This is a genomic window from Citrobacter sp. Awk 2 (genome assembly GCF_028069815.1).
Taxonomy (GTDB): domain Bacteria; phylum Pseudomonadota; class Gammaproteobacteria; order Enterobacterales; family Enterobacteriaceae; genus Citrobacter.
In genome coordinates, this window is sequence record NZ_JANEWL010000001.1 from 1 (window position 1) to 57671 (window position 57671).

54 protein-coding genes, 1 pseudogene and 1 other annotated feature (1 of these 56 running past the window's edge) are annotated in these 57671 nt (G+C 52.6%); of the genes and pseudogenes, 27 read left to right on the forward strand and 28 right to left on the reverse strand.

Going from position 1 to position 57671, the window contains the following annotated elements:
• A partial coding sequence (locus tag NNO02_RS00005) for a LuxR C-terminal-related transcriptional regulator (protein WP_271453991.1) occupies positions 1 to 223 on the forward strand: 223 nt, incomplete at its 5' end.
• 50 nt (positions 224 to 273) lie between these two features.
• Here the strand turns inward: NNO02_RS00005 and sfmF are convergent.
• The 6 genes from sfmF to fimA form a co-directional block, all read right to left on the reverse strand.
• On the reverse strand, positions 274 to 792 hold the full coding sequence (gene sfmF / locus NNO02_RS00010; protein ID WP_271453992.1) for a fimbria assembly protein: 519 nt from the start codon (positions 790 to 792) through the stop codon (positions 274 to 276).
• Positions 793 to 802: 10 nt separating this feature from the next.
• Positions 803 to 1810, reverse strand: coding sequence for a type 1 fimbria D-mannose specific adhesin FimH (gene fimH / locus NNO02_RS00015; RefSeq protein ID WP_137384701.1), 1008 nt, complete (start codon positions 1808 to 1810; stop codon positions 803 to 805).
• A 4-nt stretch (positions 1811 to 1814) separates the two neighbouring features.
• On the reverse strand, positions 1815 to 4436 hold the full coding sequence (locus tag NNO02_RS00020) for a fimbrial biogenesis usher protein (RefSeq protein WP_271453993.1): 2622 nt from the start codon (positions 4434 to 4436) through the stop codon (positions 1815 to 1817).
• Between the two features lie 7 nt (positions 4437 to 4443).
• On the reverse strand, positions 4444 to 5136 hold the full coding sequence (gene fimC / locus NNO02_RS00025; protein WP_005122054.1) for a type 1 fimbria chaperone FimC: 693 nt from the start codon (positions 5134 to 5136) through the stop codon (positions 4444 to 4446).
• A gap of 41 nt (positions 5137 to 5177) precedes the next feature.
• Positions 5178 to 5711, reverse strand: coding sequence for a type 1 fimbrial protein subunit FimI (fimI, locus tag NNO02_RS00030; RefSeq protein ID WP_271453994.1), 534 nt, complete (start codon positions 5709 to 5711; stop codon positions 5178 to 5180).
• Positions 5712 to 5787: 76 nt separating this feature from the next.
• On the reverse strand, positions 5788 to 6342 hold the full coding sequence (fimA, locus tag NNO02_RS00035; protein ID WP_271453995.1) for a type 1 fimbrial major subunit FimA: 555 nt from the start codon (positions 6340 to 6342) through the stop codon (positions 5788 to 5790).
• A 574-nt stretch (positions 6343 to 6916) separates the two neighbouring features.
• Here fimA and folD point away from each other — a divergent pair.
• The 3 genes from folD to NNO02_RS00050 all read left to right on the forward strand — a co-directional run bounded on the left by folD (position 6917) and on the right by NNO02_RS00050 (position 8644).
• Positions 6917 to 7783: a bifunctional methylenetetrahydrofolate dehydrogenase/methenyltetrahydrofolate cyclohydrolase FolD gene (gene folD / locus NNO02_RS00040; protein ID WP_003021887.1), complete on the forward strand. Its 867-nt coding sequence runs from the start codon at positions 6917 to 6919 to the stop codon at positions 7781 to 7783.
• 1 nt (position 7784) lies between these two features.
• Complete coding sequence (ybcJ, locus tag NNO02_RS00045; RefSeq protein ID WP_003831111.1) at positions 7785 to 7997, forward strand: ribosome-associated protein YbcJ; 213 nt, start codon at positions 7785 to 7787, stop codon at positions 7995 to 7997.
• Between the two features lie 122 nt (positions 7998 to 8119).
• Entirely contained in the window at positions 8120 to 8644 is a 525-nt protein-coding gene (locus NNO02_RS00050) for a metal-dependent hydrolase (RefSeq protein ID WP_271453996.1), read from the forward strand.
• Between the two features lie 94 nt (positions 8645 to 8738).
• Here NNO02_RS00050 and cysS read toward each other — a convergent pair whose 3' ends face one another.
• A complete protein-coding gene (cysS, locus tag NNO02_RS00055) occupies positions 8739 to 10124 on the reverse strand; it encodes a cysteine--tRNA ligase (protein ID WP_271449450.1) in 1386 nt (461 codons plus the stop codon).
• A 173-nt stretch (positions 10125 to 10297) separates the two neighbouring features.
• Between cysS and ppiB the strand changes: the two genes are divergently transcribed.
• From ppiB to mnmH, 5 genes are all read left to right on the forward strand, one after another.
• Positions 10298 to 10792, forward strand: a complete 495-nt coding sequence (gene ppiB / locus NNO02_RS00060) for a peptidylprolyl isomerase B (RefSeq protein ID WP_003021875.1) — start codon at positions 10298 to 10300, stop codon at positions 10790 to 10792.
• 2 nt (positions 10793 to 10794) lie between these two features.
• Positions 10795 to 11517, forward strand: a complete 723-nt coding sequence (lpxH, locus tag NNO02_RS00065) for a UDP-2,3-diacylglucosamine diphosphatase (RefSeq protein WP_271453997.1) — start codon at positions 10795 to 10797, stop codon at positions 11515 to 11517.
• Between the two features lie 240 nt (positions 11518 to 11757).
• Positions 11758 to 12267, forward strand: coding sequence for a 5-(carboxyamino)imidazole ribonucleotide mutase (gene purE / locus NNO02_RS00070; protein WP_271453998.1), 510 nt, complete (start codon positions 11758 to 11760; stop codon positions 12265 to 12267).
• On the forward strand, positions 12264 to 13331 hold the full coding sequence (purK, locus tag NNO02_RS00075) for a 5-(carboxyamino)imidazole ribonucleotide synthase (protein WP_271453999.1): 1068 nt from the start codon (positions 12264 to 12266) through the stop codon (positions 13329 to 13331). The genes purE and purK overlap by 4 nt, the downstream gene beginning before the upstream one ends.
• A gap of 96 nt (positions 13332 to 13427) precedes the next feature.
• Positions 13428 to 14513, forward strand: a complete 1086-nt coding sequence (mnmH, locus tag NNO02_RS00080) for a tRNA 2-selenouridine(34) synthase MnmH (protein WP_271454000.1) — start codon at positions 13428 to 13430, stop codon at positions 14511 to 14513.
• Here the strand turns inward: mnmH and NNO02_RS00085 are convergent, their stop codons facing one another.
• The 6 genes from NNO02_RS00085 to ybbA all read right to left on the reverse strand — a co-directional run bounded on the left by NNO02_RS00085 (position 14514) and on the right by ybbA (position 21770).
• Complete coding sequence (locus NNO02_RS00085; RefSeq protein WP_005125237.1) at positions 14514 to 15173, reverse strand: methionine ABC transporter permease; 660 nt, start codon at positions 15171 to 15173, stop codon at positions 14514 to 14516.
• A complete protein-coding gene (gene sfbB / locus NNO02_RS00090; RefSeq protein WP_271454001.1) occupies positions 15166 to 16182 on the reverse strand; it encodes a virulence-associated ABC transporter ATP-binding protein SfbB in 1017 nt (338 codons plus the stop codon). Before sfbB ends, NNO02_RS00085 begins: the two co-directional genes overlap by 8 nt.
• Before the next feature lie 62 nt (positions 16183 to 16244).
• Complete coding sequence (locus NNO02_RS00095) at positions 16245 to 17075, reverse strand: MetQ/NlpA family ABC transporter substrate-binding protein (RefSeq protein ID WP_271454002.1); 831 nt, start codon at positions 17073 to 17075, stop codon at positions 16245 to 16247.
• A 275-nt stretch (positions 17076 to 17350) separates the two neighbouring features.
• Positions 17351 to 18484 (reverse strand): porin, encoded by a 1134-nt coding sequence (locus NNO02_RS00100; protein WP_271441946.1) that lies wholly within the window; start codon positions 18482 to 18484, stop codon positions 17351 to 17353.
• Between the two features lie 188 nt (positions 18485 to 18672).
• Positions 18673 to 21087, reverse strand: a complete 2415-nt coding sequence (gene ybbP, locus NNO02_RS00105; protein WP_271454003.1) for a putative ABC transporter permease subunit YbbP — start codon at positions 21085 to 21087, stop codon at positions 18673 to 18675.
• Positions 21084 to 21770: a putative ABC transporter ATP-binding protein YbbA gene (gene ybbA / locus NNO02_RS00110; protein WP_271441944.1), complete on the reverse strand. Its 687-nt coding sequence runs from the start codon at positions 21768 to 21770 to the stop codon at positions 21084 to 21086. The genes ybbP and ybbA overlap by 4 nt, the downstream gene beginning before the upstream one ends.
• On the opposite strand from ybbA, the gene tesA reads away from it, so the two are divergent.
• From tesA to NNO02_RS00125, 3 genes are read left to right on the forward strand one after another with little or no spacing between them, the layout of a single operon-like run.
• Positions 21738 to 22364 carry a multifunctional acyl-CoA thioesterase I/protease I/lysophospholipase L1 gene (gene tesA, locus NNO02_RS00115; RefSeq protein WP_271454004.1) on the forward strand — a complete coding sequence of 209 codons (627 nt, stop codon included), beginning with the start codon at positions 21738 to 21740 and terminating at the stop codon, positions 22362 to 22364. The genes ybbA and tesA overlap by 33 nt on opposite strands.
• A 28-nt stretch (positions 22365 to 22392) precedes the next feature.
• Positions 22393 to 23163 (forward strand): SDR family oxidoreductase, encoded by a 771-nt coding sequence (locus tag NNO02_RS00120; RefSeq protein ID WP_271454005.1) that lies wholly within the window; start codon positions 22393 to 22395, stop codon positions 23161 to 23163.
• 59 nt (positions 23164 to 23222) lie between these two features.
• The gene (locus tag NNO02_RS00125) at positions 23223 to 24077 is read left to right on the forward strand and encodes a co-chaperone YbbN (RefSeq protein WP_271441941.1); all 855 of its coding nucleotides are present in this window, start codon (positions 23223 to 23225) and stop codon (positions 24075 to 24077) included.
• A 94-nt stretch (positions 24078 to 24171) separates the two neighbouring features.
• Here the strand turns inward: NNO02_RS00125 and fetB are convergent, their stop codons facing one another.
• Both fetB and fetA read right to left on the reverse strand, forming a co-directional pair.
• The gene (gene fetB, locus NNO02_RS00130) at positions 24172 to 24951 is read right to left on the reverse strand and encodes an iron efflux ABC transporter permease subunit FetB (RefSeq protein WP_271441940.1); all 780 of its coding nucleotides are present in this window, start codon (positions 24949 to 24951) and stop codon (positions 24172 to 24174) included.
• A complete protein-coding gene (gene fetA / locus NNO02_RS00135; RefSeq protein WP_271449459.1) occupies positions 24944 to 25615 on the reverse strand; it encodes an iron efflux ABC transporter ATP-binding subunit FetA in 672 nt (223 codons plus the stop codon). Before fetA ends, fetB begins: the two co-directional genes overlap by 8 nt.
• Before the next feature lie 134 nt (positions 25616 to 25749).
• Between fetA and NNO02_RS00140 the strand changes: the two genes are divergently transcribed.
• The 4 genes from NNO02_RS00140 to NNO02_RS00155 are packed head-to-tail and all read left to right on the forward strand — an operon-like array spanning position 25750 to position 29973.
• Entirely contained in the window at positions 25750 to 26667 is a 918-nt protein-coding gene (locus NNO02_RS00140; protein ID WP_005125227.1) for an SPFH domain-containing protein, read from the forward strand.
• On the forward strand, positions 26664 to 27122 hold the full coding sequence (locus NNO02_RS00145; protein WP_271454006.1) for an NfeD family protein: 459 nt from the start codon (positions 26664 to 26666) through the stop codon (positions 27120 to 27122). Before NNO02_RS00140 ends, NNO02_RS00145 begins: the two co-directional genes overlap by 4 nt.
• A 20-nt stretch (positions 27123 to 27142) precedes the next feature.
• Positions 27143 to 29287, forward strand: a complete 2145-nt coding sequence (locus NNO02_RS00150; RefSeq protein ID WP_271454007.1) for a hypothetical protein — start codon at positions 27143 to 27145, stop codon at positions 29285 to 29287.
• Positions 29257 to 29973 carry a DUF3142 domain-containing protein gene (locus NNO02_RS00155; RefSeq protein ID WP_271454008.1) on the forward strand — a complete coding sequence of 239 codons (717 nt, stop codon included), beginning with the start codon at positions 29257 to 29259 and terminating at the stop codon, positions 29971 to 29973. The genes NNO02_RS00150 and NNO02_RS00155 overlap by 31 nt, the downstream gene beginning before the upstream one ends.
• On the opposite strand, the gene cueR is transcribed toward NNO02_RS00155, so the two are convergent.
• A complete protein-coding gene (cueR, locus tag NNO02_RS00160) occupies positions 29970 to 30380 on the reverse strand; it encodes a Cu(I)-responsive transcriptional regulator (protein ID WP_126318972.1) in 411 nt (136 codons plus the stop codon). The genes NNO02_RS00155 and cueR overlap by 4 nt on opposite strands.
• Before the next feature lie 108 nt (positions 30381 to 30488).
• On the opposite strand from cueR, the gene copA reads away from it, so the two are divergent.
• The 3 genes from copA (at position 30489) to ybaK (ending at position 34624) form a co-directional block, all read left to right on the forward strand.
• On the forward strand, positions 30489 to 32993 hold the full coding sequence (gene copA / locus NNO02_RS00165; RefSeq protein WP_271454009.1) for a copper-exporting P-type ATPase CopA: 2505 nt from the start codon (positions 30489 to 30491) through the stop codon (positions 32991 to 32993).
• Positions 32994 to 33147: 154 nt separating this feature from the next.
• Entirely contained in the window at positions 33148 to 33942 is a 795-nt protein-coding gene (locus tag NNO02_RS00170) for a TraB/GumN family protein (protein ID WP_271454010.1), read from the forward strand.
• 202 nt (positions 33943 to 34144) lie between these two features.
• A complete protein-coding gene (gene ybaK, locus NNO02_RS00175; RefSeq protein WP_137384598.1) occupies positions 34145 to 34624 on the forward strand; it encodes a Cys-tRNA(Pro)/Cys-tRNA(Cys) deacylase YbaK in 480 nt (159 codons plus the stop codon).
• Between the two features lie 112 nt (positions 34625 to 34736).
• Here ybaK and ushA read toward each other — a convergent pair whose 3' ends face one another.
• A complete protein-coding gene (gene ushA / locus NNO02_RS00180; RefSeq protein WP_271454011.1) occupies positions 34737 to 36389 on the reverse strand; it encodes a bifunctional UDP-sugar hydrolase/5'-nucleotidase UshA in 1653 nt (550 codons plus the stop codon).
• 173 nt (positions 36390 to 36562) lie between these two features.
• On the opposite strand from ushA, the gene fsr reads away from it, so the two are divergent.
• Both fsr and ybaL read left to right on the forward strand, forming a co-directional pair.
• The gene (fsr, locus tag NNO02_RS00185; protein WP_121584311.1) at positions 36563 to 37783 is read left to right on the forward strand and encodes a fosmidomycin MFS transporter; all 1221 of its coding nucleotides are present in this window, start codon (positions 36563 to 36565) and stop codon (positions 37781 to 37783) included.
• A 225-nt stretch (positions 37784 to 38008) separates the two neighbouring features.
• A complete protein-coding gene (gene ybaL, locus NNO02_RS00190) occupies positions 38009 to 39688 on the forward strand; it encodes a YbaL family putative K(+) efflux transporter (RefSeq protein WP_271449466.1) in 1680 nt (559 codons plus the stop codon).
• Between the two features lie 91 nt (positions 39689 to 39779).
• Here ybaL and gsk read toward each other — a convergent pair whose 3' ends face one another.
• The gene (gene gsk / locus NNO02_RS00195) at positions 39780 to 41084 is read right to left on the reverse strand and encodes an inosine/guanosine kinase (RefSeq protein ID WP_137384601.1); all 1305 of its coding nucleotides are present in this window, start codon (positions 41082 to 41084) and stop codon (positions 39780 to 39782) included.
• A 153-nt stretch (positions 41085 to 41237) separates the two neighbouring features.
• Here gsk and aes point away from each other — a divergent pair, with 153 nt between their 5' ends.
• The gene (gene aes, locus NNO02_RS00200; RefSeq protein WP_271454012.1) at positions 41238 to 42197 is read left to right on the forward strand and encodes an acetyl esterase; all 960 of its coding nucleotides are present in this window, start codon (positions 41238 to 41240) and stop codon (positions 42195 to 42197) included.
• Here aes and hemH read toward each other — a convergent pair.
• The gene (hemH, locus tag NNO02_RS00205; RefSeq protein WP_271454013.1) at positions 42194 to 43156 is read right to left on the reverse strand and encodes a ferrochelatase; all 963 of its coding nucleotides are present in this window, start codon (positions 43154 to 43156) and stop codon (positions 42194 to 42196) included. The genes aes and hemH overlap by 4 nt on opposite strands.
• A gap of 82 nt (positions 43157 to 43238) precedes the next feature.
• On the opposite strand from hemH, the pseudogene NNO02_RS23800 reads away from it, so the two are divergent.
• Positions 43239 to 43319, forward strand: a pseudogene (locus NNO02_RS23800) (hypothetical protein); the annotation flags it as partial.
• A gap of 16 nt (positions 43320 to 43335) precedes the next feature.
• Here the strand turns inward: NNO02_RS23800 and adk are convergent.
• The 7 genes from adk to NNO02_RS00240 all read right to left on the reverse strand — a co-directional run bounded on the left by adk (position 43336) and on the right by NNO02_RS00240 (position 50537).
• Positions 43336 to 43980: an adenylate kinase gene (adk, locus tag NNO02_RS00210; protein ID WP_003021773.1), complete on the reverse strand. Its 645-nt coding sequence runs from the start codon at positions 43978 to 43980 to the stop codon at positions 43336 to 43338.
• A 237-nt stretch (positions 43981 to 44217) separates the two neighbouring features.
• The gene (htpG, locus tag NNO02_RS00215) at positions 44218 to 46092 is read right to left on the reverse strand and encodes a molecular chaperone HtpG (protein ID WP_271449469.1); all 1875 of its coding nucleotides are present in this window, start codon (positions 46090 to 46092) and stop codon (positions 44218 to 44220) included.
• Between the two features lie 110 nt (positions 46093 to 46202).
• Complete coding sequence (gene recR, locus NNO02_RS00220; protein ID WP_079938353.1) at positions 46203 to 46808, reverse strand: recombination mediator RecR; 606 nt, start codon at positions 46806 to 46808, stop codon at positions 46203 to 46205.
• The gene (locus NNO02_RS00225) at positions 46808 to 47137 is read right to left on the reverse strand and encodes a YbaB/EbfC family nucleoid-associated protein (RefSeq protein ID WP_003021764.1); all 330 of its coding nucleotides are present in this window, start codon (positions 47135 to 47137) and stop codon (positions 46808 to 46810) included. The genes recR and NNO02_RS00225 overlap by 1 nt, the downstream gene beginning before the upstream one ends.
• 57 nt (positions 47138 to 47194) lie before the next feature.
• Positions 47195 to 49120, reverse strand: coding sequence for a DNA polymerase III subunit gamma/tau (dnaX, locus tag NNO02_RS00230; RefSeq protein WP_271449470.1), 1926 nt, complete (start codon positions 49118 to 49120; stop codon positions 47195 to 47197).
• Positions 47798 to 47862, reverse strand: a sequence feature (DnaX frameshifting element). Its footprint overlaps the gene before it by 65 nt.
• A 210-nt stretch (positions 49121 to 49330) precedes the next feature.
• Positions 49331 to 49882, reverse strand: a complete 552-nt coding sequence (gene apt, locus NNO02_RS00235; protein ID WP_006685676.1) for an adenine phosphoribosyltransferase — start codon at positions 49880 to 49882, stop codon at positions 49331 to 49333.
• Between the two features lie 277 nt (positions 49883 to 50159).
• Complete coding sequence (locus NNO02_RS00240; RefSeq protein ID WP_271449471.1) at positions 50160 to 50537, reverse strand: DUF454 family protein; 378 nt, start codon at positions 50535 to 50537, stop codon at positions 50160 to 50162.
• Between the two features lie 69 nt (positions 50538 to 50606).
• Between NNO02_RS00240 and priC the strand changes: the two genes are divergently transcribed.
• The 3 genes from priC to NNO02_RS00255 all read left to right on the forward strand — a co-directional run bounded on the left by priC (position 50607) and on the right by NNO02_RS00255 (position 52309).
• Positions 50607 to 51134 carry a primosomal replication protein N'' gene (gene priC / locus NNO02_RS00245; RefSeq protein WP_271441598.1) on the forward strand — a complete coding sequence of 176 codons (528 nt, stop codon included), beginning with the start codon at positions 50607 to 50609 and terminating at the stop codon, positions 51132 to 51134.
• A 14-nt stretch (positions 51135 to 51148) separates the two neighbouring features.
• Positions 51149 to 51316, forward strand: a complete 168-nt coding sequence (gene rsmS / locus NNO02_RS00250; RefSeq protein ID WP_096758034.1) for a pleiotropic regulatory protein RsmS — start codon at positions 51149 to 51151, stop codon at positions 51314 to 51316.
• Positions 51317 to 51385: 69 nt separating this feature from the next.
• Entirely contained in the window at positions 51386 to 52309 is a 924-nt protein-coding gene (locus NNO02_RS00255; RefSeq protein ID WP_271454014.1) for an Rpn family recombination-promoting nuclease/putative transposase, read from the forward strand.
• Between the two features lie 38 nt (positions 52310 to 52347).
• Here the strand turns inward: NNO02_RS00255 and mscK are convergent, their stop codons facing one another.
• Positions 52348 to 55713, reverse strand: coding sequence for a mechanosensitive channel MscK (mscK, locus tag NNO02_RS00260; RefSeq protein ID WP_271454015.1), 3366 nt, complete (start codon positions 55711 to 55713; stop codon positions 52348 to 52350).
• A 127-nt stretch (positions 55714 to 55840) separates the two neighbouring features.
• Positions 55841 to 56491 carry a multidrug efflux transporter transcriptional repressor AcrR gene (acrR, locus tag NNO02_RS00265; RefSeq protein ID WP_271441600.1) on the reverse strand — a complete coding sequence of 217 codons (651 nt, stop codon included), beginning with the start codon at positions 56489 to 56491 and terminating at the stop codon, positions 55841 to 55843.
• A 141-nt stretch (positions 56492 to 56632) separates the two neighbouring features.
• Between acrR and acrA the strand changes: the two genes are divergently transcribed.
• Positions 56633 to 57671, forward strand: the 5' portion of a protein-coding gene (acrA, locus tag NNO02_RS00270; protein WP_048212410.1) for a multidrug efflux RND transporter periplasmic adaptor subunit AcrA. Its footprint extends 155 nt past the window's final position; 1039 of the gene's 1194 nt are visible here — the first part of the coding sequence; the start codon lies at positions 56633 to 56635; its stop codon lies beyond the right edge, outside the window.

Here is a 57671-nt window from a genome sequence, read left to right on the forward strand (position 1 = left end):
TATTAATATACGTAAAGGCATGCTGAATGACATGCCATTATCGAATCGCGAGGTTACGGTTTTACGTTATCTGGCGAACGGGTTATCTAATAAAGAAATTGCTGAGCAACTTTTATTGAGTAATAAAACAATCAGTGCTCACAAAGCTAACATCTATTCCAAGCTCGGACTACATACCATTGTTGAGCTAATCGATTATGCCAAGATGCATGAATTAATGTGATCGCACTCCCGACGAGGCGTCGTTCGGGAGTGAATTATCAGCGCATGATGTCAATTGTAGTTAATCATAAACGTAGCATCTGCTTTCGCGTTCCCCGGTTGAACACCATCTGCCAGCGCAATATAGTTGGCAAAAAAAGTCAGCATAGCATTGCCATTTTCATCAATGTTTACTGTCTGGCTGGCTTGTTCAAGCGGTAATCGCGTATGGTCACTATCGTGCAATTCAATCGCGACCTTTTGTGCCATCACGGCATCGTCCAGCGCCAACAACGTGGTACCCGCTGCTGGCGTGCCGGAAAAGGTTATCGAGGCCGACCCCGGCGGGCAACCTTCAAGTTTCAACGTAAAGGGAACCGGTTGGGTCGTATCCCCGCTGGTCTTTAATTGTTTTGTTGGCCAGGTACCTAATTCAACCAACTTATTGTTGTCACTGGCAATAACCGCACAGGTAAAGTCCACGATATTGCCGTGCAGTTCGATATTAATCTCACCCAGCGAGGTATCCGCCTGGCATAGCGAACTGGCTGACACTGCGGATATCAATACGAAAAGTGCACGACGTCTCATTGTTCTCTGCTTATTCATAATCAACTCGCAGATAGCCACGGGCGGTGAAAGGCCCTTCTGCTGGTTTATTGCCCGTCACGCTGACTGGCCATGCTCTAATGCCAACCCGCGCGGCAGCGTTATCATCCAACTGAAAGGGAATGGTGCTGGACAGATTGTTGGGGGTCAACGGTTTACCGCTGCTGTCAGCCACGATAAAACCTAAATCCGGGTTGTCCGATATCATCATTTGCCCGGACGCTTTTTCGGCCTCGACCCGCATGGTCAGATAAGCTTGTGCGGCAACGTTAGTGCACTTTATGGCGACCGTTTTCGTTTGCGTATTGATACCTTCGGGCCGGTTACCAGCCCCCGCCTTGCTGAACAACGAGGCACCAATATCGCCAAAATCAAACTCCACGATTTGCCCGGCATTCACCTCGCAGTTTTGTGGAACTTCCACCTTGCCGCTGTAGCTTATGGTGTAAACCGGCGTACTCAGCGCATCTCCCGTGCTGGTTGTGACGTAGACACTGAACATCGTCTGTCGCGGGATCGGCACCATGTTGATAAATGAACGAATCACTTTTAATTTAAACACCAGCTTAGAATCCATCACGCCAAAAGGCTGCTGTTTGGAAACGTTTGGGTGATTCCCCATGCGGATATAATTGCGTGGGGGATAAAACAACCCGGCATAGCTGTCTGTAATACTCATGGCCCCCAACAGGTAATCATTGAGTTTCAGATACTGAAAATTATTTTCCGTACTTTGCACGGGGAGCTCAGTCACATAACTTCGGTAGGTGTAATTCACCGTCGTCCCTGCCGGACAGGTTGCATTCACCCCGACCCAGCCTGACTTTTCTGGCAATGTCACTACCTGGCCCGGTTGGTTATTGCTGCTGTTAAAAACATTCGACAGATCGTAATAAACGTCCGTTGGCGTTCCGTTCGAGTTATGGCAGACCTTCGCCCATGATGTATTAGCTATAAGCAGTAAAGCGCTTCCCAGTAGCAAACCGGTTTGTCGTTTCATCATATTATCCCTGACGTGCCGACGGTCGTTGGCACGTCACGTTGGTGAGCGTTACGGCCTGTTTCAGGCTCTCCTCAGGCAAGGTGTAGTGCGCTTCGCAGCGTGCGTTTGCGCCTTCACCCCATTGGATCAGCAAGTTGCCTTTGAGCGGCAAACCACTGAGATAAATTTGTCCATCTTCACCGACCATGCTAGTGACGCCGCTCGTGGTTTCGCGTACCACCGACCCAAATGGCACCGGTTTTCCATCCCGGTTAACCGTGATAAGCGCACGCACGCCAATGCGTGTATCAAACGCCGCACGTACCAGTGCCCCCTGCGTTGGCACAACGCTGCTAACGTTATTTTCCACATCGGTGTTGTTATTCATTGAATTGGTATCCAGCGCGACGCGGTTGTAGCGATAAACGGTGGCATACGGCATGACCGCATAGCCACGCCAGTCGGTCTGCACGCCGGTCTGGTTTTCTATCCGCACCCCCTGGGCCCCAGGTGCTTTTATCAGTACGTTGGTATCGCCCAGTGGTTGGCTGAGCGTAATGCCGTCCGCATGTCCGATGACGCCACCGGAGAGTTGCCAGTTATAGTCATGCTGGTCACGGTCATAGTTGTAACCCACGCCCAGCGTGCCATAGGCCGCCTGCCAGTTCGCGTTAGCGCTCCCGCTGTACCCGTTGGCGCTGCTGTGCCCCTGATTAACGCTGTAGTTGAGATTGCGCCCATCTAACAGCGTGCCGCCAATACCGCTTTGCCAGCTGTTTTGTCCATTGCTGTTACGGTTCGCATTGAAAGTGGCGTAGGTGCGATCGAGTGCGTTATCACGCGAGTAGCGCCGCCCGGTCAGCAGGCTGAACGGTACGGACACATTGAAGGCCATGATACGGTCGGTATCGGCGATCCCGACTGATTCATTCCATGACCAGGAGAGTGAATAGCTAATCCCCTGCCAACCGCTGGCATACCCCAACTGGTACCAGGTATTAGTATCTGAGGTGTTCCAGTACGTTTGCTGGCTACCCGAAACATACAGTGAACCGTAATCGCCAAGGTTCTGCGAAATGTTGATCTGAAAACGGCCCTTTTTGCTGTAACTCAGATTGTGATAGCTCTTCACCTGCGGAACATCGTGACGATTCCCTTCGCTGTCATATTCATACTCGTAACCTTCCATACTGCGATACGCCACATCATCGAGGGTATAAAACCCACGCGTCGAATAGCGGTACCCCAACAGCTGGAAGTTGGTACCGAAGTTGTTCAGTGATTTTGCATACAGAAAACGCAGCGATTGCCCCTGATGCGTACTGTCATCCGCCAGTTGGCTACGGGCATGCGTTAAATCGACAGAGACGGCTCCCCAGTCACCCAGATTACGGCCGGTGCCTAACACCAGTGCGGTGTAGCGTGAAGCTAACTGCGTGCCGCCATACGCGGTGTAACCTTCTGGTAACCCGGCGATTAACGTTCCCTGGAAAAAGAATGGCGAAGACTGCTGGCTATTACCGCTACGAAAATCCCCAGCGACAACGTCATATTTGAAACGCCCTTCACGCTGTAGCAGAGGTACCGTGGAATACGGCACCGTATAGCGCTGTTGACTGCCGTCCTTCTCATCAACCGTTACGTCCAGGTCACCACTTGACGAGGTGGGGTTGAGATCGGTTATTGAAAAAGCGCCTGGCGAAACATAGCTTTGATAAATCACGTAGCCATTCTGGCGAATAGTCAGTTTCGCTGCGGTACGCGCAATCCCACGGACGGTTGGCGCGTAGCCCTGTAAACTGTCGGGATACATGCTGTCAGACGAATAGAGACGCGCACCACGAAAACCGATGCTGTCAAAAACGTCGTTGCCAGTGTTACTGTCACCCATCACCAGCTCACCCTTCAGCGGAATAATCGCGCGCTGAAGCCATGTGCCAATATTTTTCCAGCTTTGCGAATGGTAGCCGTCACCTTTCGAGTAGTTCCATGCACCGTTATTCCTCAGCCGCCATGGGCCATAGTTAAGGCCGCTTAACATACTTAAGAAATAGCTGTCGGTATCGCTGCCGCGACTGCCAGTAAAGCTGTAGTTAACCAGCGCCGCCGGAATACCCTCATCCCACTCCTCTGGCGGAATATAACCACGCGCACTGTTCAACATTGAGGCTTGCGGCAGGCTGACATTTAAGCGCAGCGTAGAAAAATCGAAGGCAATTTCGCTACCAGGAATCGCCTCTGGCAAATTAATACAGGTATTGTTCGCATCCTGACTGAGTGCCGGAAACGCAGTGATATTGACGCCAAGGCGTTTAACCCAGTCGAGATCAAAGCACGGCATCAGCCCGCCGGATTTTTCTCCGGCTTTCCCCGCGCTGGTGGAGAAATGAATATCCTGGGTGGCCACAAACTCATCATTGCGCCAAATATCCACACGATAAACGCCTTCAGGCTGGTGATTCCCTTTTTCGAAACGAGACAAATCCGCCACGGTAGCGGTATCCGCAGATAAAAATGCCGGATTGAAATAGCTTTCACCGTGGCTAAAAGAGGGAAAGAGCGCGGCCAGCGTGGACAACGCCACCCCCGCCAGCGGTGGCGTAACCCCCGGTAACAGGCCAGGAAAATACGTTGTCTTATTCATCGTTTTCTCAACGCACGCTAACCGTTTTAGCGGTGGTTACTGCGCCATAATCGTTCACCGTCTGGAATGTAACGTTTCCCTGAACACCCGTCGGCAACAGGACCTGCGTGTCATTTTTTGGCGCAACCATGACGTTATCAATCTTCGTATTTCCGACATTGAGATTGACCAACGTGACGTAATACGCTGACGGGTTGGTGATTTTCAGGTGGTTGCCGGTACGGGAAAACTGCAGCATGCCTGGTGCATCTTCCGCGATTTGTGGCAGATTATTTGGGCGGACAAAAAGTTTGATACGCGACAAAATCGCCAGTTGCAGAACGTTTTTTCCCTCAAGACTGTTTTTATTGACCGACGGAATAGCCTTCACATTCATCCAGAACAGTGATTCACGGTCTTTGGGCAGCGGCTCGCCCGCGTAGATGATACGCAGCGTGTTTTCGCTTTTAGGTTCACTGACAAACAGCGGCGGTGTGACCACAAACGATTTATCTTTGACGCCTGCGCTGTTCTCTATCCATGAATTAATCAGGAAACGTTCTTTGGTATCACTATTACTAATGGCGAGGGACGTTTGTTTGGCCTCGGCAGGATAAATAACACGAGTTGCACCTAATGCAATTCCTCCAGATGCCTGCACACTGGTGGCAGAAAATAAGGCCAGTAAAATGATAAAGCCTGATTTTAGATAATTAAACATAGCTACAAATACCTTTGGCGTGATTATCGTTAGGAAATAAATCAGGGATACACCAACGTAAACCACACATCTGAACGAAGCGTTCCCGGTGTTATATATTCCGAGACAGCCCGATAGCGCGCAGTGAAATGAAACGTCATCTCTTGCGTTAAAATCGGGGCATAATGAAGCGGCAGCGCATTCGGAATTATTTGTCGCTGTCGCTCATCAAATAACGCTAAACCAATACCCGAAGCCGCAGACGCATCACCGCTGGCAAGAAAGACCTGTGGATCTTCGGCTGGCGTAACGCCCGCAAAGGCAATCCCCACGTGGTCATAAACATCAGCACTGCACGACGTCAGGCGCAGCGAAAACGGTACGCTGGTAGAGGCAAAGCTTCCCGTCCCGGAGAACGCGTTAGTGCGGTACTGCCCCATTTGCACCCGTAAACTCTGGCTGTCGGTGGCAACCGTACAGGCACCATTAACCAACTGCCCACGTAAATGAAGACGGCCACTTTCCAGTATTACTGTGTGTGCAAACGCCGGCATTACGCAGACTATTCCCGCCAGCGCTACGCCTTTCCCTATCATCTGCCACATCCTTCATCATCCCCGGATAGTGCCTCATCCCATGAGGCGGTAGTCATCCCTGCGAGAATCAAACGGCTTATTCGTACTTCATGATGAAAGTCGCATCCGCATTTGCCTGACCCGGCGTAGCGCTGGTTGCAGTGGCTTTATAACGCGCGGAGAAACGCAGGGTGTTGGTACCTTCCACCAGCGCCTGAGCGGTTGAGAAGGTCGCGCCATCTGGCTTCAGTGCGGTGGACGTGTTGTCCAGGATTTCGATCCCTACACCGCCCGCCGTGGTGCTGTTATCTGAGGAGGAGATAGCCAACAGGTTGTTGTTGGTAAGATCCGTCTGGCCCGAGAAAGCAACAGCAGCAGTCGCAGCAACTTTCGGATCACAGTCGTTCAGCACGATGGAGAACGGAATTTGCGCCGTGGTGTCACCGACAGCGGTGAAGCTGGCGGTACGATATTGGCCTAATGTGACAACCTGGTCGGCTGACTGAGTGCTCACCGCACAGGCTGCATTGACCAGTTCACCTTCAAAGTGAACCGTACCGCCGCTCACGCTTACCGGATCTGCCGCCACCGCTGCGCCCGCCATTAACATCATGCTGGCAAAAACAGAAGAGGTCATTAATTTACGTTTCATGGATTTCCCTTGAATTACACACATCCGGCTCCAGCGTCCTGCGGGATCCGTTTGAATCATTATCGACATTAAATGTCAGGCAAATTATCTCTGCGTCCTGTAAAGATATATATCGAGAGAGAATTAGCGAAATGTGTACCCCCACTCTCCTGAGTATTTAATTCACTAATTAATCTTCACGAATATGACAATTCGTCACAGGGATAAATTAAACATTTCAATTAATGAAAAATACCTGTAATTCCTTTTAATAACCCTGGCTTATTCTTATTGGACCCTAAGAAAATTCCGGGTGAAAATGAGGCAAAAACGACCATAACAAGACCTAACAGTCTGGTTTTTGAGATATTACCCATGAAAATACCAGGGTGATGAGTTGTTTCATTTAGGTTAAGTTTCATTAGCATGCTTATGAATCACGCGCCAACGTCCAACACCTGTTGCCGCCCTCACGGGCTACGCGGAACACACCACCGCACGTAAAAACGCAAACGAAAACTGACAGCACGCCCCGCTTCTGACAAAATAGTCACATCCCCTTCGACTTAACGTAACAGACGGAATCCTCTCTCTGATGGCAGCAAAGATTATTGACGGTAAAACGATTGCGCAGCAGGTGCGCTCTGAGGTTGCTCAAAAAGTTCAGGCGCGTTTAGCGGCTGGATTACGCGCCCCAGGACTGGCTGTTGTGCTGGTAGGTAGCAACCCGGCTTCGCAGATTTACGTAGCAAGTAAACGCAAAGCCTGCGACGAAGTGGGGTTTGTCTCCCGCTCCTATGACCTGCCTGAAACCACCAGCGAGGCGGAGCTTCTTGAGCTGATCGATACGCTCAATGCAGATACCACCATCGATGGTATCCTGGTACAACTGCCGTTGCCGGCGGGTATCGACAACGTCAAAGTTCTGGAGCGCATTGCACCGGACAAAGACGTTGACGGTTTCCATCCGTATAACGTCGGTCGTTTGTGCCAACGCGCACCGCGCCTGCGCCCATGTACCCCACGCGGTATCGTGACCCTGCTTGAACGCTACAACATCGACACTTATGGCCTGAACGCCGTGGTGATTGGCGCTTCCAATATTGTCGGTCGCCCAATGAGCATGGAGTTGCTGCTGGCGGGTTGCACCACCACGGTCACCCACCGCTTCACGAAGGATCTGCGTCGCCACGTCGAGCACGCCGACTTGCTGATTGTTGCCGTTGGCAAACCTGGTTTTATTCCGGGTGAGTGGATCAAAGAAGGTGCAATTGTGATTGATGTCGGCATCAACCGTCTGGAGAATGGTAAGGTTGTTGGCGATGTAGTTTTTGAGGATGCTGCCGCACGTGCGTCGTATATTACGCCGGTGCCGGGTGGCGTTGGCCCAATGACGGTCGCCACGCTTATCGAAAACACGCTGCAGGCGTGTGTTGAATATCATGATGTAAAGGACGTTTAAGATGGCCACATTTTCACTGGGTAAACACCCTCACGTTGAACTCTGCGATTTGCTGAAGCTGGAAGGCTGGAGCGAAAGCGGTGCCCAGGCAAAAATTGCGATTGGCGAAGGGTTAGTGAAGGTCGACGGTGTTGTTGAAACGCGCAAGCGCTGCAAAATCGTTGCCGGACAGACCGTCAGCTTTGAAGGTCACAGCATTAACGTCGTCGCGTGATCCCAGGTGCCGGATGACGGTTTGTTCCTTATCCGGCCACTTCCCCCATTTTCAGATAATGACTTCATCCCCACTTCATCGTGGCCTGTTAGCATGCTGTTTTTTCACACGAAGCGATCATCATGCCAACAATCGTTACCCACGCTGCCGTTCCACTCTGTTTAGGGTTAGGTCTCGGACTTAAAGTCATCCCTGTGCGATTACTGTTTGCCGGAATCGCTCTGGCGATGCTGCCAGACGCTGACGTTCTGTCATTTAAGCTTGGCGTTGCTTACGGTAACGTCTTCGGCCATCGCGGATTTACCCACTCGTTGTTGTTCGCCTTCGTCGTTCCACTGCTCTGTCTCATGGTTGGCCGACGATGGTTTAAGGCAGGGCTAATACGCTGCTGGTTATTTTTGACGGTGTCATTGCTGTCGCACAGTTTGCTGGATTCAGTGACAACCGGAGGGAAAGGCGTTGGCTGGCTGTGGCCATGGTCAGATGAACGTTTCTTTGCGCCGTGGCAGGTGATTAAGGTCGCGCCGTTTGCGCTGTCGCGCTATGCCACGCCGTACGGGCATCAGGTTATTCTTTCGGAGCTAATGTGGGTATGGCTGCCGGGAGCCGTCATGATGGGGGTGTTGTGGTGGTATCGGAAACACTAATGTGCCGGATGCGACACCAGGTGTCTTATCCGGCCTACAAAAGCATGCCTGTAGGCCGGATAAGGCGTTAACCGTCATCCGGCAATCGAGAGATTTACTTACGGCGCCAGGTGGTACCCTGCGGACCATCTTCCAGCACGATACCCATCTCGTTCAGACGATCGCGTGCCGCATCCGCCGCCGCCCAGTCTTTCGCTTTACGGGCATCTAAACGCTGTTGAATCAGCGCTTCAATTTCAGCCACTTCTTTATCGTCTGCCTGCGCACCACTTTGCAGGAAGGTTTCTGGCTCCTGTTCCAGCAGACCCAGTACGCCGGACAGCTTACGCAGATGCGAAGCCATAGCGTTAGCTGCCGCCATATCTTCGCCCTTCAGACGGTTAACTTCACGCGCCATGTCAAACAGCACGGAGTAGGCTTCTGGCGTATTAAAGTCATCGTTCATCGCTTCAATGAAACGCGCTTCAAAGGCTTCGCCACCCGCAGGGGCAACGGACTTGTCGGTGCCGCGCAGCGCGGTATACAAGCGCTCCAGCGCTGAGCGAGCCTGTTTCAGGTTCTCTTCGCTGTAGTTCAGTTGGCTACGATAATGGCCAGACATCAGGAAGTAGCGAATGGTTTCGGCATCATAATATTTCAGCACGTCGCGAACGGTGAAGAAATTGCCCAGTGATTTGGACATTTTCTCACGGTCAACCATCACCATCCCGGAGTGCATCCAGTAATTGACGTATTCACCGTCATGCGCACAGGTGGACTGCGCGATTTCGTTTTCATGGTGCGGGAACATCAGGTCAGAGCCGCCGCCATGAATATCGAAATGGTTACCCAGTTGCTTGCAGTTCATCGCAGAACATTCAATGTGCCAGCCCGGACGGCCTGCGCCCCACGGGGATGGCCAGCTCGGCTCACCCTCTTTGGACATCTTCCACAGAACGAAGTCCATCGGGTTACGCTTCACATCAACCACATCAACACGCGCACCCGCCTGCAGCTGATCCAGGTCCTGACGTGACAACTGACCGTAATTCGGGTCGGTCGGTACATCGAACATGACGTCGCCGTTATCGGCAACGTAAGCGTGGCCTTTGGCAATCAGCTGCTCGGTGATTTCAATAATCTCAGGGATATGATGCGTAGCACGCGGTTCAAGATCCGGACGCAGAATATTCAGCGCATCGAAATCGTTATGCATTTCCGCAATCATGCGATCAACCAGCGCCACAAAGCTCTCGCCATTTTCATTAGCGCGCTTAATGATTTTGTCGTCGATATCGGTAATGTTGCGCACATACTTCAGCTTGTAGCCGAGGAAGCGCAGATAACGGGCAACAACGTCGAAAGAAACAAAGGTACGCCCGTGTCCAATATGACAGAGATCGTAAACGGTGATGCCACACACGTACATGCCGACTTCCCCGGCATGAATGGGTTTGAATTCCTCTTTTTGGCGCGTCAGTGTATTAAAGATTTTTAACATCGAAGATTCCGTGTAGACGTGTGTGGATAACAAAGCCCTATAATACCTATAAATTGGCCCCGAAGCAGCACACTTTGCAAGGTGATCGAACCTTGCGGTTATGCTATAACAAGCCCCTATCATGTGACCCTGACCAGGGTCGAAGCACCACTCTATCGGAACAGGATGCAAAAATGGTTACTTTCCACACTAATCACGGCGATATCGTAATCAAAACGTTTGATGATAAAGCGCCTGAAACAGTTAAAAACTTCCTGGACTACTGCCGCGAAGGTTTTTACAACAACACCATTTTCCACCGTGTTATTAACGGTTTCATGATCCAGGGCGGCGGTTTTGAGCCGGGCATGAAGCAAAAAGCCACGAAAGAGGCTATCAAAAACGAAGCCAACAACGGTCTGAAAAACACCCGTGGAACGCTGGCAATGGCGCGTACTCAGGCTCCGCACTCCGCGACAGCTCAGTTCTTCATCAACGTTGCTGACAACGACTTCCTGAACTTCTCCGGCGAAAGCATGCAGGGCTGGGGTTACTGTGTATTCGCTGAAGTTGTTGAAGGTATGGATGTCGTTGATAAAATCAAAGGCGTTTCCACCGGTCGCAGCGGTATGCATCAGGACGTACCAAAAGAAGACGTTATCATCGAAAACGTGACCGTCAGCGAGTAATCGTGACGACACTGTTTATTGCAGATCTCCATCTCTGCACGGAAGAACCGGCGATCACCGCCGGTTTTCTGCGTTTTTTAGCCGGCGATGCACGAAAGGCCGATGCGCTGTACATTCTTGGCGATCTGTTTGAAGCCTGGATAGGCGATGACGATCCCAATCCCCTACATCGTGAAATGGCCGCAGCGATAAAAGCGCTGACGGATTCCGGTGTTCCCTGCTTTTTCATTCATGGCAATCGTGATTTTCTGATCGGCAAGCGTTTTGCCCGTGAGAGCGGCATGACCCTGTTACCTCAGGAAAAAGTGCTCAACCTGTATGGTCGCAACGTACTGATCATGCATGGCGACACGCTGTGCACCGATGACGTGGGCTATCTGGCGTTTCGCGCCAAAGTGCATCAACCCTGGCTACAAAAACTGTTTCTCTCCTTGCCGTTATTCATTCGCCAACGTATTGCCGCGAAGATGCGTGCCAACAGCAAAGCGGCCAATAGCAGCAAGTCGCTGGAGATCATGGATGTAAATCCACAGGCCGTCATTGCCGAAATGGAGAAACATCAGGTCCAGTGGTTAATTCACGGTCATACCCATCGCCCGGCAGTCCACGAACTCACGGCCAATGCGCAACCCGCTTTCCGCGTGGTGTTAGGTGCCTGGCATACCGAAGGTTCGATGATTAAAGTCACACCTGACGACGTTGAACTGATCGCTTTTCCATTTTAATTCTGCAGATACCCAACTCCTCTTTACACAAAACTATTCGAGTTGCATCGAGGCGGCAAATCTGTGAGTCCCCTGGAGCTTACAAAAGTAAGTGACTGGGCTGAGCAGATGCAGCCAACAAAGAGGCAGCTTGAAGAGTGAAGTGTAAAGCAACGCAATCGTTTTCCTTGTTTTTAAAACGTGCTATTCTCTCTCGCCTCTAAAGCAGTGTGAAGCACACCCACAGGAGTTTTTAGACGCATGTCTTCCCGCAATAATCCGGCGCGTGTCGCCATCGTGATGGGGTCCAAAAGCGACTGGGCTACCATGCAGTTCGCCGCCGAAATCTTCGAAATGCTGGACGTTCCACACCATGTTGAAGTCGTCTCAGCCCACCGTACCCCTGACAAACTGTTCAGCTTCGCCGAAAGTGCTGAAGAAAACGGTTATCAGGTCATTATTGCGGGTGCTGGCGGTGCAGCGCATCTGCCGGGCATGATTGCAGCGAAAACGCTGGTCCCCGTGTTAGGCGTTCCGGTACAAAGCGCAGCGTTGAGCGGTGTAGATAGCCTCTATTCGATCGTGCAGATGCCACGCGGCATCCCTGTGGGTACGTTGGCGATTGGGAAAGCGGGTGCGGCAAATGCGGCCCTGCTGGCAGCACAAATTCTGGCAACACACGACAAAGCATTACATCAGCGTCTGAGTGACTGGCGCAAAACACAAACCGATGAGGTACTGGAGAACCCGGACCCGCGAGGTGCGGCATGAAGCAGGTCTGCGTACTCGGTAACGGTCAGTTAGGGCGTATGCTGCGTCAGGCCGGCGAGCCGCTGGGCATTGCGGTCTGGCCAGTCGGGCTGGATGCCGAACCCGCCGCCGTTCCCTTTCAGCAAAGCATCATTACCGCTGAGATCGAGCGCTGGCCGGAAACCGCGTTAACCCGCGAACTGGCGCGTCATCCGGCGTTCGTGAATCGTGATGTCTTCCCGATTATTGCCGATCGCCTGACGCAAAAGCAGCTTTTTGACAAACTCAACCTGGCAACCGCGCCGTGGCAACTGCTGGCAGAGAAAAGCGAATGGCCTGCGGTATTCGACACGCTGGGTGAGCTGGCGATTGTTAAACGTCGCGTCGGCGGCTATGACGGTCGTGGTCAGTGGCGTTTGCACGCGAATGAAACGGAACAATTGCCGGGTGATTGCTACGGTGAGTGTATCGTCGAGCAGGGCATTAACTTCTCGGGCGAAGTGTCACTGGTAGGCGCTCGCGCACACGACGGCAGCACGGTTTTCTATCCGCTGACCCACAACCTGCATCAGGACGGCATTCTGCGTACCAGCGTGGTCTTCCCGCAGGCTAACGCCAGACAACAGGAACAGGCCGAAGCGATGCTTTCCGCCATCATGCAGGCGCTGGGTTATGTCGGCGTGATGGCGATGGAATGTTTCATTACCCCGGAAGGTCTGCTGATTAACGAACTGGCACCTCGCGTGCACAACAGCGGGCACTGGACACAAAACGGTGCCAGCATCAGCCAGTTCGAGTTGCACCTGCGCGCCATTACCAACCTGCCGTTACCGACGCCGGTAGTGAACAATCCTTCGGTGATGGTAAACCTGATTGGCAGCGACCTGAACTACGACTGGCTGAAATTGCCGCTGGTCCATCTGCACTGGTACGACAAAGAAGTGCGCGAAGGGCGTAAGGTCGGCCACCTGAACCTGAGCGACAGCGATACTGCACGTCTAAATGCCACGCTTGAAGCGTTAATTCCCCTACTGCCGCCGGAATATGCCAGCGGAATTATCTGGGCGCAATCAAAGCTGAAATAAGCCATTAATGCCGGGGAGTTGATTTTATCCTTCCCCGGCCCCTCTTCAGGCGCGTAAAATCCCCTCCATTGCTGTTTTGTATTTTCAGGACTGAACATGAACGATGGAACGGACTATCGCGCGATTCTGCTCGCCGGTACGCCTTTAATCGATGTACGCGCCCCCGTCGAATTTCAACAGGGTGCGATGCCGGGTGCGATCAACCTCCCCCTAATGAACGATGACGAGCGCGCCGCCGTCGGGACCTGCTATAAACGTCAGGGACCAGAGGCGGCACTCGCATTGGGCCACCAACTGGTCTCGGGTGAAACCCGCCAGCAGCGAATGAACGCCTGGCTGGAAGCCTGTCGCCAGCATCCGGAGGGATACTTGTGCTGTGCCCGCGGTGGCCAGCGCTCGCATATTGTGCAGCAGTGGCTGCACGAGTCTGGCATTGACTACCCGCTAGTAAAAGGCGGTTACAAGGCACTGCGTCAGGCGACGATACAGCTGACGGAAACGCTGGTGCAAAAACCTATCGTCCTGATTGGCGGCTGTACCGGGAACGGTAAAACGCAACTGGTGCAACAACAGCCAAATGGCGTGGATCTCGAAGGTCTGGCACATCATCGCGGTTCCTCGTTTGGACGTACCGTGGAACCGCAGCTGAGCCAGGCGAGCTTCGAAAACCTGCTGGCGGTCGAAATGCTGAAAACCGACAGCCGACAGGATTTGCGCCAGTGGGTGCTGGAAGATGAAGGCCGGATGATCGGCGCTAACCATCTGCCCGAATGCCTGCGCGAGCGCATGACCGAGGCATCCATTGCGGTGGTGGACGATCCTTTTGAGCTGCGTCTGGAACGGCTGCGCGAGGAGTATTTCGTGCGCATGCACCACGATTTTACCCACGCTTACGGGGAAAATCAGGGCTGGCAGGAATACAGTGACTATCTGCATCACGGCCTGTTCGCCATCCGCCGTCGTCTGGGGTTACAACGCTTTGCGGAGCTAACCGCGCAGCTCGACGTTGCCCTGCGCGAACAGCAGACGACAGGCAGCACCGACGCTCATATGGGCTGGCTGGTGCCGTTACTCAACGAGTATTACGACCCGATGTATCGCTATCAACTGGAAAAGAAAGCCGCGAAAATCGTCTTTCGCGGCACATGGCAGGATGTTGCCGAATGGCTTAACGCACAGTGATCAGTGTCTGTCGCGCTTATCTGCGCGTTTTGCCAGCCAGTCGCCCAGCACCTGAACGACCTGCACCAGAATAATCAGCGCCACGACCGTAACAATCATGACCTGGGTTTCGTAGCGGTAATAACCAAAGCGAATGGCCAGGTCGCCTACCCCGCCACCACCCACGATCCCAGCCATCGCGGAGTAACCGATCAGACTCACCAGCGTTATCGTCAGCCCACGCAGTAATCCCGCGCTGGCTTCCGGTAACAGCACGGTGCAGATAATACGCATCGGGCTGGCGCCAAACGCTTCCGCGGCTTCGATAATGCCTTTATCAACCTCACGTAACGCGCTATCCACCAGTCGGGCATAAAACGCAATCGCCGCTACAGAGAGCGGAACAGACGCCGCAATCGGTCCGATGGTGTTCCCGAGCAGAAACTGGGTTAACGGCAGCAACAGCACCAACAGGATCACAAACGGTACCGAACGGATAATGTTCACCAGCACAGAACTGAGCAGATACACGAAACGGTTCTGCCAGAATAAATGTCGGTCGGTGACAAAAATAAGAAACCCTAACGGCAGGCCGCCAACGATCGCCAGCACGGTTGAGATACTCAGCATCTGGAAGGTTTCATTAAACGCCAGCGTCAAATCCGGCAATAAATCATCCACGAATCACCTCCACCTGTGCGGTACGTTGACGAATATGTTCCACAGCGGCATCGACCGCCGAAGGGTTATGCGGCGCGGTCAGTTGCACGACCAAAATACCCAGCGCGCGCTCACCGATATATTCAATTTTGCCGTGCAGGATATTTACCGCCACGCCAAACTTTACCGCCACTTCAGACAGCACTGGCTGTTCCGCTGAGTCGCCGATAAACAAAATTTTCAGCAGTTGCCCTGGCAGATGTTGCCGCAAGCGCTCCGGGAGTGTCAGATTAAGCGTGTGCGAGACCAGTTGCTGAGTAAAAGTGTGCTGCGGGTGGGCAAAGACATCAAACACCTCACCTGACTCCACCACCTTGCCACCGGACATGACCGCCACACGATCGCAAATTGATTTGATCACATTCATTTCGTGAGTGATCAGCACGATCGTGATCCCCAGTTGTTGGTTGATCTGTTTGAGCAGAGCCAAAATGGTGGCTGATGTTTCCAGATCTAACGCGGAAGTGGGTTCATCGCAAAGCAGTACATCCGGGTGGTTGGCGATGGCGCGGGCAATGCCAACACGCTGTTTTTGACCACCACTGAGCTGTACCGGAAAACGGTTTGCTTTATCCGCTAACCCGACCAGCGCTAAGATCTCCGCCACGCGTGGGGCGATTTTGCTGCGCTCCCATCCGGCAGCCTTCAGGCTGAAGGCAACGTTTTGCGCCACCGTGCGGGTGTGCATCAAATTAAAATGCTGAAAAATCATCCCAATACGCTGACGGGCCTTACGTAAGTGCGTTCCTTCCAGCGCTGAAATTTCAACACCGTTCACCTTCACGCTTCCCTGGCTTGGGCGCGTTAAGGCGTTCAGGGTACGCAGCAGCGTACTTTTCCCCGCCCCACTGGTTCCCACAATGCCAAATATCTCACCTGCGCCGATGCGCAGGCTGACCTCATCTACCGCCCGGGTTGACGGTCCTCGGCCTGCGCTGAAATCCACGCAAACCTTATCTATCTCAATCATACCGACCTCAGAAATGCGAAAAGGGCAGTCGTTGCTGCCCTGTTAAACTTTAAGCGCAGCGATTATTGGGCTGCCGTCATCCATTCCGGTTTCTGGAAGGCACTGTAGATATTTTTCGGATCGTCTATCACCGCACGATAAGCCGGAGATTTCACCGCTTCAACAATGTCTTTGGCGAACGGTTTATCTGCATCTTCACTGCGTACCGCAATGATATTTTTCAGGTTTTCATCCAGGTGCTCTTGCTTGATCGCACTGGCGAGATCCAGTTTTGCCGCAACCGCAAAGTTACCGTTAACCAGAGCGCCGGTCACACCATCCAGCGTACGCGGCAACTGCGCAGCTTCCAGCGGTTTAAACACCAGCCCTTTCGGGTTACTGGCGATATCACGTTCAGAGGCTTTAGTGGGATCAATATTGTCTTTGATAGTGATAAGGTCGATAGATTGCAGGAAGCGCAAACCGCGAGCCAGGTTCGTCGGATCGTTAGAAAGCGTGATGACATCACCTTTCTTCAGTTCATCCAGACTTTTGATTTTATGCGAGTAAAAACCCATCCCCGCCGTTGGAACAACGATGAGCTTACTCAATTTCAACCCTTTATCGGCAGTGAATTTGTCAAAATAAAGCGAGTGCTGAAACAGGTTTGCGTCAATGCTGCCGTTGGAGAGCGCCATGTTTGGCTGAACATAGTCACTAAATTCACGCACCACCACCTTGTAGCCCTTTTCTTTCAGCGTCGGTGCAATAGCCTGCTTCACCATATCACCATACGGACCCGGTGCGACGCCAAACACGATGGTATGCGGGTCGCTATTCGCATGAGCAAACTGTAATCCGCAGGCCAGCAACAGTGCCCCGGTCGCGACGCGTAAACTCTGACGCAATCCCATAATCTCTCCATTTTAACGTTGTGGTGTAATGTCTCACGCCGTTCTTGCGGCGTTGTTCTTGTTGGCCTGTTAACAGGCTGATTGTTAACATGACACAGATCACAACCTGCTGTCCTTGAAATTATTTCATGATGTTGCAGAGTATGTTTTTAAATGAGAGAAGGCATGAAAAAGCCGGATGTCGACACAAGTGCCTTATCCGGCTTACAAATAACGCGATCCCCCTGCACTCCCAGGCCCGATAAACGCAAGCGCATCGGGCGGCAGGGGTTCGATTAGAAGTCGTAACGCAGACGAACCAGGTTCATATCACCCAGGTTGTCGGTGCTGGAGGTAAAGACGTGTTCGTAATCAACACGGAAACCGTAGTCCAGCTGGAAGCTGATACCCAGACCGTTGTCGGTACGCAGGTAGTTACGACCGTTCACGTATTCAATGCGATCGCCCATGACGTAAGGCTGAACAGATTTCAGCGCATACTGACCCACCGGGAAGGTGTAACCCGCGAAGTATTCCAGACCCCAGGCATCACCCGCGAAGTAGTCGTTTACAGACACTTTTTTGGTGGTCATGAAGTTCTGGTACCAGCCGCCGCCCATTGAGAAGGTCCAGTTGTCCGGTTTCCAGCTCAGTGCAGTACCGACGATGTTTTGATCGTAGGTTTTGCTGGTGTTGCCACGCATCTCCGCGCGGGTGTAGTTCCACGCCGTACCCCAGGTCAGGTCATCCGTAATGTGATAATCCACACCCAGTGAACCGCCGCCTTTACGTTTGTAACGCAGGCCGTTATTCGGGTTGTAGTCATCGCTGAACAGATAAGAAGCGTAGAGATCAACATCTCCCACGGTGTTTTTATACTTCAGTGATTTACGTGTACGATATGAACCGTCATAGTCGCCGTTGATCCCGTTACCTGGTGCCTGACCGATCATGTCGTAGTCCCAGATATCCGTTTTCGCGCCAACCACATCATAGTAGATGCTGTTCTGTTGACCGAAGGTCAGCGTACCCCAGGTCGCGCTCTTCAGACCGGTGTACAACATACGGCGCGTGGTATCGTTGGCGCCGTCAGCATAGTGATTATCCCAGTTGAACATGGCCGGGAAGTTAACGCCCAGCTCGTAGTAACTCACCCAACTGATGTCATCAAACAGATAGTAATCAGCAGCGAAACGGAAACGAGTACCGCCATCGAAACCATTACGTTTGTAGCCATTCTTACCATCGTCACCGGCCATATTCTGGAACTGCGGACGAATACTCCCGCCAACGGTGAAGTTAAGACGACTCAGCGGATTGCCCGCCTGCGGATCTTGTTTCAGGACCGTGATTTCCGCCTGAGAGGCGAAAGTCGTTAATGCCACTGCTGCGCCGATCGATACTGCCAGCGCTGTTTTTTTTATAGTCATTATTTTTACCTTGATAGATAGCCTGCCAATTATTCAGCATACAAATATTAACTTTTATTAATACTCTCGTGTTGTCGGGTTTTTATTGATTTGTGCTGTTAAATATCAAGGGTTTATCAATTTGTGCTCTATAGACAAAAAAATACGCACCGATGGCAAAATCGGTGCGCATTCATCAAGGAAATGAATTAATTGCTGAACTGACGGAAAAGTGCTTTGCCTTTTAACAGACGCGAGCCAAGCCATCCACCGCATAGAGAGAGTAGCAACGCCCCACAGAAGGGTAAGACTACCCACAGTCGCCAGTCAGGTTCCCAAGGGAAATCAAAAACTTTTGTTTGCAGAACCGCCAGCGCCGTTTCCGCACCGATGGCCGCCACCAGGCCGGAGACCATCCCCAACATGGCGAACTCGCACCACAGCGTAGTACGCAGCAATTTCTTACCCGCTCCCAGCGTACGCCAGACCACCAGTTCCTGATGACGTTGACGCATCCCCACCTGAACCTGCGCCAGCAGCAATAACATGCCGCAAGCAGTGACCAGAACCACCATCACTTCCAGCGCACGACTCACCTGCTCAAGGACCTGACTGACCTGTTTGAGGATGGCGCCAATATCCAGCAGGCTGATGGTTGGGAATTCCCGATTAAGCTGCGTCAACATGCCGTTGCCGTTCTCCCAGCGAAAGCTGGTCAGCCAACTTTGCGGCTGCCCGTCGAGCGCACCGGAAGGGAAAATAAAGAAGAAATTCGGTCGCAGGCTTTCCCAATCCACTTTACGCAGACTGCTTACCGTGGCACTGAAATCCTGGGTATCGCCCATAAAGGTCACACGATCGCCAAGCTTCACGTTTAAGCGCTTCGCCAGCCCCTCTTCCATCGACACTTCACCCGCTTTTGGCGGCCAGCTTCCGGCGGTAATCGGGTTATGATCCGGCCGGGTATCCTGCCAGGTCAGATTCAGTTCACGATTAAGCGCCTCGTCCTGATTACCTTCGGTTGCCTTGTCATTGATCGCCGTCAGACGCACCCGCACGATGGGATAGAACGACTCCGGAATCACCTGATGTTCAGACAGGAACGCTTTCAGCGGCACTACCTGTTCGCTGGCGATGTTAATAAGGAAGTAGTTGGGGCTTTCTGGCGGCATTTGCTGCTGCCAGCGATCGAGCAGATCGCCACGCAGTACCAACAGCAGCGCCAGCAGCATAAAGGAAAGCGAAAAGGCCGATAGCTGGCTCAGCGTCGACCACGGCTGGCGCAACAGTCGACTAACCGCTAAACGTAGCGGTAGTGACGTTAACGTCAGACCACGCAGTACGTTGAGCAGCATCCAGCCCAGCACGCCGCACAAGAGCGCCAGTACAACCGCGCCGGCCAGCACCGCCCACAGCAGCATGCTCCCCCCCATCAGCCCGGCAAGCAGCGCGACCACAACGATCAATACCACAGGCAAATAGAACTTCAGTGGCCAGACGTTGGCGACGACATCACGACGCAGTACCCGCAATGGCTGTGTCGCCAGCAACAATCGATAAGGACGTAGCCCCACTAACAGGGAAATGACCGTCATCGTGCCTAATGCCCACAGCCACGGCCAGGGGCTGGCAGGCGGCAACTCGCCGGGCAGAACCGGCTTGAGCAACACCACCAGGACACGTTCAAATAACAGCCCAAACAGCCCCCCGGTTACACCAGACAGTACCAGCACCATCAGCCACTGACCGATAATCAGCTTGCGCAGCTGCGCCCTGCCCGCGCCGAGTGTTTTCAGAATCGCCACCAGGTCGTAACGACTACGGCAATAATGGCTCATCGCTACGGCAACCGCGGCCACCGCCAGCAGCAGCGTTAACAGCGCCGACAGCAGCAGGAATTGTTGCGAACGCTCAAGCGATTTCCCCAGTGCCCCCTCATCCTGTTCCAGCCCATACCAGCGCTGTTCTGGCTTCAGTTGTGGCAGCAGCCACTTTTCATAGCCTTCTAATTGCTGCGGTGTCCCGCCAAATTTATAGCGCCAGGTCACCCGGCTTCCCGGCTGGACCGCCCCCGTTTTTTCAACATCCGCCATGTTCATCATCAGACGCGGCGCTATCTGGAACGGATTAAAACCAGAGTCAGGCTCCTGCACCACTTCACCCGCAATGCGCAACGTGGCATCGCCAACGTCGATGGGGTCTCCGATTTTTAAGTTGAGCAGCGCCATCAAACGCGGTGCCAGCAGCACCGAGCCTGGCTGTGGTTTCAGCCCCGACGGATGGGTCTGCAACGTGCCGTACATCGGATACACATCATCCACCGCTTTGACGTTCGCCAGTTGCGGCGTATCCCGGGCAAAGGTCATCGTAGCAAAAGTCAGTTGTTCACCCACCTTCAGGCCATGCTGTCGCGCCATGTCAATCCATGCTTTCGGGACTGCTCGTGAACTTTGCAGCGACCGATCACCCGCCATAAATTCGCGACTTTGCTGGCTCAGACCTTTTTCCATCCGGTCGCTGATATTACCCAGCGCAAGGACACAGGCCACCGCAAGACTCAGTGCCAGCCAGACTATCAGTAATGAAGGCGAGCGCCATTCGCGCCAGAACCAGCGTGCTATCATGCCTCCTCCTGCAACAGCCCGTTCACCAGACGTAAACGCCGATCGCAGCGCGCCGCCAGTTGTGGGTCGTGCGTCACCAGAATCAGGGTCGTGCCGTGCTCGCGGTTCAAAGAAAACAGCAGATCGGCAATTTTGTCCCCAGTCTGCCGATCCAGATTGCCCGTAGGTTCATCGGCAAACAGGACATCAGGGCGCCCATTAAACGCCCTTGCCAGCGCCACACGCTGCTGCTCACCACCGGAAAGCTGCGCCGGAAGATGATCGAGACGTTTTCCCAACCCCAATTGTTCAAGCAGCGTTTTCGCACCATCGCGGCTTTTCCCACTGTGTTCTCCCCGCAACAGTGCAGGAAGCTCAACGTTCTCCAGTGCGTTCAGCGTTGGAATTAACATGAATGACTGGAAGACAAAGCCAACATGTCGCGCCCGTAACTGCGCCCGAGCCTCTTCGTCCATGGTATGCAGCGCCTGTCCCACCAGACTCACTTCACCGCTGGAGCCATCGTCCAGCCCGGCAAGGATCGCCAGTAGCGTAGATTTCCCCGATCCTGATTCGCCAATCAGCGCAATGGTCTCGGCGCGTTTGACAACCAGTTCAACTCCGGTAAGGATGGATAGCTCGTGATCACCCTGACCGACGGATTTCTTAAGATGATGAACTTCAACAATGTTTTCCGCTGGCATTTGCCTTTCCTGTTCCTGGTTCTGTTAACTTTCCGCGCCGCCGCAGCGGACACGTTACTTATTCTGGGTGACAGCCTGAGCGCCGGATACCGTATGTCAGCCAGTGCGGCATGGCCTGCACTGCTTAATGATAAATGGCACAGCAAAACACCGGTGGTAAATGCCAGTATTAGCGGCGATACCTCGCAGCAGGGTCTGGCCCGTCTGCCCGCATTACTGAAACAACATCAGCCGCGCTGGGTGCTGGTCGAACTGGGTGGCAATGATGGCCTGCGCGGGTTTGCACCTGCCCAAACTGAACAAACCCTGCGTACCATTTTGCAGGACGTAAAAGCGGCGAATGCCGAACCGCTGCTGATGCAAATTCGTCTGCCAGCAAACTACGGTCGCCGTTATAATGAAACCTTTAGCGCGATTTATCCCAAGCTTGCCAAAGAGTTTGATATTCCTCTGCTGCCCTTTTTTATGGAGGAGGTCTATCTGAAACCCCAATGGATGCAGGATGATGGTATCCATCCTAATCGTGACGCCCAGCCGTTTATTGCCGACTGGATGGCGAAACAATTGACCCCTTTAGTAAATCACGACTCGTAAATCAACGGAGATCCTGACAGGTAAAGTTATGCAAAAATCGGTCTTAATAACAGGATGTTCCAGTGGTATTGGCCTGGAAAGTGCGCTTGAGCTTAAACGCCAGGGTTTTCGAATTCTGGCTGGCTGCCGCAAACCTGAGGATGTCGCGCGCATGAACGGCATGGGATTCACCGGCATATTGCTGGATCTCGACTCACCAGAAAGCGTGGATCGCGCCGCCGATGAGGTGATCGCCCTGACCGATAACCGTTTGTATGGGATCTTTAACAACGCCGGATTTGGCGTTTACGGCCCACTGTCCACCATCAGCCGCGAGCAAATGGAACAGCAGTTTTCCGCCAACTTTTTTGGCGCTCATCAGCTCACTGTGCGCCTGCTACCCGCCATGTTACCTCATGGCGAAGGGCGTATTGTGATGACCTCTTCAGTCATGGGATTAATTTCCACACCAGGGCGAGGCGCGTATGCCGCCAGCAAATATGCGCTGGAAGCCTGGTCCGATGCGCTACGGATGGAACTTCGCCATAGCGGAATTAAGGTCAGCCTGATTGAACCCGGCCCCATTCGCACCCGCTTTACTGAAAACGTCAACCAGACCCAGAGTGATAAGCCCGTCGAGAACCCCGGTATTGCTGCTCGGTTTACATTGGGTCCGGAGGCCGTTGTCGCCAAAGTGCGCCATGCTTTTGAGAGCGACAAACCCAAATTGCGTTATCCCGTTACGCTGGTGACCTGGGCTGTGACGTTTCTCAAACGCCTGCTCCCGGGCCGCGCAATGGACAAAATTTTACACGGCTGAGTTGAAGCCTGCTCGTCAGCCCCCATGTAGAAACAAATAGACGAATAGAGAGTGACTCCATGTCCGCACAAAATATTGTCAATATTAACGAATCAAATCTGCAGCAGACCCTTGAATTGTCGATGACCACCCCGGTCCTGTTCTATTTCTGGTCTGAACGTAGCCAACATTGTCTGCAATTAACGCCGGTACTGGAGAGCCTTGCTGCACAGTACAACGGCCAGTTTATTCTTGCCAAGCTGGACTGTGACGCCGAACAGATGATCGCGTCTCAGTTTGGTCTACGCGCAATTCCAACGGTTTACCTGTTCCAGAACGGTCAGCCGGTCGATGGCTTCCAGGGACCGCAGCCGGAAGAGGTTATCCGCGCACTGCTTGAAAAAGTATTGCCGAGTGAAGAAGAGCTGAAAGCACGCCAGGCAATTGAGTTTATTGAAGCGGGTAACCACGCCGACGCCTTGCCGCTGTTGAAAGAAGCGTGGCAAATCTCCAACCAGAGCAGCGAAATTGGTCTGCTGCTGGCGGAAACGCAAATTGCGCTGAATCGTACTGAAGATGCTGAAGCTGTACTCAAAACCATCCCATTGCAGGATCAGGATACCCGTTATCAGGGGCTGGTCGCGCAAATTGAACTGCTGAAGCAGGCGGCTGATACACCAGAAATTCAGCAGTTACAGCAACAGGTTACGAATAACCCACAGGACGCAGCACTGGCAACGCAGCTGGCTATTCAATTGCACCAGGTTGGACGTAACGAAGAAGCACTGGAACTCCTGTTCAGCCATTTGAAGAAAGATCTCGCGGCGGCTGATGGTCAGGCACGTAAGACCTTCCAGGAGATCCTCGCTGCGCTAGGTACCGGTGATGCGCTGGCGTCAAAATATCGTCGTCAGCTGTACGCACTGTTGTACTAATCCGTTTCATTTTGCCCGATGGCGCTGTACTTATCGGGCCAACAAATACCACTCTCGTAGGCCGGATAAGCGGTAACCGCTATCCGGCATCACATCACGGTTTCTTTAATGGCGTCACCACCAACTGGTGGCGTGAATTATAGAACTTCCGATAGGTTAAATAGCAGGCGATAATGGTCGACAGGCTGGCGGTAGAAAGCAGCATAAACGTCACCATAATCTGATACTTAATCGCTTTTACCGGATCGATACCGGCAAAGATCAATCCTGACATCATCCCCGGTAAACTTACTAACCCGACGGTTTTTGCGGAATCGATCGTTGGGATCAGCGATGCGCGAATACTGTCCCGAATAAGCGGCGCGGACGCGACTTTCGGAGAAGCGCCGAGGCTTAATTTCTCCTGAATTTGCTGCTGCTCACTGCTAAAGCGCTGCCCCAGGTTGTTGTAACATAACCCGACGGCCACCATCGCATTCCCGGCGATCATGCCGGAAATCGGGATCACTTGCATCGGTGCAAACTCGATGGAGCCTGACAGCACCAAGACGGCCAGCGTGACCCCCGCCCCCGAGGTAATAGCGATAAATGAGGAGATAAAAGCCTTATCAATATATTTACTGCGTTTTTGCGCGTTATATGCGGCGTTAAAGCAGATAAACAGCACCATCACTAAGGTCAGAATGCTGTGGTTCACGCCGAAAATATATTTCAGCACGTAGCCTACGATAATAAGCTGGACAACCGCCCGGCAAACGCTCCAGAGAATATCTTTTTCCAGTGCCAGTTTTTCTTTATGGCTGATCAGCATCGCCACCACCACCAGCATCATCGCTAACGCCAGTGATTCATTGGTAATATTATGCTCATTCATTGCTTACTTCCTGCATTTCTCCGGCATGCGGCTGAAGGATAATGACATTATCCGCATGATTAATTTCATCTTTGTCGTGCGTCACCCACAGCACAGCAATATTCTTATCGCGCACATAGCGGTGAATTAGCTCATTCACATTCCGTTTGTTGGCTTCATCCAGCGCGCTGGTTATTTCATCAAGCAGCAGGATTTTCGGCAGAAACTGCAAATTGCGAATCAATGAGATACGCTGTTTTTCGCCGCCGGACAGCTCATTGATGTTTTTTTTGAGGATTGCCTCGGGTAACTCAAATCGGGCCAGATCGGCCAGAAACACATCCGAATCCGGACGTTTATCGCGAATTTGCCAGGGAAAAATAAGGTTGTCGTAGACGGTATCACCAAACAAAGCGGGCGTTTGTGCGCAATAGGAGACCTGCTGACGATATGCTTCCGGCTTGAGGGTCGTTATCTCCTTGCCCTCAAAGATAATCTCACCCGCGCTCGGGCTAATTAACGACGCGACAATTTTCAACAACGTGCTTTTACCGCAACCGGACTGGCCGGTAATCAGCTTAAATTCTCCGGCATTAAGATTAAAACTGATGTTATTAAGAATTTTCGTTGTTCCCGCCTGCCAGGCGACATTCTTTAACTGAAGCAGCATTCTGCTTTCTTCCATTACCAATCCCTTTTTTACCTCTTTCGTGCAGACAGTCTATCCCTGTAATTTATTATAGGGGAGCCCACCTTGATAAATCGGGTATAATTTGATTAATCAGGCAGTAAAGGACAGCACAACAGGAGGTTTCATCGATGCTCATTTTTATTCCTATTCTTATTTTTGTCGCACTGGTCATCGTCGGTGCGGGCGTGAAAATCGTCCCGCAGGGATACCAGTGGACGGTGGAACGTTTCGGGCGTTACACCAAGACCCTGCAACCGGGGTTAAGTCTTGTTGTGCCATTTATGGACCGAATTGGTCGTAAGATCAACATGATGGAACAGGTTCTTGATATTCCGTCGCAAGAGGTCATCTCCAAAGACAACGCTAACGTTGCCATTGATGCCGTGTGCTTTATTCAGGTCATCGACGCGCCAAAGGCGGCGTATGAAGTCAGCAACCTGGAACTGGCGATCATTAACCTGACCATGACCAACATCCGTACCGTTCTCGGCTCGATGGAACTCGATGAGATGCTCTCCCAGCGCGACAACATCAATACGCGCTTGCTGCATATCGTTGATGAAGCCACCAATCCCTGGGGCATCAAAATCACCCGTATTGAGATCCGCGACGTGCGCCCTCCGGCTGAGCTTATCGATGCGATGAACGCGCAGATGAAAGCAGAGCGTACCAAGCGTGCCTACATTCTTGAAGCCGAGGGGATCCGCCAGGCGGAGATCGTCAAGGCCGAAGGTGAGAAACAGTCGAAAATCCTGAAAGCAGAAGGTGAACGCCAGTCCGCTTTCTTACAGGCCGAAGCACGTGAACGTTCAGCGGAAGCGGAAGCTCGTGCAACGCAGATGGTATCTGAAGCCATTGCCGCTGGGGACATTCAGGCTGTGAACTACTTTGTGGCACAGAAATACACCGAAGCGCTGCAACATATCGGTTCGTCGAATAACAGCAAAGTGGTGATGATGCCGCTGGATGCCAGCAGCCTGATGGGCTCCATCGCCGGGATCACTGAGCTGATTAAGGACAGCGCCAGCGAACGGAAAAAATCATGATAGCGATGATTCTGGTTCACCCACATATCTTCTGGCTTAGCCTCGGGGGTCTGCTATTGGCCGCCGAGATGCTGGGCGGTAACGGTTATCTGCTATGGAGCGGTGTAGCGGCGGTGATAACAGGGCTGGTTATCTGGCTCGTACCGCTCGACTGGGCGTGGCAGGGAGCAATGTTCGCCGTATTAACACTGCTGGCGGCCTGGTTGTGGTGGAAATGGCTGGCGAAGCGCGTGCAAGAGCAGAAACCGGCCGACAGTCATCTTAATCAGCGCGGACAACAGTTGGTTGGCCGTCGGTTTACACTGGAAACCGCCCTGGTCAATGGTCGCGGGCATATGCGCGTCGGCGACAGCTCGTGGCCCGTCAGCGCCAATGATGACTTAAGCGCCGGAACACACGTTGAAGTGGTTGCCGTTGAAGGCATTACTCTGGTAATCAAAGCCGTATCACCATAAAACAGACAGGAAATAAGACTATGGTCAGGAAGACACCCCTCGCCTTTGCCCTTTTCACACTACTGGCAGTCGCTCCTCAGGCGTTTGCCTCATCAGATATAGAAGATTGCAAATGGAGCGATGACCACTGTCTGCTGAAAGGCACGCCTACCTTCAGCCCCGGAAACGACAGCCGTGATAACCTGCTACGACTGCTGAGTCAGGAGAAATCGTTCGCCCTGCCGATACAGGCGATGCCTGAGGATATCACCCGCTCCCGTGATTTCTATTTCGCTTATCACCCGCAGTGGGATGACATCACGTCGCCCGCAGCCGCAGCCCCGGAGCAAAATGCTGACGACACGCTAACCCGGCAAATGGCTGAACTGCACATCAGCGCGGATGAGGTAATCCGCAATAATGATGATCTCGAAAACCGCCACGTTTCGAATAATATGAGCAGTGCCAGTCAATTCTTTGCCGCGCTGCTCGCCGATACCTCGTTGACGGTTGAACAACGTCAAGCTCTGGCGCACGCGCGTATGGGGCTGTTGTCCGGCGCAACCCGTGAGCAGATCGATGCCTCATTGACTACTCTGCCTGTGGATTCCAGTGCCCAACGCTATAAAACGTACCTGATTGCCGCCGCCAATTTCTATGCCGGTGATTATGTGAATGCCGAACAAGCGTTTACTCAGTTGGCGAAAAGCGATCGCCCATGGCTGGCAGAAACGGCGCAGTACATGCTAATGCGCACAGCACTGAATAAAAGTAGTCAGAACAGCGTCGGTGAATACGGTGATTTTGATATCGCCAGAATTAACCACCAGGATGCCGCTCAGGCACAGACACAGGCGCAAGCCTATCTGCATCGCTGGCCGCAAGGCCAGTACGCCGATTCGACGCGCGGTATGCTGCGGCGTATCAACTGGTATTTACAAGCCTGGCCACAGCTGGCCGGACTGTATGAGCAGGCTCTCGATACGTCGGCCAATGCGCAGCAGTTGCGTGAGACCGTGACAGAATACGATAACGTCTACGGTATGCAATTCTATGATCAATCCGTAATTGAAGCCTTTCCTGATGCCCCCCGCGTGAGCTATATCGAACTGTTACGCGCACTGCGTCTGAATAGCGATAAAAAACCCACGCTGACCCAGGCGCAACTTGATGCGAGCAAGCCGGTATTTGAACAAAGCCAACACATGCCGCTGTGGCGCAATCTACAGCTGAATTTATGGATGGCGGCGGGCAACTATGCGGCCATTGTTCAGACAGTAACCCCGGCGCAACAACTTTCCGCACACGATACGCTCGCGTTTAGCGAACAGGTGCTCTACGGCGAAGCGCTAATGGGCCAACAGCAATGGTCTACCGCACGCGCGTTCTGGCAGCAGTTGCTGAAAGTGAGCAAAGATAACGAGCAGCAGCAATATGTGCAGGCCAAGCTGGCGGCTACGCTGGTCTATAGTGGTGACAGCGCGGCGATATTCGCCCCGGACAGTGCGGTAACCAATCTGCGTTTCCGCTCTCAGGTGCTGAAAACACAGGCAACGCCTGAACTGCTACGCCAGCAAGCTACCCATGGGCCTAACAATGAAGAGCGCACGATAGCCCTGCATACGTTGCTGGTTCGGGATCTTACCGAGAACCGTTTTGCGGACTGGTTGAATGACCGGAAACTGGCCCGTGCCATTAGCCAACCGGTTGTTGGCTCTGCATTTGATGACGTCAATCTGAGCGTGTTTGACTGGAACGGTGATGCCGCTCAGGTCGGCTATACCTGCCGCAGCCTCAATGAAACGGTCACGGTATTAAGCCGCAAAGCCGATGATGCCCACGCGCTGAACTGTCTGGGTGAGTTCTTCCGTACCACACAAACCCATGTCGATCTGTGGAAAAACAGTAGCGGGAACGATGTGCTGGAAGTGGCCATTACGCGACAGGAGCCGTTCGGCCAGTTCGACAGGCAGCGCTATTATCAACAGGTTATCGCGTCCCCAACAGCGGAAGTCGAGGATAAAAGTTTTGCGCTGTATCGGGCCATCATGTGCTACTCCCCGTCAGGTTATAACGAATGCGGCGGCGAAGACGTGGATAAATCACAGCGAAAAGACTGGTTCGCGCAGTTAAAGACGCAGTATCCGGGAAGCCCGTGGGCGCAAAAACTCAAATACTATTGGTAATTGCGCTGCTGGCCGGTCAGGCACAGGCGGCGGATATCGTCGCCGCCCGTGACCATTCGGCCTTCTGGCTGTGGTCCGGGGTGAAAGCCAGTGATGAACTGCAAAATGCGCAAACGGTCTATCTGCATCAGGGCGAGGTGCTGGTTCGATCGGGTAACGTGGTTTTCCAGCGTCTGGGACTGCCAGTCAGTCGTCTGACTTTTCCCTCAATCTGGCTGACGGTCCGCTTTACCACGCTCGACGTACCGGAGGAGATTCCGGCCCGAATCATACGGCTGATGCAACGCTGGCAGAGCGCCGGCAACCACGTCGTCGGCCTGCAGGTCGATTTTGACGCGGCGACCCACCAGCTTGCTGATTACGCCCGTTTTCTGCACCAATTGCGTCAACAGTTGCCGCCAGAGTTTGCGCTTGGCGTGACAGGTCTGCTGGACTGGGCAAAAACCGGGGATGTCGCCACGCTAAACGCACTGGCGGTCGATGAACTGGTGGTGCAGAGCTATCAGGGGCGTCAGACGGTGGCAAATTATCAGGCGTATCTGCCTGCACTCGCCCGTCTGCGTATTCCGTTTAAGCTGGGGCTGGTGCAAAACGGTAGCCGGGATCTGCAGGCTGAGGCTCAGCTTGAAAAATCCCCGTGGTACCGTGGCACAGTGGTGTTTATGCTCAATCCCTCTCGCCGTTAAGCCTTTGCTTTGTGATGGCAGCAGCCGGAGAGATTATCCATGATCGGGCATTCGGCGCTATCATCACCTGGGCAACTGTCCGCCAGCGCCAGCAAATGCAAGCGCATGGCCTGCAGCTCGCTGATATGCCGCTCGATATCCGCCACTTTTTCTAACGTGCGCTTTTTGACATCCGCGCTGTGACGCGCCGGATCGTTAAACAAATTGACCAGCTCACCGCACTCTTCCAGGTTAAAGCCAACCTGCCGCGCCTGACGCAACAGCGTCAGTTCATTCAGATGCTGCTGGTTGTATGTGCGATAGCCGTTTTCGCTACGTAGTGGCGGCGTCACCAGACCTTTTTCTTCATAAAAGCGTATCGCTTTACTGGTTAAACCGGTTTTTTTAGCAACATCGGATATATTCACATCTTCCCCCTTGACCTTCCCCTTGATGGAAGGTTTAACCTTTATAACAGTTAGTCAAAACGACTGCTAAGGTCAACGTTTACCGACCAATCATAGAGGAAATTTGTTATGTCTCAAACTATCGATCTGACTCTGGACGGTCTGTCCTGTGGTCACTGCGTAAAACGCGTTAAAGAAAGTCTCGAACAACGCCCGGACGTGGAACTCGCGGATGTCACGGTGACAGAAGCCCATGTCACCGGTAGCGCCAGTGCCGAGGCGCTGATCGAAACCATCAAACAAGCCGGTTATGGCGCGGAGTTAAGCCACCCAAAGGCTAAACCGCTGGCGGAGTCATCAATCCCGTCGGAAGCACTGGCAGCGGTCCCCCCTGAGCTTCCGGCAGCTACGGCTGAAGAAGATGATAGCCAACAGTTGCTGTTAAACGGCATGAGCTGCGCCAGCTGTGTCTCCCGCGTACAAAATGCGCTGCAAAGCGTACCGGGTGTCACGCAGGCACGGGTAAACCTGGCAGAGCGCACTGCGCTGGTAATGGGCAGTGCATCCGCCGCAGATTTAGTGCAGGCGGTGGAAAAAGCCGGCTATGGCGCGGAAGCGATCGAAGACGACGCTAAGCGTCGCGAACGCCAGCAGGAAACCGCCGTTGCGACCATGAAACGTTTTCGCTGGCAGGCGGCGGTTGCGCTGTTGCTGGGTGTCCCGGTCATGGTATGGGGAATGATTGGCGATAACATGATGGTGAGTGCCGACAACCGTAGCCTGTGGCTGGTCATTGGTCTGGCAACACTCGCTGTCATGGTCTTCGCAGGCGGTCACTTCTACCGCAGCGCGTGGAAAAGCCTGATGAACGGCACCGCGACCATGGATACACTGGTCGCGCTGGGCACGGGGGTCGCCTGGCTCTACTCCATGAGCGTAAACCTCTGGCCGCAATGGTTCCCAATGGAAGCACGGCATCTCTATTATGAAGCCAGTGCCATGATTATCGGTCTAATTAACCTTGGCCATATGCTGGAAGCACGCGCCCGCCAACGCTCTTCCAAAGCGCTGGAAAAACTACTCGATTTAACACCGCCAACCGCACGTGTTGTGACTGATGACGGTGAAAAAAACGTGCCACTGGCCGATGTGCAGGCAGGCATGTTGCTACGTCTGACCACCGGCGATCGCGTTCCGGTAGATGGCGAAATCACACAGGGCGAGGCCTGGCTGGATGAAGCGATGCTGACCGGCGAACCAATCCCGCAACAAAAAGGGGAAGGTGATAGCGTCCACGCCGGTACTGTAGTTCAGGATGGTAGCGTGCTGTTCCGCGCCAGTGCCGTCGGTAGCCACACGACGTTATCGCGTATTATTCGCATGGTACGTCAGGCACAAAGCAGTAAGCCCGAGATTGGTAAGCTGGCCGACCGTATTTCCTCGGTATTCGTTCCGGTGGTGGTAGTGATTGCACTGGTGAGTGCAGCAATTTGGTACTTTTTCGGCCCGGCACCACAAATTGTTTATACGCTGGTGATTGCCACCACCGTACTGATTATTGCCTGTCCTTGTGCGCTAGGTCTGGCCACACCCATGTCGATTATTTCCGGGGTGGGTCGTGCCGCTGAGTTTGGTGTGCTGGTACGTGATGCCGATGCGCTGCAACGCGCCAGCACGCTTGATACCGTCGTCTTTGACAAGACCGGTACGCTGACCGAAGGTAAACCGCAGGTTGTCGCCATCAAAACGTTCGGCAATATCGACGAAGCACTGGCTGTTCGCCTGGCAGCCGCCCTTGAACAGGGTTCCAGCCATCCGCTGGCCAGGGCGATTCTGGATAAAGCGGGCGATGTTACGCTGCCACAGGTCAATGGTTTCCGTACGCTGCGCGGTTTAGGCGTCAGCGGGGAAGCTGAAGGTCATACGTTATTACTGGGTAACCAGGCACTGCTCAACGAACAGCACGTTGTTACCACCGAAATGGAAACCGAGATCACGGCTCAGGCTTCCCAAGGGGCAACCCCGGTGCTGTTAGCCATTGACGGGCAAGCAGCAGCCTTGTTAGCGGTACGTGACCCATTGCGCAGCGACAGCGTGGCCGCGCTTCAGCGTCTGCACCGCGCTGGCTATCGTCTGGTGATGCTCACCGGTGATAACCCAACTACGGCCAATGCCATTGCCAAAGAAGCAGGTATTGATGAGGTGATAGCCGGCGTACTGCCAGACGGTAAAGCGGAAGCAATTAAACGTCTGCAGAGCCAGGGACGTCAGGTCGCCATGGTCGGTGACGGCATTAACGATGCCCCTGCCCTGGCACAGGCCGATGTGGGTATTGCAATGGGCGGAGGCAGCGATGTGGCGATTGAGACCGCTGCGATCACGCTGATGCGTCATAGCCTGATGGGCGTTGCGGATGCGCTGTCTATCTCGCGGGCAACGCTGCGTAATATGAAGCAGAACCTGCTCGGCGCATTTATCTACAACAGCATCGGTATCCCCGTTGCCGCCGGGATTCTGTGGCCGTTCACCGGAACCCTGCTGAACCCGGTCGTTGCCGGAGCTGCGATGGCGCTCTCTTCTATTACCGTGGTGAGCAACGCCAACCGACTGCTGCGCTTTAAACCGAAAGAGTAACTCTTTGCCAAACGGCACTTTCGTTTATCCGGCCTACAAAAAGTAAGTGATAATGTAGGCCGGATAAGACGATTTTGCGTCGCCATTCAACGATTCACGGATTGCACCTTCCTGGACCACGCGCTAGCATGGAAGTCAACTCAAGGGAGGCCGTATGGATTTGTTATACCGGGTAAAAGCATTATGGTCTGCACTGCGCGGTAACCATTATACCTGGCCGGCCATCGATGTCTCTTTGCCTGGCAACCGCCATTTTCATCTGATTGGCAGTATTCATATGGGTAGCCGGGGTATGGCCCCTCTGCCTGCCAGGTTACTGAAAAAACTCAGCCGCGCTGATGCACTGATTGTCGAAGCCGATGTCTCCGGTGACGATGCACCGTTTGCCAATCTTCCGGTTTTTGCTGCGCTGGAAGAACGCATCAGCGAAGAGCAATTGCGCAACCTGCAAAAAGTTTCTGGCGATCTTGGTATTTCCCCCTCCCTGTTTTCGACTCAGCCCCTGTGGCAAATAGCCATGATCTTGCAAGCCACGCAGGCGCAACAGCTGGGATTACGGGCGGAATATGGCATTGACTACCAACTGCTCAAAGCGGCTAAACAGGCGCAAAAACCCATTATTGAACTGGAAGGCGCTTCCAGCCAAATCGACCTGTTATGCCAATTGCCTGATAACGGTTTGGCTTTGCTCGACGATACCCTGACACACTGGCATACCAACGCCAGGTTGCTGCAACAAATGATGGGTTGGTGGCTTGAATCACCACCACAAAATGGCGAACTCACATTACCCAACACATTCAGCCAGTCTTTATATGACGTACTCATGCACCAGCGTAATGAGGCCTGGCGGGACAAACTCAAGGCAATGCCTGCGGGCCACTATGTGGTCGCAGTGGGCGCACTGCATCTGTATGGGGAGGGAAACTTACCGGAGATGATGCGATAAAAAAAATGGCCAATATTTCTATTGGCCCGTCAAAGAGGAATTTCATCATTATTATTATGCCGACGCTTAAAGCATCGGTGTAGGTCGATTGTCGCTCAAAGTCGTCATCCTGCCAATACTATTGCGCAAGATGGTACTATTTTTTCCACCACCATCAGGCGTATGCTTATGGCGTATTTTGTCTGGGCCAGGAAAAATTGCTATGACACCCGCCGTTAAACTACTCGAAAAAAACAAAATTTCTTTTCAGATCCACACCTACGATCACGATCCGTCCGAGACCAACTTTGGCGACGAAGTGGTCCGTAAATTAGGGCTGAATGCGGATCAGGTCTACAAAACACTGCTGGTTGCCGTGAATGGCGATATGAAACATCTGGCGGTTGCCGTCACCCCGGTAGCCGGACAGCTGGATCTTAAAAAGGTCGCGAAGGCGCTGGGCGCCAAAAAGGTCGATATGGCCGACCCAATGGTTGCGCAACGCACAACGGGATATCTGGTCGGCGGTATTAGCCCGCTTGGGCAGAAAAAACGTTTGCCAACGCTGATTGATGCACCCGCTCAGACATTCGACACTATTTATGTTTCCGGCGGCAAACGCGGGCTGGATATTGAACTGGCGGCGAACGATCTGGCGAAAATTCTGGATGCGAAATTTGCCGACATCGCACGCCGCGATTAAGCAGGTATGGAAGATTGCCTGATGGCGCGCAGCTTTAAGGCCTACAAACCGAATACGCTTACAGCCTGTAGGCCGGATAAGGTGCCAGCACCGCCATCCGGCACTCCCCCTGTTACTGCCAGGTAACTTCACCCTTCGGCTCATACATACTGGCATCCAGCGGTGAGTTTTTCTGTACGTACTCTTTCAGCACTTCCGCATCGATAAACCCGGTATTCACATAACCTGGCTTGTTATCAATTCGCGGATAACCATCGCCGCCGGTGGCATTGAAGCTCAGCGTTGCCATGCGATACGTTTTAGCCGGGTCAACAGGTTCGCCTTTGATTTTCAGATCGTTAAGTTTACCGTCTTTCGCCACAAAGCTGACGTTGGCAAACTGCGGATAGGCCCCGGAGTCCGGCTTCATTTGCGCCACGGCGGTCAGATAGTCAATCACCTCTTTCCCACTCATGTCGGCATACACCACAATATTGCCGAACGGTTGTACCTTCAGCACACTCTTATAGGTGATATCACCGGCTTCGATGGAATCACGGATGCCGCCGCCGCTCATCACGCCAAAATCAGCGCCGGTGCGTGCCATTTGCGCAGCAAGCAGCAGATGCCCCATGTTGGTCTGCACAAAACGCACCTTGCTACGGTCACCTTCCAGACGCGCATTGACACTGCCAATTTTGACATCCAACTGCGCTTTGCCTTTATTCTGGAATGGCGTCAGTAACGACAGCATTTGCTGGTTTTCAGCAATTTCTGGGGTGTAAAGTACACGCTCACTTTTACCGTTATCCCAGGTCACTTTTTTCTTCAGGTTTACCGGAATGAGTTGGTAGTTGACCATTTTCATTTCGCCATTGCGGAATTCAAAGTCCGCCCGGCCAACGTATTTACCCCACTCATGCGCCTGCACAATCCAGATACCGTTTTGCTTATCTGGCGCACATGGCGTACCCGGTACGTAATCAACCTGCTTTTTGTTTTCCGATGCCATGCACACCGGATCCTGCGAGTGACCACCCACAATCATCGCCAGCGCCCCGGTGGGCAGGCTACGCGCCATTTCCACATCACCCGGTGCGTTCGAGCCGTGATTGCCGTTGTCATAATGCCCCATATGCGTGGTAGCGATGATGATGTCTGGCTTTTCATTCATATTGAGTTCCTGGATAACCAGCTTTGCTTCTTCCGCAGGTTTGCGAAACTCAATATCGGTGAAGAACTCCGGGTTGCCAATTTTCGCCGTATCATCGGTTGTTAAACCCAGAACCGCGATTTTTAAATCCTGCCGCTTAAAGATAGCCCACGGCTTAAACAAACGTTCGCCGGTGCTTTTCTGATAGATATTGGCTGAGAGAAACGGGAATTTCGACCATTTTTCCTGCTGGCGCAAGACGGTCATGGGATTATCAAACTCGTGATTTCCGACCGCCATCGCGTCGTAGCCAATCAGGTTCATCCCGCGAAAATCAGGTTCCGCATCCTGGAGATCGGATTCTGGTACGCCGGTATTAATGTCGCCACCGGAAAGCAGCAGTACACTGCCGCCCTCCTCAGCCACCTCTTTACGAATACCGTCCACCAGCGTTTTTTGCGCCGCCAGTCCATATTCCCCGTATTCGCTGCGCCAGAAGTGACCGTGATGATCGTTGGTATGCAGAATGGTAATTTTGTAGGTTTTATCTTTTTCGTACGCCTGAGCAGGCTGACCTGCCAGCGCAAATGCGGCCAATAACGCCAGCGCCACACCCCGTGTTAAAAATTTCATGTACTCTCCCTGAGCCAATATCAACGACTGAAATTACAATGATATGAAATAATAGTCGAAAATGTTTTCAGAAATGAGACTTCCTTCAAACACCTTCCGCAGGTATGTTAGGCAAGTAATAATAACAAATTAGATTACCCTCATAATCGCAACCCAAACAGAAGTGACTTTCTATGGCAATAAGTGAACCAACCCAGCCAGTGGCTGGCGCGTCAGCGTCGGTTGCTAAAGCACGCACCTCATTTGGCATTTTAGGGGCGATCAGCCTCTCTCATCTGCTAAACGATATGATCCAATCGCTGATTCTGGCGATTTATCCGCTTTTACAGTCAGAGTTTTCACTGACGTTTATGCAGATCGGGATGATTACGCTAACCTTCCAGCTCGCCTCTTCGCTGCTGCAACCGGTTGTCGGCTACTGGACGGACAAATACCCTATGCCATGGTCGCTACCGATTGGAATGTGCTTCACGCTGAGTGGGCTTGTGCTACTGGCTATGGCAGGCAGTTTCCATATGGTCTTGCTCGCCGCAGCGCTGGTCGGTACCGGGTCTTCAGTATTCCATCCGGAATCCTCTCGCGTGGCGCGTATGGCCTCCGGTGGCCGTCATGGGCTGGCTCAATCTATTTTCCAGGTCGGTGGTAACTTCGGTAGTTCTCTGGGGCCACTACTGGCCGCTGTCATCATCGCGCCATACGGTAAGGGTAATGTGGCCTGGTTCGTACTGGCGGCCCTGCTGGCGATTGTGGTACTGGCACAGATTAGCCGTTGGTACGCCGCACAACATCGGATGAGTAAAGGAAAGCCAAAGGTCGCCATCGTCAATCCGCTACCACGAAATAAAGTGGTACTGGCGGTGGGGATTCTGCTGGTGCTGATTTTCTCCAAATACTTCTATATGGCGAGTATCAGTAGCTATTACACCTTTTATCTGATGCAAAAATTCGGATTATCGGTACAAAATGCTCAGTTCCACCTGTTTGCCTTCCTGTTTGCCGTTGCGGCCGGGACGGTAATTGGTGGGCCATTAGGTGATAAGATTGGCAGAAAATACGTTATTTGGGGCTCTATCCTCGGCGTAGCGCCGTTTACCCTCATTTTGCCCTATGCAACCCTTGAATGGACTGGGATTTTAACCGTGATTATTGGTTTTATCCTTGCATCGGCCTTTTCTGCCATTCTGGTCTACGCGCAGGAGCTGCTTCCGGGCCGTATCGGTATGGTTTCTGGGCTATTTTTCGGTTTTGCCTTCGGCATGGGCGGCTTGGGTGCCGCGGTGTTAGGACTGATTGCCGACCATACCAGTATCGATTTGGTCTATAAAATATGTGCTTTCCTGCCTCTTCTGGGGATACTGACCATATTCTTACCTGATAACCGACATAAAGCCTGATTTTCTGACGGCCAAAAGTAAACTTTGGCCGTCATCACTTACAGTGACCATCAGCCTTTGCCTCATACATCCCCCCGTAGTTTTCCGATCCGTGCTTTTTTACGCTTAAAATCCTATTTTCATCAAAATTCAATAATTATTCATAAACATAAACATTAAAATTGTCATAAACTATTACTCGGAATTTGGGTTTTCAGGATTAACACAGCAACCAAAGGAGACGGAATGCATCACGCCACCCCGCTTATCACCACCATTGTCGGCGGCCTTGTGCTCGCTTTTATATTAGGCATGATTGCCAATAAACTACGTATTTCTCCTCTGGTGGGATATCTGTTAGCGGGCGTTCTGGCCGGTCCATTTACACCTGGTTTTGTTGCTGATACTAAGCTTGCACCTGAACTGGCGGAGCTTGGCGTTATCCTACTGATGTTCGGCGTGGGGCTGCACTTCTCCTTGAAGGATTTAATGGCGGTAAAGTCCATCGCCATTCCCGGCGCTATCGCCCAAATTGCCGTGGCGACGCTACTGGGTATGGCGCTTTCAGCAATAATGGGCTGGTCGCTGATGGTCGGTATCGTCTTTGGGCTGTGTCTTTCAACCGCCAGTACCGTGGTGCTGTTACGTGCGCTTGAAGAACGGCAGCTCATTGATAGCCAGCGCGGGCAAATCGCGATTGGCTGGCTGATTGTCGAAGATTTGATGATGGTGCTGACGCTGGTTCTCCTGCCTGCTGTCGCCGGAATGCTGGAAAAAGAAAACGTCGGCTTTACTTCGCTGGCCGTGGATATGGGCATTACCATCGGTAAGGTCGTGGCATTTATCGCCATTATGATGCTGGTTGGTCGCCGGCTGGTACCGTGGATTATGGCCCGCAGCGCCGCTACAGGTTCCCGCGAACTGTTTACCCTGTCGGTGCTGGCGTTAGCGCTGGGTATCGCCTTTGGCGCGGTGGAGCTGTTCGATGTTTCCTTTGCACTGGGTGCGTTCTTTGCCGGTATGGTGCTGAACGAGTCAGAATTGAGCCACCGAGCGGCGCACGATACCCTACCGCTACGCGATGCTTTCGCCGTACTGTTCTTTGTTTCCGTCGGTATGCTGTTTGATCCGTTAGTCCTGATCCAGCAGCCACTGGCCGTGCTGGGTACTCTGGCGATTATTATCTTCGGTAAATCCGTCGCTGCCTACTTCCTGGTACGCCTGTTTGGTCACTCTCAGCGTACAGCGCTCACCATTGCTACCAGCCTGGCGCAGATTGGTGAGTTTGCCTTTATCCTGGCGGGCCTTGGTATGGCACTGAACCTGTTACCACAAGCCGGACAAAACCTGGTGCTGGCAGGTGCAATTCTCTCCATTATGCTCAACCCGGTGCTGTTTGCTGTATTAGAGAAATATCTCGCCAAAACCGAAACACTGGAAGAGCAGACACTGGAAGAGGCTATCGAAGAAGAGAAGCAGATCCCGGTTGATATTTGTAATCATGCACTGCTGGTCGGTTTTGGTCGTGTCGGCAGCCTGTTAGGTGAAAAGCTGATGGCGGCGGGTATCCCGCTGGTCGTTATTGAAACATCGCGCACCCGCGTGGATGAACTGCGTGAGCGCGGGATCCGTGCCGTACTCGGTAATGCGGCTAACGAAGAAATTATGAATCTGGCGCATCTGGATTGCGCACGCTGGCTGCTGCTGACCATTCCAAATGGTTACGAAGCGGGTGAGATTGTCGCTTGTGCGCGTCAGAAGTGCCCGTCGATTGAGATTATCGCCCGGGCTCACTATGACGATGAGGTTGAGTACATCACGGAACGTGGTGCCAATCAGGTGGTGATGGGTGAACGTGAAATCGCACGGACTATGCTGGAACTGATTGAAACACCGCCTGCCGGTGACGTTGCTACGGCCAGTTAATGTTACGTGCCGGATGGCGCTTACGCTTATCCGGCCTACGTATTCCCACACTGGTGTAAGCCCGATAAGCGCAGCGCTATCGGGCAAGTACTCAGCGGTCCCAGTACGACTCTTCGAGACTGTCTTCACGCTCCGGCAACCCCCGCGTCAGACGCGGTGAATGCTGGTTCAGCACCTGATAACTCACGCGGTTGGCATATTTACACACCTGGGCTAAAGATGAATATGTCAGCCAGGTATATTTGTGCTTGCTGGAGTTGGGTACATTGCCGCGGTGATAGCTGTTCGCGGTAATATCATGCAGCAATGCAGCCAATGCACCGTCGCCAGCACCGTTGGTGTTCATGATTTTTTCAGGCCCGCCCATATATGGTGCGATATGTGAATACACACGCAGCGGATTCGTACAATCTTTATGGCGCATTGCGCGGCTAAATTCGTACTGGTTGAATTCAGCAATAGCGCCTGGCAGCAGCGGATGCTGAGTTTTGCGTTTCGCCTCTTCTTCAGTAAAGCCGGCCATATACAGTCCCACCGGCCCGGCAGTACACAAGACTAAATCTACCCAATCCAGTGCTTTATCTGACGCCAGCAGCGGATCGTTTTCACCGGTCAGCGCTTCAGCTTCTTCTTCGTTCATCGCCAGAATAGAGACATTCTCTTTCAGAAATTCCTGCCACCACTGTGGGTTATCCGCAATAACGAATTTGGTCCCCAATGTCAGTACCACCGGAACGTTGTGCTTTTTGGCAAATTCAATCGCCTTCATGGTCGCTTCAGGCATCGGTTCGCCCGGCTTACAGCGTACCAGATAGGAGGTCAACACCAGCGCGGAAGCCCCGGCAATCACCGATTCAGGGATGCTCTCCGCGCGCAACTGGTTCATGTGACCGGGGCTGATGGCAAATGTGCGCTCGCCGGATTCACCAATCAGTGTAAAGCAGCGGCCAATCGGGCCATCTACACCCTGCAGATAGTTCAAATCGGTGCGGCTGGAGGTGTTGCATAAATAGCGATACGCGTAGCTACCAATTTCGATATTGCTGCACATCACACCCAACAGCACCGAGCGGTCGTCTGCCAGCACGGAGTAGTTATGCATGGTGTTACCGATGGTGCCACCTGCAAACTGATGGGTGATCAGGTTTTCGCGTACCAGCTCCTGGTAGAGTGCTTCCGCAACATCATCTTCAATCACCAGAGAGTGCCCGGCGCTTAATCCATAACGTTTTACAAAATCATCATCCACTTTGGCTTCAATATCCACCAGCGTTTGGTCGATACCGACTACCCAGGCCGCGCTGGTCTCATTTTCAGGCTGAATTTGTTGCAGCAACGGATCGCGCGCGCTGACGGGGAAATAGTGTTTGGATTTACGTTTACCGGGAAATTTCATGGTCGATTATATGGGTGGTTAACTGAGCGATGCATGGTAGCACATTACCTGATATGCATGCGATGCGGCGCTAAGTTTCAATATCGGACGGCGGGATCGCAGTTTATCCGGTCTCAGTTTCTACAATAAATCATCGTCCACAAGGAGCGTTTTATGAAGCCGGATAACAAGATCCCCGTACTCGACAGAATTTCAGATGAAATGAACGTCGTGGTGAATTTTCATCGCGATGACCTGCCACCCTGGCCCGCTGCCGATGATATCGTGGCCCAACGAAAGTACTACATACATGAACGGCAATTCTGGAATGCTGATGCACCGCAAATGAGTACCCAAGAGTGTGCGGTTTCCACCCGCTATGGCTCTGTTAACACACGTATTTATTCACCGCAGCCTCACAGCCAGGCCACGCTCTATTATTTACACGGCGGCGGCTTTATTCTCGGTAATCTGGATACGCACGATCGCATTATGCGTCTACTGGCGCACTACACGCAGTGCACAGTCATTGGCATCGACTACTCGCTGTCGCCAGAAGCGCGCTTCCCGCAGGCCATCGAAGAGATTGTCGCCGCCTGCCAATATTTCCATCACCACGCCGACGATTATTCTCTCAATGTGAAACATATTGGTTTTGCCGGCGATTCCGCAGGTGCCATGCTGGCACTCGCCAGTGCGTTGTGGTTACGTGATAAACAGATCCCCTGCGGTAAGGTCATTGGCGTACTGTTGTGGTACGGGCTTTACGGTCTGCAGGATTCGCTTAGCCGCCGACTGATGGGCGGAGCGTGGGATGGTTTAGGACGTGAGGATCTGCAGATGTACGAAAATGCCTATCTGCGTAGCGTCGACGATCGTGAGTCGCCGTATTATTGCCTGTTTAATAACGATCTTACGCACGACATGCCGCCCTGCTTTATCGCCAGCGCCGAGTTCGATCCGTTGATTGATGACAGCCGATTACTTTTCCAGACGCTGCAAGCGCATCAGCAGACCTGTCAGTATCAAATGTACCCTGGCATGTTGCACGCCTTCCTGCATTATTCGCGGATGATGAAAACCGCCGATAAGGCTCTGCAGGATGGCGCGCGTTTCTTTAAGCAACAGCTTTAGCGGTAGGCTTCAGTCAGTTTTACCATCATTTCAATATGCTCCGGCGCGGCATTCAGCGCCGGAATATACTCATATTTCTTACCACCCGCTTCAAGGAAAATCTCCCGGTTTTGCACCGCAATCTCTTCCAGTGTTTCGAGGCAATCTGCCGCAAAGCCTGGACACATCACCTGGATATATCCGGTCCCTTTCTCCGCCAGCATTTTTAACGTTTCGTCAGTATATGGCGTCAGCCACGGCTCACGGCCAAAGCGTGACTGAAAGGTCATCATCACTTTTTCCGGGGCCAGGCCAAGCGCAGAGACCAGTTCACGAGTGGTATCACGGCAGCGCTGCGGGTAATCGTCGCCTTCATCGGCGTAGCGCTGCGGAATGCCGTGGTAGGAGAGCAGCAGTAAATCGGGTTCACCGTGCTGTGCAAACGAATCGCGGGCACTTTTAGCCAGCGCATCAATATAGCTGTTGTCGTCCGCGTAATCACGGATAAAGGAAACCCCAGGAATACCGCGCTTACGCGCCAGGATACGCGCCAGCTCGTCCCAGACTGCCGCCACCGTCGAACAGGAGTATTGCGGGTACAGCGTTAACACCACAATGTGGTCAACGCCGCTTGCCAGCAATTCATCAACCGCACTTTCCAGCGAAGGTGAACCGTAGCTCATTCCCAGTGCGACGGGCGTATCGGGTAAACGCTCCGCCAGTGCCTGCTGCTGCGCACGACTGTAAACCATCAGTGGAGAACCCTCCTCCATCCAGATTGACTGGTACAGCTTTGCCACACGCGGCGCACGCAACGGTAAAATCACACCACGCAGCAACGGCCACCACAGTAGACGGGATGTATCAACTACGCGGGTATCGCTTAAAAACTGGCGCAGGTAACGTTTAACAGCTTCAGGGGTTGGGGCATCGGGAGTGCCGAGATTAGCCAGCAGGATACCGGTTTTCGTCTGACGCATTACCGCCTCTTATCGATTCAAATTGTTGATAATTGTAGCGGAAAAGCGGAGAAGAAGAACTAATTGCTGTGAGAGGTAAGACGAGAATTTGCCTGATGGCGCTGCGCTTATCAGGCCTACAAAAAATCGTAGGCCGGATAAGGTGTATACACCGCCATCCGGCATTAAGCGCGAAAAAATTAACCGAGGATTTTTTCCAGCGCTGCGCGAACGTCAGCAACGGCCTGAGTGCCGTCAACTTTCGCGTATTTGGTGTTACCCGCCTGCGCTTCTTTAGAGTAGTAACCGATCAGCGGAGCAGTCATCTGATGGTATTCCACCAGACGCTTACGTACGGTCTCTTCCTGATCGTCTTTACGGGTGGTCAGCTCTTCGCCGGTCACGTCGTCTTTACCTTCAACCTTAGGCGGATTGAATTTGATGTGGTAAACGCGGCCAGAAGCAGCGTGTACGCGACGACCAACGATACGATCAACGATCAGCTCATCCGGAACGTCAAACTCCAGAACGTAGTCCACGTTGATGCCCGCTTCTTTCATGGCATCAGCCTGCGGGATAGTACGCGGGAAGCCGTCCAGCAGGAAACCATTACGGCAGTCTTCCTGAGCAATACGCTCTTTTACCAGCGCGATCACCAGCTCATCAGTCACCAGCTTACCGGCGTCCATGATGTCTTTCGCTTGTTTGCCCAGCTCGGAGCCAGATTTCACGGCGGCACGCAGCATATCACCGGTGGAGATTTGCGGAATACCATATTTCTCCATGATGAACTGAGCCTGAGTTCCTTTACCCGCGCCCGGAGCGCCAAGCAGAATGATACGCATTACGAAAATCCCCTTAAAGGTTGTCGATATTTTTTAAAAAGCGCTAAACGATACCACCATCACGCAATTGGCTCAAGAAAGACGCCTGACGCTGAAACGGTTAACGGCGGGAAAATTGAAAATAAGAAGAGAAAATGCCGGATAGCGGTGTAAACACCTTATCCGGCCTACGGTATACGAGATTTTGTAGGCCGGATAAGCGTTAGCGCCATCCGGCATCACGTAACGCAACCGCTATCAGGATACCAGCAACTGGTTCATTCGACGGATGAACTGGTTAGGGTCTTCCAGCGTACCGCGCTCAGCAAACAACGCCTGATCCAGCAGCAATTCGACCCACTCTTTAAACTGCGCTTCGTCCTGAGTATCCGCCGTGCGTTTTACCAACACGTGGTCTGGGTTCAGTTCAAAGATATATTTCACTTCCGGCACAGCCTGGCCCGCAGCGGCAAACAGCTTCGCCATCTGGGTACTCATTTCGTCTGCGTCAGTGGTGACAATCGCTGGCGTATCGGTTAGACGGTGCGTCAGACGCACTTCTTTCACACGGTCGCCCAGCAGGGTTTTCACGCGTTCAACAAACGGCGTCAGCGCTTTTTCCGCTTCTTTTGCCGATTCATCAACTTCGTCTGCCAGCTTGTCGATAGACTCGTCAGCTTTAGCGACAGACTGGAACGCCTTACCGTCGAATTCAGTCAGGTAGTTCATCATCCACTCATCGATGCGGTCAGAAAGCAGCAGGACTTCGATGCCTTTCTTACGCAGCAGTTCGAGGTGCGGGCTGCTCTTCGCCGCCGCATAGCTGTCTGCAGTAATGTAGTAGATCTTCTCCTGCCCTTCTTTCATCCGTGAGACATAGTCTTCCAGCGACACGGTCTGTGCGGAAGAATCTGTGTGTGTGGATGCGAAGCGCATCAGCTTAGCGATGGTTTCCTGGTTAGCGTGATCTTCCGCCGGCCCTTCTTTCAGTACCAGGCCAAACTGTTTCCAGAAGGTCTGGTATTTTTCAGCGTCATCTTTTGCCAGTTTTTCCAGCATCTGCAATACACGTTTGGTCAGTGCGCTACGCAGATTACGGGTGACGGTGCTGTCCTGCAGGATCTCACGAGACACGTTCAGCGGCAGATCGTTGGAATCTATCAGACCGCGCACAAAGCGCAGATAGTTCGGCATGAACTGCTCAGCGTCATCCATGATGAATACACGTTGAACGTACAGTTTCAGACCATGCTTGTGATCGCGGTTCCACATATCCCACGGGGCCTGTGACGGAATGTACAGCAGGCTGGTGTATTCCTGCTTACCTTCCACACGGTTGTGGCTCCAGGTCAGCGGATCGGTGAAGTCATGCGCGATATGCTTGTAGAATTCGTTGTATTCGTCGTCTTTGATTTCTGACTTGTTACGCGTCCACAGCGCCTGTGCCTTGTTGATTTTCTCCCAGGAAACAACGGTTTCACCGTCTTTTTCTTCCTGTTTTTCAATCTCTACCGGCAGCGCGATATGATCGGAATATTTGCTGATGATGGAACGCACGCGCCAGTCATCCAGGAACTCGTCTTCCCCTTCACGCAGGTGCAGAGTGATTTCGGTACCGCGGTCTTCTTTGGTAATGTCGGCAACGGTGTATTCACCTTCGCCCGCAGATTCCCAGAACACACCGTTTTCAGGCTTATCACCCGCAGCACGGGTACGCACAGTGACTTTATCCGCCACAATAAACGCGGAATAGAAGCCTACCCCGAACTGGCCGATCAACTGGCTGTCTTTTGCCTGATCGGAGCCCATGGATTCGAGGAAAGATTTGGTACCGGATTTCGCAATGGTCCCCAGATGATCGATAACGTCATCACGGTTCATCCCCACGCCGTTATCAGCAATGGTCAACGTACGCTTATCTTTATCGAAGGAAACACGCACACGCAGCTCACCATCACCTTCATACAGGTCCGGATTAGACAGGGCGCGGAAACGCAGCTTGTCTGCCGCATCCGAGGCGTTAGAGATAAGCTCACGCAGGAAGATTTCTTTATTGGAATACAGAGAATGGATCATCAGGTGCAGAAGCTGTTTTACTTCTGACTGAAAACCACGAGTTTCTTGTCCTTTCATGTAGATCTACCTCAACAATGCCATTTTTAATGGTAAAAACACGTTGAGGGTGAAATGGGGACAAGCGGGAAGGATTTCAAGCGGAAGCCGCCGTCGCGGCCTCCGTTTGTTCAGAATTTAATCTTGTGTCGTCCTGCCAGAGAGTGCGACAGTGTCGTACCGTCGACCATTTCCAGCTCGCCGCCTACCGGTACGCCATGAGCGATACGGCTGGCTTCAACGCCATATTGCATACAAAGCTCAGCAATATAGTTGGCGGTTGCCTCTCCTTCGACCGTGGGATTGGTCGCCAGGATCAGTTCGTTGATGTGTTCAGACGCCAGTCGCTGCTCCAGACGATCGAGCCCGATATCATCAGGCCCGATGCCATCCAGCGGCGACAGGTGTCCCATCAGCACAAAGTAACGTCCGGAAAACTGCCCGGTTTGCTCAATGGCATAGATGTCCGCAGGACTCTCCACCACACAAATCTGACCATTTTCCTGGCGACGCGGGTTTGAACAGATGTTGCAGACGTCTTGCTCCGTGAAGGTGCGGCAATCGGCACAGTGGCCGATTTCCGACATCGCTTTCGTTAACGCCTGCGCCAGACGCATCCCGCCGCTGCGATCGCGCTGCAGGAGCGTGAACGCCATGCGCTGCGCCGACTTCGGGCCAACGCCCGGCAGACAGCGCAATGCTTCCATCAGCTGAGTTAACAGCGGGCTGGTTTGCATCAGAACGGCATCTTAAAGCCAGGTGGCAACTGCATACCGGAGGAAACGGAGGCCATTTTCTCTTTCTGCGTTTCTTCAATGCGACGTGCCGCATCGTTGAATGCTGCAGCAACCAGATCTTCCAGCATCTCTTTGTCGTCTTCCAGCAGGCTTGGATCGATTTCCACGCGACGGCAGTTATGCGCACCGTTGATGGTCACTTTTACCAGACCTGCGCCAGATTCTCCGGTGACTTCCAGCTTGGCGACTTCTTCTTGCATCTGCTGCATTTTTTCTTGCATCTGCTGGGCCTGTTTCATCAGGTTACCCAGACCGCCTTTACCAAACATAGGCTTCTCTCTCAATCACGTTAAGGGATGACGACCGTCAAACCATTAGGCTCACGATCAAATGGGGCGAATACTCTCTTCGTCCAGGTCCGCGTCGAAAAAACGGCGCAGCGTCTGAATGTTATTATCCGCAATAATCGACTCACGCGCCTGCGCGAGTTTCTCTTCGTAAATGGCCTGACGCCATTCCAGCGGCGTACGCACCGCAGGATTATCATCTTCAACGATGGTCAATTCAACTGTTGACCCCGTTAAGGTACTCAATGCTTCAGCCAGTTTTTGCTGCGCGCCGCTGGAATTAAGATGGCGCTGCGTAGAACGCAGATGCAGGCAAACCACATTGCCATTTTCTTCTTTCCAGGCATTCAGCGCTACCTGCTCCACCAGTTTGGGCAACGAAAGCTGGCTCACCTGCGCAGCCCAGGGATCGCGCTCAATGGCTTCAGCCGCAAGCTTTGCGGCCAGCTCTGGCGTTTTTTCGTGTTCCAGCGCTTTTTTCAGCGCTTTCGGCGTGGCGACGACTTCTTTGACTTCTGCAACTGGATTGGTCGCTTTCCAGCGGTAGGCTTCTTTTTTCGCCGGCGCGTTTTCCAGCGCAGAGACCGCAGGGCGGGCCTGAACACGTTCAGACACCGAAGCCAGTCTTTCCAGCGCAGCATTATTCACCGGCCGCGCGCGGGAAGCGGCTGCCGGTTCACTCTTTTTTGGTTTGGTCGCTCCCTGAGCGCGCTGCAGCTGACTACGTGCCGCCAGTACCTGGCTGGTGGCGTCAGATAACGGCACATCATGATGCACCGGTGCAGACTGTTGCGGTGGGACCTGCGTCGGGGTCAGCACCGCGGTGGGGGCAGCCGGAGCAAACGACTGTCGCGGTACTTCAGGCTCCGGAAGCGGCTGGCGCGGATGAAAAGCCAGTGCACGCAGCAGCGTCATTTCTACCCCCATACGTCGGTCTGGCGCATACGGTAATTCTTTGCGCCCAATTAACAACGTCTGGTAGTAAAGCTGCACATCGGTCGGTGGTACAGTCCGCGCCAGTTCGCGTAAACGCTGCTCAATTGCGGCCATATCACTGCCAAGCGCGGCGGGTGAAAGCTGTACCATCGCAATACGATGCAGCAAGGCCGACATCTCAACCAACAACGCTTCCCATTCAATGCCGCGCGCGGCGGCATCATGCAGCAGCGTCATGACGCGCTCACCATCCGCAGCAACAACCGCCTCAACGAGCGACAGCGCCTGATCGTCATCCAGCGTACCGAGCATAGTGCTCACCGCCTGGGTAGAGACCTGTCCATCGCCGCTGGCAATCGCCTGATCGGTCAGACTCAGCGCATCACGCAGGCTGCCATCCGCTGCACGGGCCAGCAACTGCAGCGCACGAGGCTCATGAACGATATGCTCTTCATTGAGGATATGTTCAAGCTGATGACGAATCTGCTCAACATCCAACGCCTTAAGGTGGAATTGCAAACAACGTGACAGGATAGTCACAGGCAGTTTTTGCGGATCGGTGGTCGCCAGCAGGAATTTGACGTGCGCAGGCGGCTCTTCGAGCGTTTTCAGTAAAGCGTTAAAACTGTGGCGCGACAGCATGTGCACTTCGTCGATCAGATAGACCTTAAAGCGACCACGCGCTGGCGCATACTGGACGTTATCCAGCAGATCGCGGGTGTCTTCAACTTTGGTGCGCGACGCAGCATCGATCTCAATCAGATCGACAAAACGCCCCTGCTCGATTTCGCGGCAGTTATCACATACACCACAAGGCGTAGCCGTGATGCCGGTTTCACAGTTTAGTCCCTTCGCCAACAAACGGGCGATAGAGGTTTTTCCGACGCCACGAGTGCCGGAAAAAAGATATGCATGATGAATACGCCCTAACGACAAGCCGTTCGCCAGTGCCGTCAGCACATGTTCCTGGCCGACGACGTCAGCAAAGGTTTGTGGGCGCCATTTTCGGGCTAAGACCTGATAACTCATTGGCAGGCTCTGAAAGGCTGGAGGGTGGATTCACAAGGGGGTAATGCTAACACAACCTCGCACCGACGGCGAGGTTGACACGTTATATTCGGGCGCTATCGTTACAGCCAGTTTGGTTTCGGGCAGCGCGCAGAAACCGGAACGTACACGCAGTACGTGAGGATGTTGAGCACTGACCGGAGCCAAAATGGCAAAAAAGAGAGTCCGAACTTAGTGGCCCGGGAATGGGACCAGGCTGTAACAAGTCAGCCCCTGTTTTTCCAGGCGTTGTTCGCCGCCCAGATCAAACAGATTAATGATAAAAGCAGCATCAGTCACTTCGCCGCCCAGACGACGGATCAGCTTCACGGTCGCTTCAATCGTGCCACCGGTTGCCAGCAGGTCGTCAACGACCAGAACTTTATCGCCTGGTTTGATGGCATCAACATGGATTTCCAGCTGATCGGTGCCGTATTCCAGCTCGTAGCTCTCAGCAATGACTTCACGCGGAAGCTTACGCGGTTTACGCACGGGAACAAACCCGACGCCCAGGCCCAACGCGACCGGTGCGCCAAACAGGAAGCCACGCGCTTCAGTACCGACCACTTTGGTAATACCGGCATTTTTGTAACGTTCAACCAGCAATTCGATGCTGAGCGCGTACGCTTTCGGGTCTTCCAGCAAACTGGTGACATCACGGAAAAGAATGCCCGGCTTCGGGTAGTCGTGGATGCTTTTGATGCTATTTTTGAGAAACTCAAGCTGCTGTGCAGTCGCGGTCATAAGTTTGTGCCTGATTAATACAGTATTACTTCACGGCGCACTATACACTTCATCCTTCAAGCTACCTCTTTGTTGGCTGCCTTCATTCATCCCAGTCACTTACTGATGTAAGCTCCGGGGATTCATTCAGTTGCCGCCTCGACGTATCTTGAATGATTTTGTGTCTATATTAAGGGCCAGGGTTACATTTGCTTAACCTTTGACCACCTGCGCCTGTGCTCGAAAACGGTTGAATTTACTGGCTGTGAGAGACAATTGCAACAGCGATTATTGTGCTTCAGTGCTTTTGTTGCTTTTCATCAACCACCGGGATTCGCCACATAAAAATCAGCAAACAGGTGAGAATCACCAGCAGCAGCACGCGAACCCACAACATATTAACGAACCACAACGAAACGCTAAAGGTCAGCACGATCAACAAAATAGCGCGAGGTTTGGCTCCCGGCGGCATCGCGCGGTGTTTTTGCCAGTGGCGCAAATAACCGCCAAACCACGAACGATAAAGCAGCCAGGCGTGAAAGCGAGGCGATGAACGAGCAAAACACCAGGCGGCCAGCAGGATAAATGGCGTGGTAGGCAACAGTGGCAATACAATGCCCAGCGTGCCTAACACTACCGCTACCCAGCCAATGATGATTAGAATAATGCGTTGCATAATATGAGTACTTAACACAGAGAATCGCTACTTTAGCATAACAGTTCTCATTTTCATCGGAGTGTTGTCGTGAAAACCGTCATGCTACTACAGAAGCTCGAAAGTCAACTCAATAGCCTGCGCCAGCAATGTGCCCCCCTGGCGCATCACGCAACGCTCAGCGCCCGTTTCGATCGTCATCTTTTTCGTACTCGCAGCACGCTGTTGCAGGCTTGTCTGGATGAAGCTGGCGATAATCTTGCCGCCCTGCGTCGTGCCGTTGAGCAGCAACAATTGCCGCAAATTGCCTGGCTTGCGGAACATCTCGCCTCACAGTTAGAAGCGATTTCACGCGAATCTGCCACCTGGTCACTGAGAGAGTGGGACAGCGCCTCGCCGGGTCTTGCCCGCTGGCAACGTAAACGCGTTCAGCATCAGGAATTTGAACGGCGTCTGGTTGAGATGACACGTAAACGTAAAGAGCAATTGGCTCAGGCCTCGGGGTTTGAGGAGCAGCAAAAGCTGCACCGAGAAGTCGAGGCGTTCGAAGCACGACTGGCACGCTGCCGTCATGCGCTGGCAAGGATTGAAAACGTGCTGGCGCGTTTAACCCGCTAATCACCGGAGAATGTATGTCCCTTGAAAACGCCCCGGACGAGGTCAAATTGGCCGTCGATTTGATTGTTTTGCTTGAAGAGAATCAGCTACCAGCGCGCACGGTGCTACGCGCGCTGGAGATCGTTATGCGTGATTATGAAAACAAACTTAAAACTGCGGAAGACGCCTCGCAAACTGATTAATTGCTCTCTGGTCTGCCATTGGCTTCGGTGCCAGAGTCGTCGCAACATCACGACAATAACGGACCGATCATGGAACGACTCCCCACGACACCGCACGATGCGGTCTTTCGGCAAATGCTAACGCAAAAAGAGGTCGCCCGAGATTTTTTGCAAATCCATTTGCCTGAAGCATTTCTCAATATATGCGATATGGAGACATTAACGCTGGAATCAGGCAGCTTTATTGAGGACGATTTACGCACCTGCTATTCAGATATCCTCTATTCCCTGCAAACAAAACATGGACCCGGCTATGTTTACGCGCTGATTGAACATCAGAGCAAACCCGATAAATTCATGGCCTTTCGCCTGATGCGCTACGCTATTGCCGCCATGCAGCATCACCTTAACGCCGGGCATAAAACGTTACCTCTGGTTGTCCCTGTCTTGTTTTACCATGGCATGGAAAGTCCGTGGCCTTATACCCTTAACTGGCATCACCTGTTTAGCGAGCCAAAGCTTGCGAAAGCACTTTACGGCAATGAATTTGCACTGGTAGACCTGACTGTAATGCCAGATAATCAGATCTTGCAGCATCAACGGGTAGCGATGCTGGAACTCCTGCAAAAACATATTCGTCGACGGGATCTGAGCGAATTATTAGATCAACTCATTACGCTATTAACGCAAGAGCATCTGACAGAATATCAAATCGACGTTTTGATTAATTACATGCTTAAAGCAGGAAATACCACGGAACCCGGCGTACTTGTCCGCCAACTGGCGCAGAGTGCGCCACAGTACAAGGAACAGTTGATGACAATTGCCGAATGGTTGGAAGAAAAAGGCAGAGCAGAAGGCATGCAGCAAGGTCTGGAAAAAGGGTTAGAAGAAGGTCGGCAGGTTGAAGCACGTAATATCGCACAAAAAATGCTCGCCCGCGGTCTGGAACTGGATTTGATTATGCACCTTACGGGCCTGACGCAGGAAGAACTGGTCGCGCTGTCGCACTAAATGCAATCAGGGCGGCTATTTGCCGCCCTGATTGCAACTTAACCTACAGAAGGCGTCGGATCGTCGCCTTTGATGATGTCACGCTTAACCTCTGTCACTGTGTCACCTTTGGCATTATGCAAGTGCACTTCGAGTTGGTTAAAGGCGATATCAATATTGTTTTCACGACATAAACGATCAACCGCGCGGTTCAGTTCATCGACCGTGTGGCTGCGATCCCGCAGTTCGCGAACATATAAACGCAGTTCATGATCCAGCGTGCTGGCACCGAAAGCAGTAAAGAACACTGCCGGCTCCGGATCGTGCATCACTTTCGGATGTTCTGTTGCCGCCTGCAGCAGCACTTTCTTCACTTTATCCAGATCTGAACCATAAGCCACACCAATACGAATAACCAAACGTGTGGTGGTATCAGACAGTGACCAGTTGATCAGACGTTCCGTCACAAACGCCTTATTCGGGATAATGACCTCTTTGCGATCGAAATCGGTAATCGTTGTTGCACGAATACGGATCTTGCTGACCGTACCGGAGAACGTACCAATGGTAACCGTATCGCCAATACGTACCGGACGTTCAAACAGAATAATCAGGCCCGAGACGAAGTTACCGAAGATTTCCTGTAAGCCAAAACCCAGACCAACCGACAGGGCCGCTGCCAGCCACTGGAGTTTGTCCCACGATACGCCGAGCGATCCGAAGACGGTCATTGCGCCGATAGCGATAATCGCGTAATTGAGGATCGTGGTGATGGCATACGATGCGCCCTGGCGCATTTTGAGTCGCGACAGCACCAGCACTTCGAGCAGACCCGGTAAGTTGCGGATCAGCGCCCACGCCACCATCGAGGCAATTATGGCAAACAGCAAACTGCCCATAGTGACATCTTTCACCACTGCAGCTCCCGCTTCAGTACCGTTGTAATGCCAAAGCGTAATGCTGTCGAGATAACTAAACACAGTGATCAGATCGGACCAAATTGCCCAGAACAGAACACCAAACAGAGCCACCATCAACAGCATCGTAATACGCAGCGTTTGCTGGTTTACCTGTTCCAGCGCTATGGTCGGTTCTTCCTGCGGTTCTGCGCCTTCGGCCCCTTCTTTCACCAGATTCTGGCGACGCGCTAACGCGCGACGCCAGGCGATACGGCGTGCCGCCACGCTCAACCCACGCAGCACCGTCTGGTATAGCAGGTTCCAGACAATAACCAGATAAACCGTTTCAATCCAACGACCGGACAGGCGCAGCGTGGTATAGAAATAACCCGTCGCCGTCAGCACCATCAACGCAACCGGAATAATGGACAGCACGGTGATAGTGACCAGACGCAGACCGTGCGACTCTTTGTCACGCCAGCTTTCACGGCACATTGGCCACACCAGGAAGGCGATCAGCAGCAGGTTAAGGAAAATAACGACTTGCCCTAACACATCATCCATCAGATTCAGCGGCGACAGTTCAGCAATAACTGACCAGAAGTTAAGCGGCAACAGCGCAAGGCTAATACGCACAATCTGGCGACGCCAGTGGCTGGTCTGTTTCGCTGGCATGCCAAAATGACGTATCGCCACGCCATCTTTTTCCAATACCTTCCAGCACAGACCGAACACCAGCCAGAAAACGGTCATCTTCTTACTGAATGCCCACAGCAGATCGCTAACGTTTAATTGCATCGTCAGCAGAATCAAGCCTACAGCGAGAATAATCAGACATGCGGGTAAGGCTCTGATCAAATCAATCAGTATCGCTTTTGGCGTATTGAGCTGGCTGTCATTACGCAAGTTCCCCACCGCCGCGGCGAGTTTTGCCTGATACTCTTTCAGCCATTTCAGACGCCAGCGGATGAGCCCGGCAATAAGCAGCAACGGCAGACCGGCCAGGAACGCAATGAATACCGCCGGCCAGGCTTTTTCCCAGTTCACGGTAATTTTCATCGACTTAAACTGGTCTTTAAGCGTTTGTGGGAACGCCTTGATCCAGTCCCAGTCCATCGGGCGGTTACTGTTTACCCAGAAGATTTGCTGCGTGAGGATCCCTTTCAGGTTTTTCGATACGCTCATTAACTGCTGTTGATTAATTTGCAGGTTAATGGCCATCATCAATTGGTTACCCAACTGCTTATTCAGTTGATCCAACAGTTCACGACGCATATCCACAACCTGCAGCAGGGCATCATGGACTTCGCCATTCACTTCATTGCTGTGCCCTTCTTCTAGCTTGGCGACAAACGCATCATTCTGGAATAGCGCATCACGCTGCTGGTTGACCTCGAATTGTTCCAGACGTAAGTCGGCAATACGGTTGGTCATGTCGGCAAGTTCATCTGCCGACGGCAGCGTTTGCTGTTGCTGGTACAGAATGCGTGACAACAGCAGGCTGCCTTTCAGCACGGCGATTTGTTCTTTAATATTGCGTTCAGATTGCAACGCACGATCAAGCCAGTTTTTGACTTTAATGTTTTGCTGCATCAGCGTGTTGCCGTTTTCGGTGGCAGATATCAGACGCTGGCTGAGCTGATGGTTAATATCAAGTTCTTGTTTAACTAGCGGGTTGGTCTGGATACGGGCCGCTTCGTCTGGTGTTACCGCTTCCTGCGCCGTCTTTTCGGTTAGCGTCAGACGTTTGCTGTTCACCGCTTCTTGCAGCAACTGAAGCTGATGTTCGAGACGATTCGTATTCGCCGTTACATAATCACGTTGTTTCTGCAAGGTATCCTGCAAAACCGTGTTGCCTTCCAGACTCTTACGCTGTTGATCGATCTGCGCGCTCAGCAACGCTTGCTGCGCCTGCAGCAACACCTGTTGGCTGGGGCGTAATGCCGCCTCACCCACATTAGTCCCATCCAGGCGATTACGGATTTGCTGCATTTGCTGTGATGCGGTGTACATCGCATTTTGCACGCGCTCTGGCTGCGTTTGCAGCGAAACCAACTGACTGTTGTAGGCTGCAAGGTCGTTTTGCGCGCTTTGCAGATCGTCCAGCACCTGTGCGACACGAGATTCAAGCTGGCGCAGGGAGAGCGTACTTAGCGTTTTCCGCGTTTCATCGTCATTATCGACATCGCTGAGTGAATTCAACGCATCCGTTGCCTGGCGCATTTTCTCCGGCGCCTGAGCCACTTTCTGACGAAGCTGTACGGTCTCATCTTTTACGCGATCTATTTTATCCAGCGTGGCGATAGTATCGATAAGATCCTGCTGAACCAGTTTGTCCTGCGCGGAAAGATCTTTTTGTTTATTCAGCGCATCCAACTGGCTCTGAATATCCACTTTTGTCGGCAGTTCACCATTCTGTTGCGCTCGCGCAAATGCTGATGACTGGCTGGACAGCAATAGAATGAAGAAAAGAATGCTTATAGCAATAAGATGCTGTGAACGTTTATAGAGCTGCAACATAGTCATGAGAATGAACGTTTCTGAACCGGGAAAGTGACCGAAAATAGTCAAGCGGCAAGAATATCACGGCTGTGGCGGACAGAATAGCAGGAGGGAAACCCTCCAGGAGGATTCCTGGTATTGGGTCTGACAGTTAGCTCGTCTCTGCGACCTTCACACGCAGTGTCGGACAAAGCAGACACATCTCCAGTAGCACTGCAACGTAGTCGCGCGCCTCTTTTCGCAAATCAAACGATTCGGGCGCGAATAACCAGTTCTCAATGATCCCGGAGATATAACTACGCAGTAGTACTGCCACACGGCGCGTATTCAGATTCTCCGGCAACATGTTTGCAGCCATACAGTGTCGCAGCGTTTGTTCGATACGGTCATAGTTTTCAAGACACAGGCTGCGTTGAACCAGTTGAACTGTTGCTATTTCCCCGACAAATTCGCATTTGTGGAATATAATCTCCATCAATAAACGTCGGCGTTCTTCAGTCACGGTCGCTTCAAGAACGTAAACTAATATTTCTCTTAATACTGATAGTGGATCGTCGGGGAATTTTGCCTGATACTCAGTTTCTAACTCATCAATGTTAGGTTTTGCTAGCTCCCAGATTTCACTGAATAAATCCGACTTGTTTTTGAAATGCCAATAGATAGCACCGCGAGTTACACCAGCGGCTTTTGCGATCTCCGCAAGCGAGGTGGATGATACCCCTTGCTGCGAAAACAAACGCAGAGCAACATCCAGAATGTGCTGCCGTGTTTCCTGTGCTTGTTGTTTGGTTTTTCGTGCCATATGTCAGTGAATTTACAGGCGTTAGATTTACATACATTTGTGAATGTATGTACCATAGCACGACGATAATATAAACGCAGCAATGGGTTTATGGGCTTTAAGCCATTGATCAATTTGAAATCGGACACTCGAGGTTTACATATGAACAAAAACAGAGGGTTAACGCCTCTGGCAGTCGTTCTGATGCTCTCAGGCAGCTTAGCGCTAACAGGATGTGACGACAAACAGGCCCAACAAGGGGGCCAGCAGATGCCAGAAGTTGGAGTTGTGACGCTCAAAACTGAACCTCTACAGATCACAACTGAACTCCCAGGTCGCACCAGTGCTTTTCGCATTGCGGAAGTTCGCCCTCAGGTCAGCGGTATTATCCTGAAGCGTAACTTTACCGAAGGCGGCGACATTGAAGCGGGTGTGTCTCTCTATCAGATTGATCCTGCTACTTACCAGGCCGCGTACGAAAGTGCGAAAGGCGATCTGGCCAAAGCACAAGCAGCGGCAAATATCGCTCAGCTGACGGTTAAACGTTATCAGAAACTGTTGGGTACGAAGTACATCAGTCAACAGGACTACGATAGCGCGCAGGCAGATGCACAACAGGCGAACGCTGCTGTTGTCGCTGCGAAAGCCGCGGTAGAAACCGCTCGTATCAATCTGGCCTATACCAAAGTCACGTCGCCAATCAGCGGCCGCATTGGTAAGTCATCCGTTACTGAAGGCGCACTGGTACAAAATGGTCAGGCGACCGCTCTGGCGACTGTTCAGCAATTGGATCCCATCTATGTCGATGTGACACAGTCAAGTAACGATTTCCTGCGCCTGAAACAAGAGCTGGCCAATGGCACGCTGAAGCAAGAGAACGGTAAAGCGAAAGTTGAACTGGTCACCAGCGACGGTATTAAATTCCCGCAGTCCGGTACGCTGGAGTTTTCGGATGTGACGGTTGATCAAACCACTGGATCAATTACGTTACGCGCAATCTTCCCGAACCCGGATCACACCTTACTGCCGGGTATGTTCGTCCGTGCGCGTCTGGAAGAAGGGACAAACCCAACGGCGTTACTGGTTCCACAGCAAGGCGTTACTCGCACACCGCGTGGTGATGCCAGTGCATTGGTTATCGGTGCTGATGACAAAGTTGAAACGCGTCAAATTGTGGCAGCACAAGCAATTGGCGACAAAT

Coding starts and splice junctions, on each gene's coding strand:
- tesA (WP_271454004.1), top strand. CDS start 21,738: ATGATGAACTTCAACAATGTTTTCCGCTGGCATTTGCCTTTCCTGTTC.
- NNO02_RS00120 (WP_271454005.1), top strand. CDS start 22,393: ATGCAAAAATCGGTCTTAATAACAGGATGTTCCAGTGGTATTGGCCTG.
- sfbB (WP_271454001.1), bottom strand. CDS start 16,182: ATGATTGAGATAGATAAGGTTTGCGTGGATTTCAGCGCAGGCCGAGGA.
- fimH (WP_137384701.1), bottom strand. CDS start 1,810: ATGAAACGACAAACCGGTTTGCTACTGGGAAGCGCTTTACTGCTTATA.
- rsmS (WP_096758034.1), top strand. CDS start 51,149: ATGTCCCTTGAAAACGCCCCGGACGAGGTCAAATTGGCCGTCGATTTG.
- fimA (WP_271453995.1), bottom strand. CDS start 6,342: ATGAAACGTAAATTAATGACCTCTTCTGTTTTTGCCAGCATGATGTTA.
- mscK (WP_271454015.1), bottom strand. CDS start 55,713: ATGACTATGTTGCAGCTCTATAAACGTTCACAGCATCTTATTGCTATA.
- fsr (WP_121584311.1), top strand. CDS start 36,563: ATGGCAATAAGTGAACCAACCCAGCCAGTGGCTGGCGCGTCAGCGTCG.
- adk (WP_003021773.1), bottom strand. CDS start 43,980: ATGCGTATCATTCTGCTTGGCGCTCCGGGCGCGGGTAAAGGAACTCAG.
- folD (WP_003021887.1), top strand. CDS start 6,917: ATGGCAGCAAAGATTATTGACGGTAAAACGATTGCGCAGCAGGTGCGC.
- NNO02_RS00050 (WP_271453996.1), top strand. CDS start 8,120: ATGCCAACAATCGTTACCCACGCTGCCGTTCCACTCTGTTTAGGGTTA.
- NNO02_RS00150 (WP_271454007.1), top strand. CDS start 27,143: ATGGTCAGGAAGACACCCCTCGCCTTTGCCCTTTTCACACTACTGGCA.
- recR (WP_079938353.1), bottom strand. CDS start 46,808: ATGCAAACCAGCCCGCTGTTAACTCAGCTGATGGAAGCATTGCGCTGT.
- fetA (WP_271449459.1), bottom strand. CDS start 25,615: ATGGAAGAAAGCAGAATGCTGCTTCAGTTAAAGAATGTCGCCTGGCAG.
- ushA (WP_271454011.1), bottom strand. CDS start 36,389: ATGAAATTTTTAACACGGGGTGTGGCGCTGGCGTTATTGGCCGCATTT.
- NNO02_RS00170 (WP_271454010.1), top strand. CDS start 33,148: ATGGATTTGTTATACCGGGTAAAAGCATTATGGTCTGCACTGCGCGGT.
- fetB (WP_271441940.1), bottom strand. CDS start 24,951: ATGAATGAGCATAATATTACCAATGAATCACTGGCGTTAGCGATGATG.
- apt (WP_006685676.1), bottom strand. CDS start 49,882: ATGACCGCGACTGCACAGCAGCTTGAGTTTCTCAAAAATAGCATCAAA.
- sfmF (WP_271453992.1), bottom strand. CDS start 792: ATGAGACGTCGTGCACTTTTCGTATTGATATCCGCAGTGTCAGCCAGT.
- mnmH (WP_271454000.1), top strand. CDS start 13,428: ATGAACGATGGAACGGACTATCGCGCGATTCTGCTCGCCGGTACGCCT.
- dnaX (WP_271449470.1), bottom strand. CDS start 49,120: ATGAGTTATCAGGTCTTAGCCCGAAAATGGCGCCCACAAACCTTTGCT.
- copA (WP_271454009.1), top strand. CDS start 30,489: ATGTCTCAAACTATCGATCTGACTCTGGACGGTCTGTCCTGTGGTCAC.
- ppiB (WP_003021875.1), top strand. CDS start 10,298: ATGGTTACTTTCCACACTAATCACGGCGATATCGTAATCAAAACGTTT.
- NNO02_RS00020 (WP_271453993.1), bottom strand. CDS start 4,436: ATGAATAAGACAACGTATTTTCCTGGCCTGTTACCGGGGGTTACGCCA.
- NNO02_RS00145 (WP_271454006.1), top strand. CDS start 26,664: ATGATAGCGATGATTCTGGTTCACCCACATATCTTCTGGCTTAGCCTC.
- fimC (WP_005122054.1), bottom strand. CDS start 5,136: ATGTTTAATTATCTAAAATCAGGCTTTATCATTTTACTGGCCTTATTT.
- ybbA (WP_271441944.1), bottom strand. CDS start 21,770: ATGCCAGCGGAAAACATTGTTGAAGTTCATCATCTTAAGAAATCCGTC.
- ybbP (WP_271454003.1), bottom strand. CDS start 21,087: ATGATAGCACGCTGGTTCTGGCGCGAATGGCGCTCGCCTTCATTACTG.
- cysS (WP_271449450.1), bottom strand. CDS start 10,124: ATGTTAAAAATCTTTAATACACTGACGCGCCAAAAAGAGGAATTCAAA.
- NNO02_RS00225 (WP_003021764.1), bottom strand. CDS start 47,137: ATGTTTGGTAAAGGCGGTCTGGGTAACCTGATGAAACAGGCCCAGCAG.
- aes (WP_271454012.1), top strand. CDS start 41,238: ATGAAGCCGGATAACAAGATCCCCGTACTCGACAGAATTTCAGATGAA.
- NNO02_RS00125 (WP_271441941.1), top strand. CDS start 23,223: ATGTCCGCACAAAATATTGTCAATATTAACGAATCAAATCTGCAGCAG.
- ybaL (WP_271449466.1), top strand. CDS start 38,009: ATGCATCACGCCACCCCGCTTATCACCACCATTGTCGGCGGCCTTGTG.
- htpG (WP_271449469.1), bottom strand. CDS start 46,092: ATGAAAGGACAAGAAACTCGTGGTTTTCAGTCAGAAGTAAAACAGCTT.
- gsk (WP_137384601.1), bottom strand. CDS start 41,084: ATGAAATTTCCCGGTAAACGTAAATCCAAACACTATTTCCCCGTCAGC.
- NNO02_RS00255 (WP_271454014.1), top strand. CDS start 51,386: ATGGAACGACTCCCCACGACACCGCACGATGCGGTCTTTCGGCAAATG.
- purE (WP_271453998.1), top strand. CDS start 11,758: ATGTCTTCCCGCAATAATCCGGCGCGTGTCGCCATCGTGATGGGGTCC.
- ybaK (WP_137384598.1), top strand. CDS start 34,145: ATGACACCCGCCGTTAAACTACTCGAAAAAAACAAAATTTCTTTTCAG.
- NNO02_RS00100 (WP_271441946.1), bottom strand. CDS start 18,484: ATGACTATAAAAAAAACAGCGCTGGCAGTATCGATCGGCGCAGCAGTG.
- fimI (WP_271453994.1), bottom strand. CDS start 5,711: ATGATAGGGAAAGGCGTAGCGCTGGCGGGAATAGTCTGCGTAATGCCG.
- NNO02_RS00240 (WP_271449471.1), bottom strand. CDS start 50,537: ATGCAACGCATTATTCTAATCATCATTGGCTGGGTAGCGGTAGTGTTA.
- NNO02_RS00140 (WP_005125227.1), top strand. CDS start 25,750: ATGCTCATTTTTATTCCTATTCTTATTTTTGTCGCACTGGTCATCGTC.
- acrR (WP_271441600.1), bottom strand. CDS start 56,491: ATGGCACGAAAAACCAAACAACAAGCACAGGAAACACGGCAGCACATT.
- purK (WP_271453999.1), top strand. CDS start 12,264: ATGAAGCAGGTCTGCGTACTCGGTAACGGTCAGTTAGGGCGTATGCTG.
- NNO02_RS00095 (WP_271454002.1), bottom strand. CDS start 17,075: ATGGGATTGCGTCAGAGTTTACGCGTCGCGACCGGGGCACTGTTGCTG.
- ybcJ (WP_003831111.1), top strand. CDS start 7,785: ATGGCCACATTTTCACTGGGTAAACACCCTCACGTTGAACTCTGCGAT.
- hemH (WP_271454013.1), bottom strand. CDS start 43,156: ATGCGTCAGACGAAAACCGGTATCCTGCTGGCTAATCTCGGCACTCCC.